The organism is Sphingomonas sp. Leaf5, assembly GCF_001421155.1.
Taxonomy (GTDB): Bacteria; Pseudomonadota; Alphaproteobacteria; order Sphingomonadales; family Sphingomonadaceae; genus Sphingomonas.
This window is the reverse complement of record NZ_LMJZ01000011.1, coordinates 1-56164: the sequence shown is the minus strand read 5'-3', so window position 1 is coordinate 56164 and position 56164 is coordinate 1. Positions and strand designations below refer to the sequence as shown.

The following is a 56164-nucleotide window of genomic DNA, read 5'->3' as shown; positions in this document are numbered from 1 at the left end:
CGCAGCCCGTGCAGCGGCGTGCGCCATGCCAGCCGTTGCAGCTTTTCGGCGATCCGTTCGGACAGCGACAGTCCGGTGCCGCCGCCCTGCCGGACCAGCCGTTTGCCGACGTCGATGCCGTCACGCGGTTCGTCGATCGGCTGGGGCGGGGTCATGCGCCCCGCAATGCGGCGATGTTCGCGGCATAGGCGGTCGGCCCGCCGGTAAAGGTGGCGGTGCCGGCGACGAGGCAGTCGGCCCCGGCCGCGATCGCCTTCGGCGCGGTCGCGCGGTCGATGCCGCCATCGACCTGCAGATCGATCGGCCGCCCGGTCGCGTCGATCCGCGCCCGCAACGCTTCGATCTTGCGCAACTGGCTGTCGATGAACTTCTGTCCGCCGAACCCCGGATTGACGCTCATCACCAGCAACAGGTCGGTAAGATCGATCACCTGATCGACGACCTCGACCGGCGTCCCCGGATTGAGCACCACGCCGGCGCGCTTGCCCAGTGCCTTGATCCGCTGGAGCGTGCGGTGGAGGTGAGGCCCCGATTCCGGGTGGACCGACAATATGTCGGCCCCGGCCTCGGCGAATGCTTCGACCAGCGGATCGACCGGCGATACCATCAGGTGGACGTCGAACGGCTTGGCCGAATGCGGGCGCAGCGCCTTCACCACCGCCGGTCCGATCGTCAGATTGGGGACGAAATGCCCGTCCATGACGTCGATATGGATCCAGTCCGCGCCCGCCGCGTCGATGGCACGGACTTCCTCGCCCAGCTTGGCGAAATCGGCGGACAGGATGGACGGGGCGATACGGACGGGCTGCATGAATTTCGTCCTAGCATGGTCTCATGATGCGGCAAGGGAAGGACAGGGGAAGAAAAGAGAATTGGTTCACGCGAAGGCGCGGAGACGCGGAGAGAAGAAGGGTTTATCGTGCAAAGGCGCAAAGGACGCTGAGAGGGCACATGCTTTGCCGCGGTAGCGGCCTTCTTTTCGAAGCGTCTTCCGACCGCAGAGGACCTCGCCGGACGCGCAACCCCTTCGCGTCCTTTGCGCCTTTGCGCGAACAAACATCCTTCTTCTCTCCGCGCCTCCGCGTGAACCAGCTTCTCCCTACCGCCGCCGCAACCGCACGATGAAGAACCCGTCCATCCCGCCCTGTTCCGCCAGCATTCCCGGCAGCGTCCGCACATAGCCGTCCGCATGCGTCGCAACCCCGGCGGGCAGTTCGTCCGCCATCGCCGGTTCGATCGCATAGTCGCTCCGTCCGGCAAGGAACCGCGCCAGCTGCGCCTCGCCCTCGGCCGGTTCCAGCGAACAGGTCGCATAGACCAGCCGCCCGCCCGGCTTCACCCAGTCGGCGGCGCGCGCCAGCAATCGCGCCTGCAACGCCGCCGTCTCGGCGATCACGCTCGGCCGCACCCGGTGCAGCACATCCGGGTGGCGGCGGAAGATGCCGGTCGCGCTGCACGGCGCGTCGAGCAGCACCGCATCCGCCGGCTCGCCCGGCTTCCACACCAGCGCGTCGCCGGTCACGACCGACGCTGTCAGCCCGGTCCGCTTCAGATTCTCGCGCAGCCGCCCCATCCGGCTTTCCGAATTGTCGAGCGCGGTCACGTCCCACCCGGCGGCGGCCAGTTGCAGCGTCTTGCCGCCCGGTGCCGCGCACAGGTCGATCGCGGTGCCCGGCCCCTTGCCCAGCAGCCGCGCGGGAATCGACGCCGCCAGATCCTGTACCCACCATTCGCCCTCGGCATAGCCCGGCAGGTCGGGGATCGATCCGGCATCGTGCAGCCGCCGGTGGTGCGGGGCCAGTGCCGTGCCCTCCGGCCCCGCCTGACCTTTCAGCGACAGGTCGACCGGCGGTTGCTGCGCGATGGCGTGCGCGGCGGCGATCACCATGTCCTCGCCCCATGCCGCGCACCAGCGGGCATCGGTATCGGCGGGCAGCGTCGCCGCATCGGGCAGCGGGGCATTGCCGCGCATCAGCGTACCGAACACCCCATGGACCAGCTTGCGCGGACCGCCCTCGACCAGCGGCAGCACCGTCGCGATCGCGGCATGCGGCGGCGTGTTCAGCACCAGCGCCTGCCCCAGCGCGATGCGCAGCACGAACCGCGCCTTGGCATCGTCGGGCAGGGGGCGCTGCGTCGCGCTGTCGATCAGCGCGTCGAGATCGGGGAGCCGCCGCAGCACCGCCGCCGCGATCGCATGGGCAAGGCCGCGATCCTCGCGCCGGTCGAGTTCCTGCGTGGCCTTCGCCAATGCGGCCTCCAGCGGCAGTCCGCGCCGGATGACGGCATCGAGCAGCCGCAGTGCGGCGCGGCGAGCGGCAAGGCCCGGTGCTTCGGGGGCAAGTTGCGGGCGGGCCATTCAGCGGGCCTCCGGTAAAGTTGGTCGATTGATCACTTGAATCCTGTACCTGGTCCGCCAAGTGCATCCTGACGAACCGTGAAGGATTCTTCTATGGGCAACCGACCCCCGCATGTGAAGCCACCCGCGCACCTCTCCAAATCGCCGCCGGTGCCGACACCCGAACCGATCCCGCCCAAACCGGACGGCGACGATCCGCTGGGATTGAGCCCGACGCGCTATGGCGACTGGACGCACAAGGGCATTGCGGTCGATTTTTGAGGGGGAGCCGCGGAGTATCCCCATTCCCCTTTCCGCCTGTCGGACCGGCAGTTCGGGAACAAGCGGTCGGGAACAGGGTATCGGATGGCGAAGCGCGCAGGCGTCCGTTCGTGCGCGCGGTACGACCGGATTACGGCCACCGGTTCCTGTCTGGGCCGGTCATTCCGGCAGATGGCAGCAAACGCACAGCTTGTTGCCGTCAGGATCGCGAAAATAGGCACCGTAGTAATCGGGGTGGTAGTGCGGACGAACGCCAGGTTGGCCGGCGTCCGTTCCACCCAGTTGCATCGCCAGGGCATGGCATCGATCGACCGTGGCGCGTTTGTCCGCCAGCAGCGCGATCATCTGACCATTTCCGACCGCCGCTTCCCCGCCGTCGAACGGCCGGGTCAGGATGAAGAGCGGCCGGTCGCCGACGGGTGGTTGCCACCCGGCCCAAGCGGCGTCGGCAAATCTCGGCTTCAGACCCAGAATCTCCAAAATCGGACCATAGAAGCGGCGGGCCTGCTCAACGTCGTTAACGCCTACCGTTACATGCGATAGCATCGGACCCTCTGCCCACCAGGAATGAGCCCGTCTTGTACCTCGTCCAAAGGCTTGCCGCCATGCACCACGCGCGTCGGTCCGAATTTCCTGTCGTCTGATCCCGATCGAGAAAGCGGCTGCATCATACCCTGTGGATAGGAACCTTCACCCCCGCAATTCCATTGCGCCCACGGAACGAACGCCCGCGTTCCGACTTATCACAGGATGGTCAGGCTCGCGCGCCCGTGGCGGTTCATCCTTGGCGGCATCCTCGGCCTCGCACTCCTCCTCCTGCTGATTCTCGCCGCCTTCCCATGGGGGGTGCTGCGCGACCGGGTCAGCGCGCGGCTGGCACAGCGTTTCGGGTCGGACGTATCGATCGGCACGATCGAACGGGTCGAGCCGCTGTCCTTTTCCCCCACGCTGATCGTCCGCGAGCTGACCATCGCGCAGCCGAGCTGGGCGGGGCAGGGCGATCTGGTCCGGCTGAAACGGGTCGACTTCCGGTTCGACGTGCTGCCGCTGCTGCGCGGCAAGTTCGATCTTCAGGCACTCGCCATCGATGGCGGGCGCGTGGCGATGGTCCGCACCCGCGACGGGCGCAAGAACTGGCAACCCGACAAGCGCGGCGACAAGAGTTCGGCGGCGGCTATCACCAGCCTGTCGATCCGCGACCTCGTGATCGACTATCGCGACGCGGTGCAGAATCGCCGCTTCGCCGTCACCGTCGCCTCCGATGCGACGGGCTTTCGCGCGCAGGGGAACGGCGCGATCGACAACCGCCCGGTGCAGGTCGCATTGACCGGCCCGGCCATCACCGGCGACGGGCCATGGCCGTTCCGGGCGCGGGTCGACGGCCCGACGATCACCGTCGATGCGAGGGGGGTCATGGCCTCTCCGCTCGGCACCAACCGCATGACCGTCGACCTTACCGCGCGCGCCAACGACCTCAAGACGCTCGACGCGCTGATCGAGGCCGGTCTGTTCGGGACCCAGCCGGTGAAGCTGACCGCGCGCGTCCGCCACGACGATCCGACATGGGTCATCGAACGGCTGTCGGGCACGATCGGCCGGTCGAGCCTGACGTCGGCGAACGCGACGATCGGCAAGGATGGCGATCGGACGAAGATCGACGGCAGCCTGCGCTTCGCCGACCTGTCGTTCGACGACCTTGCCACCGATGAAGGGCGCGCCCGCGCGATCGCGGTCGAACGCCGCATCGGCCCGCGCGTGGTGCCCGGCACCCGCATCAACCTCGCCAAGATGGGCGATCTCGACGGGCGGCTGGCCATCCGTGTCGACCGTCTGCTCGACATGGCGGGCCTGCGCAGCCTCGATACCGTGCTGGCGATCGATCACAGCCGCCTGACCGTCGCACCGCTGACGGTGCGGCTGGCGCAGGGGCGGATCACCGGGCAGGTGGTCGTCGATCAACGCGAACGGAACAGCCCCCGGGCGACCTTCGACCTGAAACTGGTCGATTCGCGCATTTCGACCTTTGCCGGCGGCGCGCCGGTCGATGCCCCGCTGCGGGCGCGACTGAAGCTGGTCGGCAGCGGCGACACGATCCGCGAGGCGATCGGGCGGTCGGACGGCATGATCGGCTTTGCGGCGGCGGGCGGGACCCTGCCGGCGAAGATGGCGTTGCTGCTCGGTGCCGATGTCGCGCGTGGGCTGACCACCGACGACGATGCCCGCGCCCGGCTGCGCTGCCTCGGGCTACGGTTGAACGTCACCGACGGCATCGGCCGGATCGACCCGCTGCTGATCGACACCTCGCGCGCGCAGACGCGGGGGCAGGGGAGGGTGCGCCTGTCCGACGAACGCCTGTCGATCGCGCTGACCGGCAGCCCGAAGCAACGCACCCTCCTCCACCTCGACCAGCCGGTCCGCATCGGCGGCCGTATCCAGAGCCCCGACATCCGCATCCCGCCCGGCGTGAAGAGCGCGGGCGGTATCCTCCGCATGCTCGGCCGCGCGATTGGTGGCGACGACACCCCGCGCGCGGGCAACGCCGATTGCGGCGCGCTGGTCCGGCGGGTGCTGGGATAACGCTTTCCTACAGGTCGTTGTGGCGGCAGGATTGCCGGTGCGCGCAGTGCGCCTGCTCTTTGACATCCGTCCGATCCGCCATCCGCTTCGCTGTGCCGGCAACCGTGCGAGTGTGACCTTTGTGACCTTTGATGCCTGTACAAGGCGTCCGGTTGCTCGAAACGTTGCGAAAGTACCGATCCCGGCCCCCTGCCGTGCCCCCGCGCGGGCGAGGGGCCAGGGTTCCAAACGCAAGCCGTGGTTCCGCTTGGCTCTGGACCCCCGCCTGCGCGGGGGCACGGCGAGCTTTTTGGCCAAGCTTGCGACGTTCGCACAGGTCCCGGTTGCTCCGGGGTATCGCGCCGTCCGTTCGAACCGTGACGAACGAACCGCGTGCAAGTGTGACTTTCGTGACCTTTGACGCCGTGGTCAGGCGTCGGGCCGCGGCGGTGCGCCGTGTTCGGCGACCATCCGCTCGCCGTCGATGACGATCGGGCTGGCAAGGCCGGGCAGGCCGTCGGGCCGGATCGCCATCCCGCGCGCCACGACCTGCGGGTCGGCGAACACGTCGTTCAGCGCGTTGATCGGGCCGGCGGGAATGCCGGCGGCTTCCAGCGCTTCGTACAGATCGGACTTCGCCCAGCGCGCCACCGCCGCCTGGATCGCCGGCACCAGATCGCGACGATGGACCACCCGCGCTGGGTTGGTCGCAAAGCGCGGGTCGTGGTGCAGGTCGAGCCCCAGCACGCCGCACAGCCGCGCGAATTGCCGGTCGTTGCCGACCGCGACGATCAGGGCACCGTCGGCGGTCTCGAACGCCTGATACGGGGAGAGGTTCGCATGGCCATTGCCCATGCGCGTCGGCACGATGCCGCTCGCCATCCAGTTCAGCGCCTGATTGCCGAGCACCGCGACCTGCGTGTCGAGCAGCGCCATGTCGATATGCGCGCCTTCACCGGTCAGGTCGCGACGGCGCAACGCGGCAAGGATCGCGACCCCCGCATAGGTGCCGGTAAAGATGTCGGCATAGGCGACGCCCGCCTTTTGCGGCGGCCCGTCCGGCTCGCCGGTCAGCGACATCGCCCCGCCCATCGCCTGGATGATGAAGTCGTATCCGGCGCGATGGGCATAGGGGCCGTCCTGCCCGAAGCCAGTGATCGAACAGGTGATCAGCCCCGGCCGCACCGCCGACAGCGCGGCGTGGTCGAGACCATATCGGGCGAGGCCGCCGACCTTGTAATTCTCGATGACGATATCCGCCTCGCCGACCAGCGCGCGGACCTCGGCCTGTCCTTCCGGCGTCGAGATATCGATCGCCACCGACCGCTTGCCGCGATTGGCGGCGTGGAAATAGGCGGCGTCACGCGCCGAGCCGTCGGGCGCGGTGACGAAGGGTGGGCCCCAATGGCGGGTGTCGTCGCCTGCCCCCGGGCGCTCGACCTTCACCACCTCCGCGCCCAGATCGGCGAGCAACTGCCCGCACCATGGCCCGGCGAGGATACGCGCCAGTTCGACCACGCGAACCCCGGCCAGCGGCTTCACGCGCGGCGCAGTTCGTAAATTACGTGCGGCACCATCCGCCCGCCGCGCAGCACGTCGACGGTGCCGGGCCGCACCGTCGCGCCCAGTGCCGCCACTGCGGTTCGCGACCGGCCATTCTCCTGACCGATATGGAAGGTGATCGCCGCGACATGGGGCGCGATATGGTCGATCATCAGTCGCTTGGTCTCGCGGTTATAGCCCCGCCGCCACCGGTCGCGCGCAAAGAAGGTCCAGCCGATCTCGATCTCGTCGGCATGGCCGTCATAGGGACCATAGCGGCTCGACCCGATCACGCTGCCGTTGCCGGCATCGCGGATCGTCAGCATCCCGCCCCCCGCCAGCCCTTCGTCGAAGAACGCGCGAAAGACGTCCTCCTGCCAGCGGTCGTGCGCGGGATGCTGGTCCCAGATCGCCGGGTCCGCCGCGACCGCAAAGAGCGCGGCATACTCCTCCGGCACCGTCGGCGCGATCCGGACCAACGCCCCCTGCAACACCGGCTGCCGGTTCATCAGAAGGCGGCGATCCCGGTGATCGCCCGCCCCTGGATCAGGCCGTGGACGTCATGCGTGCCCTCATAGGTGTTGACCGTTTCGAGGTTGATCGCATGGCGCATCACATGGAATTCGGCGGCGATGCCGTTGCCGCCATGCATGTCGCGCGCGACGCGGGCTATGGCCAGCGCCTTGCCGCAATTGTTGCGCTTGATGATCGAGATCGCTTCGGGGGCCAGCGTCCCCTCGTCGAACATCCGCCCCGCGCGCAGTGCCGCCTGCAGGCCCAGCGCGATCTCGGTCTGCATATCGGCCAGCTTCAGCTGGACCAGCTGCTTGGACGCCAGCGGCACCCCGAACTGCTTGCGGTCGAGCGTATATTGCCGCGCCGCCTGCATACAGAATTCCGCCGCGCCCATCGTGCCCCATGCGATGCCATAGCGGGCGCGGTTGAGGCAGCCGAACGGCCCCTTCAGCCCCTCGACATGCGGTAGCAGCGCGTCCTCGCCGACTTCGACCCCGTCCATCACGATCTCGCCGGTGATCGACGCGCGCAGCGACAGCTTGCCCTCGATCTTCGGCGCGGACAGCCCGGCCATGCCTTTTTCCAGCACGAAGCCGTGGATCTTGCCGTCATGCGCGTCGGACTTGGCCCACACGACGAAGACATCGGCGATCGGCGAATTGGTGATCCACATCTTCGCGCCCGAAATGCGATAACCGCCGTCGATCTTCGCGGCGCGCGTCCGCATTCCCGCCGGGTCCGATCCGGCATCGGGTTCGGTCAGCCCGAAACAGCCGACCCATTCGCCGCTCGCCAGCTTGGGCAGATATTTCCGCTTCTGCTCCTCCGATCCGTAGGCGTTGATCGGGTGCATCACGAGGCTCGACTGCACGCTCATCGCGCTGCGATAGCCCGAATCGACCGCCTCGACCTCGCGCGCGACCAAGCCATAGGCGACATAGCCAAGGCCCGCCCCGCCATATTCGGGATCGATCGTGGGTCCGAGCAGACCCAGCTCGCCCATTTCCGACATGATCTCGCGCGCGAAATCCTCGTCGAGAAAGGCGCGGGTAACGCGCGGCAACAGCTTTTCGCGGGCATAGCCATGCGCCGCGTCGCGGACCATGCGTTCTTCGTCGGTCAACTGCGCGTCGAGCGCGAACGGGTCCTGCCAGTCGAAACGGCCCATGTCGGCCATGATCAATGTCCTTACAGCGTCGGGTCGACCGGATCGGCGGCGACCGGGGATTCGGATGGCGGCGGTGCGGCGGGCAGCGGCGCGGGTTGGGGTGCGGGGGCGGGCCGCGGCATGGTCAGCGCGACCGATTCGAGGTCGATCAACGCCTTGCGCGCCGCGACGAAGCGTTCGGCGGCTGCGGTCCAGCGCCGCGCGCTGGCGGCACCGGGCATCCGCTCGATCTCGGCGATCGCCTGTTCGACCTGACCGGTGTCGAGCCGCCGTCGCGCCCGATCCAGCCGGTCGATCGGGCGGCTGCTGGGCGTCGCGCCCTGCCGCAGGACGATCAGCTGGCCGAATTCGCGACGCAGCCCGTTCCAGAAACCTTCGCCGGTCGGGCCGGCGACCAGCGGTGTCGCCACCGCGTCCAGCGCGGTGCGAAGGTCGTCGAGCGTCACCGGTGCCTGTGCGGCGGCGATCAGCGTGCGGACCGCATCGGGACGGCTGTCGCCGAACCGCTCGCGCAACTGCCCTTCCAGATAATCGAGCGGCCGACCGCGATCGAGCGCGCGGCGGGTGGCGACGACCACCATCATGTCCTCGGCCCGCGTCGCATAGCCGGCGGCGTTGCGCGCGCTGTTGTCGAGGCCGACGATCCGTGTCTCCAGATCGGCGATCCGCGCCGCCAGCGCCGCCTCGCGCGCCGACAGGATCGGCAGCGCGACCGCCGCGACCGGTTGCGGTACGGGGGTCGGGGTGGGTTGCGCGACCGGCGTGGCGGCCTGCGTCGACCCGCCCCAGCCGAGCCGGGGTGCGACATAGCGCAGCACCGCCAGTGTCGCGCCGATGCCGATCAGAAAGGCGAGCACGGCGACAAGGAGCCATCCGCGGCTTCGTCGCTGCCGGTACGGGCCGCTGGTCGTCGCAAAGGACGCATCTTCGCTCATCATGCTGCCTTATCCCCGCGCTCGTCCGCCGGGTCAATCGCGCGCGAGCGTGTCGGCCAGCGCGATGGCAGCGGCGATCACACTCGCGTCGTCGGGCCGCGCCGCCACCGTCACCGCCCGCCAGCCGCTGCCGAGGCCCGCGACGGCGGCAGCGGAAATCGTTGCGACGGCGATGCGGCTGCGATCGGGGACGATCTCGGCCAGCCGCCGCGCCGCGCGGGGCGAATGGATCAGCGCGACCGATCCGGTCAGGGGGGCGGGGTCGACCGGGTCGACGGCCTCGCTGGCATAGACCGCTTCGATCGCGATGACCGCCGGATGCGCCGTCACCGCCCGGTCGCGGGCGGTCAGCAGCAATGCCGCGCGTACGCCATCGGCCAGTGCGGCGTCGAGCAACGCCCGACCATCGCTGCCGCCGGTCGCGACGACGTGCAGTCCCGCCGCGCCTGCCGCCGCGGCCGTTGCCGCGCCAACCGCATGGACCGGCAGCGCGGCATAGCGCGACAGCGCCGGTCCGGCATGGCGCACCGCATTGGCGCTGGTCAGCACCAGCGCGTCGTGCGCGTCCGGATCGGGGCCGTCCCATGCCAGCGGAAGAACCACGAACAGCGGCAGGCGGATCGCGCATCTGCCCAGCGCCTCGATGGCGGCGGCGGTCGCGGCATTGCCCGGTTCGGGGCGCAACACCGCGATCGGCACGGTCATTGCGCGAACAGCTTGGCGATATTCTCGGGCGCGACGGCGAGCAGTCGTTCGGCCAGCCCGCGCGGCAGGTCGATATCGTCGATCGCGCCGCTGACGCTGTCCCGTACCTGCGCGCTGCCGTCCTGAGCCAGCAATTGCCCGGTCAGCGTCAGCACATCGCCCGCGATCGTCGCCAGCGCCGCCACCGGCGAATGGCAATCGGCCCCCAGCGCCGCGAGGAAGCCGCGCTCGGCCCGCACCGCCTGATGCGTCGGCGCATGGTCGATGGCGCGGACGAAGGCGAGGGTGCGGTCGTCCTGGGCGCGCACTTCGATGCCGACCGCGCCCTGTGACGGGGCGGGCAGCATGTCGTCGATCGCGATCGCCGTCCCGACATCGGGCCGCCCCAGCCGGGCGAGGCCGGCGGCGGCAAGCAGGGTCGCGTCGACCTCGCCCGCCGCCAGCTTGCCGAGCCGGGTGTCGACATTGCCGCGGAACAGCACGATCCTGGCGTCGGGGCGGTGGTGCAGCACCTGCGCCGCGCGCCGCGGGCTGCTGGTCCCGACGACGCCGCCCTCGCGCAACTCGGCCAGCGATGCGATCCCGACCAGCCGGTCGCGGACATCGGCGCGCGGCAGCATCGCGGCGATGCGGATTTCGGTCGGGCGGATCGTCTCGACATCCTTCATCGAATGGACCGCCGCATCAATCTCGCCGCAGCACAAAGCGCGGTCGAGTTCCTTGGTCCACAGCGCCTTGCCGCCGATCTCCGCCAGAGCACGGTCCTGCACCCGGTCGCCGGTCGTCCTGATCGTCACGATCTCGATGGTCGCCGGATCGATCCGATGCGCCATCGCCAGCGCATCGCGCGTGGCATGCGCCTGTACCAGCGCCAGCGGCGATCCGCGCGTGCCTAGTTTGAACGTCATGGCTGCTCGCTATCCGCCGCTTTCAACCGGGGCAAGGAGGTTGGTTCACGCGGGGGCACGAAGGCGCAAAGAAGAAGATTGTTTTCGCGCAGAGGCGCAGAGGCGCAGCGGGAGTGCGATCGGGGTGAATGGCTCGCGATCCGGAGACGCCTGGCTGAAAGCCGCTGCCGCGGCGACAGGCGCACACACTCTCTGCGGCCTCTGCGCCTCTGCGCGATCAAAACCCTTTCTAGTTCTTCTCCGCGTCTCCGCGCCTCCGAATGAACCAATCTTCCTACCACCCCCCAATCCGCGCTAAGGCCGACCGGATGTCCACCCCCCTGATCCTCGGTATCGAATCCAGCTGCGACGAAACCGCCGTGGCGCTCGTCCGTGGCGACCGCACGATCCTGTCGCACCGCCTTGCCGGACAGGAAGCGGCGCATGCCCCCTATGGCGGCGTGGTTCCGGAAATTGCCGCACGCGCGCATGTCGAGATCCTGCCGTCGCTGGTCGAGGGCGCACTGGCCGATGCCGGTGTGGCGCTGGCCGATGTCGATGCGATTGCCGCGACCGCCGGGCCGGGCCTGATCGGCGGGGTGATGGTCGGGCTGGTGATGGCCAAGGCGCTGGCGCTGGCGGCGGGCAAGCCGCTGGTCGCGGTCAACCATCTGGAGGGGCATGCGCTGTCGCCCCGGCTGACCGATCCCGATCTCGCCTATCCCTATCTGTTGCTGCTGGTATCGGGCGGGCACTGCCAGTTGCTGCGCGTCGACGGGGTCGGCCGCTATCGCCGGCTCGGCACGACGATCGACGACGCGGCGGGCGAGGCGTTCGACAAGACCGCCAAGGTGCTCGGGCTGGGCTATCCCGGTGGCCCGCGCGTCGAGGCGGCGGCGCTGAACGGCGATGCGCGGGCGGTTCCGTTGCCGCGCCCTTTGCTCGGTACGCCCGATCCGCATTTCTCCTTTGCCGGGCTCAAGAGCGCGGTGCTGCGCGCGCATGACGCCGGCCGCTATTCGGTGGCGGATATCGCCGCGTCGTTTCAGCAGGCGGTGGTCGATTGCCTGCTCGACCGGACGCGGCTTGCGCTGACACTGGCGGGGCCGGTCAGCGCGTTGGTCGTGGCTGGTGGGGTCGCCGCCAATCGCGCGGTGCGCGGCGCGCTGGAGGGGCTGGCCGGAACCAACGGTCTGCGCTTCGTCGCGCCGCCGCTGTGGCTGTGTACCGACAATGCGGCCATGATCGCATGGGCCGGGGCGGAGCGGTTCATGGCGGGGCATAGCGATCCGCTCGACGTGGCGGCGCGCCCGCGCTGGCCGCTCGATCCGTCGGCGGAAAAGGTACGCGGGGCAGGAGTGAAGGCATGAAGATCGGGGTCATCGGCGGCGGGGCATGGGGCACCGCGCTGGCACAGGTCGCCGCGCGCGGGGGCGAGGTGACGCTGTGGGTGCGCGAGCCCGCCGTCGCCGATGCGATCAACGATGCCCGGGAAAATCTGGTCTTCCTGCCCGGCGTGAAGCTGTCATCGGCCATTCGGGCGACGACCGACAGCGCCGATCTCGGCTCGGCCGACGCGCTGCTGGTGGTGACCCCTGCCCAGCATGTCCGCGCCGTGCTGTCGACAATCGACGTCGGCGACCGCGCGCTGGTGCTGTGTGCCAAGGGGATCGAGGCAGGCAGCCGGATGCTGGTCGGCGAGGTCGCCCGTGCCGTCCATCCGCAGGCTCCGGTGGCGGTGCTGTCCGGCCCGACCTTCGCGCACGAGGTCGCGGCGGGCAAGCCGACCGCCGTCACGCTCGCCTGTGCCGATGTGACGCTGCGCGACCGGCTGGCCGAGCGGTTGGCGGCACCGGGTTTCCGCCCCTATGCCAGCGACGACGTGATTGGGGCGGAGATTGGCGGGGCGGTCAAGAACGTGCTGGCCATCGCCTGTGGCGTGGTCGAGGGGGCCGGGCTGGGCCAGAATGCCCGTGCATCGGTGATCGCGCGGGGCTTTGCCGAAATGACCCGTTTCGGTCTGGCGCGCGGGGCGCGGGCCGAGACGCTGGCCGGGCTGTCGGGACTGGGCGATCTGGTGCTGACCTGTTCGTCGACCGCGTCGCGCAACTATTCGCTGGGCGTCGGGCTGGGGCAGGGGCGCGCCGCCGCCGATCTGCTTGCGGACCGTCGGACCGTCGCGGAGGGGGCGTTCACAGCGCCGGTGCTGTGCGAGGCGGCGGCCGACGCCGGCGTCGACATGCCGGTGACGGCGGCGGTCGGCGCGCTGCTGACCGGTATGCCGGTGGGGCAGGTGATCGATACGCTGCTCAGCCGTCCGCTACGCCGCGAGGGCATGTAGCGGCTATTTGACGCGGTCGATCAGTGCCTGTGCGCCGGCTGGGGCACGCACCTTCGCGCCGTTGATCCAGTCCCACACAGTAGCACACGCCTCGTTAACCCGCTTAGGATTACGAGGCAGCTATGGGACAACCGGCTTGGATATACGCTAGATTTTCGACGTTGGAGCAAACCGACGGCGACAGTTTGAACCGGCAGCTCGACGGGGCGCGACGGTTCATTGAAAGCAACGGCTGGGAGCATAGCGCCGAACGTGAACTGATCGATGAAGGGAAGTCAGCCTTCAACGGCAGCAACCGCATCGAGGGTAGCCATCTATTCCAGTTCGAAAAGAAGGCCGTTGCGGGCTTGTTCGAGAATGGCGCTGTCCTCGTCGTTGAGAACACCGATCGTCTGACGCGCGCTGGGTATGAAGCTGCGTTCGACATCATACGCGGCTTCACGAGCCGAGGCGTCACAGTTGCGACATGGAGCCCTCATCATATTTACCCTGCCGGTGCGCGCATCGACATGGGCCAGGCAATGCGGCTCATTGTCGAAGCCGAGATTGCGCACGAGGAAAGTGCCAAAAAGAGCAAGCGACTGCGTTCGTCATGGCAGGCCCGGATCGATCGAGCGGAAAGCGGCAGCAAGAACGCGATCACCGGCATAACTCCCGGCTGGCTGGCTGTGGAGATCGATCGAATAGATGGCGAGACGATCCGAACGATCGTTCCCAATGCTCATCGCGTTGCTGTCCTGAACCAAGTTTACGATTGGTACATCGAGGGCAAAGGCCTCCCTTGGATCGTCAAGCAGTTGAACGCTCGAAACGAGCCGACCTGGGGCTTGGGCAAACATGCGGATGGCAAAGGCTGGAACGTATCAACCACGCACAAGTACCTGACAAACCGAGCAGTTCTCGGCGAGTTCACGAGTAAGGTACGTGCTGGCAAGGACGTGAAGGTCGAACGTGGACTGACGATCCCCGACTATTATCCGCAGGTCGTGACGACGGAGAAGTTCAACCGGGTCCAAGCGTTGCGGGCTGATCGGAACGGCTGGGGCGGCCGGAACCAGTTCAACTTCCCGAACCTATTCACAAACATAGCGAGATGTTTTCATTGCGGCGGAACGCTCAAGCAGAACGGCATCATGAAGGACGGGTACGTTCGCAGCCATCCCAACAAGAATGGTACGTTCAGGACCAGTACCCAGAGAGGACCGCGCAGCTACCTGCGTTGCACGAACTACCTCCGCTCTTTCAACTGTCATAACAAGCGCAGCTACCGGTACGAGCATCTTGAAACCGGCGTCATCGACGTTCTGATCCATTGGATGTTGGAGCAGCGGGAGTTTACCCCCGACAGTAAGGTCGGTCGGCTGACCAGCGCACTCGCTGAACATGATCGCGGCAGAGACCTGCGGCAAAAGCAACTGGACCAGCTTGTCACCAACATGATGGAGGTGTTCAGCAAGGCGCTGGCGCAGAAAGCCAGCGAGCTTGAGCAGCAGATCGAGGCGGACAACGAAGTTCGCGAACGGCTACGGCGCGAGTTGGAAATTGCTCAAGGAGCGGCTTCTCCGAGCGAGAGCATTGCGTTTCTCAATGCCGCCAAGGCGGACCTGACCCACGACGATCCCGAAACGCGCTATGCCGCCCGCGTCCGCATCAATCAGAGCCTAAAGAACCTGATCGAGCGAATGGACGGCGATGAAACCGGGTTCATCAACATTCTGGTCCGAAACGGTCTTTATCTGCGGTTCGATAAGGATGGCCAGTGTGTCGAGGTAACGCCGACGGCTGCCACGAAAGTCGTTTACGTGGGACCGGATGGAGAGATCGATTGGCACCCTGACCGACCGGACGACAAGTACGAGTACGTCAAAGAAGTCCTCTAAGGGCGACGACAGAAGACGAAGCCCGCGCATACCACGCGGGCTTCGTCACGTCGTATCGGGCGTCTCTGAGCGTCCCAGAGCTATTCCGTGCCCCGAACCCGTTCCCGTCTAAATTTTAGATGGAGTGCGATCGGCGCGGGTTTGTCGTTCCAGCTATCTTTGCGCTCTTTGAAGAAGCGCAACAGCTCTGGGCTAAGTTGGCGAAGCGGGCGCATCAGCGGGGCAACTGATGCTTGGCGTTGCCGACGTGGCAGACAAAGTGGCTGCGCTTGCGCTCGACGTAGATGCGAACGCCTTCGAACGTTACCGCAAAAGCATCGTGCTCGAAATCTTCCGAGCAATCGAACGTGTTAAGCGCGTAGTTGGCGAAAGCTGCGAGGTCGACCGATTTAAGCATTTGGTGTCTCCGTTTTCGATAACACCACTCTGGCGTCTGCCACCAGACTTGCGACCAGAAGGAGATGCAATTCGTCGCTCTTAAATTCTTCTACATCTCCGCTTGCCCTAATATTCAGAAGGCGCTTGATGTTCTGGTGGCCAAACAAAGGAGCGCCACATGGAACAACGTTACACAGTAGGAAGCCTAGAAACGGCCGCCTGCGTATGGGAAGCTGTACTAGAAATTCTCAACGGCGGAGCAGGCGAGAAAGGCTTGCGCAAGAAGGCGCAGCGCATCCGGGACAACTTGGGGACTGCCGAACTACGCTGTTTGGTGCTGCGCTGGGTGGACCTGATCGATGCGGAATGGGCAAAGGTCAAAGACGACTTCGACGGTCCATTTGATTGGGAGTTCGTGCCCGACTGGATCGCGAGCAACATCGACTGGACCGGCGATCGACCCATCTACAAGCTGGGAGGCCGCTGATGGACCTCGTAAAGCTGCTAGGGAGGGAAGCCCTCGACCAACTGATCGCCAACGGCAAGGAGCAGGAACCGCTCAAAGGGACGCGCGCTGAACGCGACTTCCCTCCTGCCTGTAAGCTCTTTCTTCCTTGGACGTCCGGGACTTGGTTGCTGACCGAAATTGACCGCCATGGGCTGGCGTTTGGCCTCGCCGATCTGGGCTTTGGTACACCGGAACTGGGCTACATCAGCCTGGACGAGGTTTGGGAAGTCAGGGGGCCGGGTGGCTTGCGCGTCGAGCGCGATATCCATTGGACGGCCAGAAAGACCCTGAGCGAGTATGCCACCGAAAGCCGGCATTTGCGTTTTATTAGAGCCTAAAGAAACGAAGCCCCGGCATGACCGGGGCTTCGCCATATCAGGTACTGCCGAACTCAGATCGTTTGAACCATCGCGTCCTCGATTGCAGTCCGCAACTCCGTGATATCGTTCCAATCGTGAGTAACGAAGGCCTGTGCTTCCGCGCTGGACGTCACCAAAAATAATCTGTGGGTCGTCACATCGTGCCGCTTTTCCCACATAAAGAAACCAAGAAGGCCCAAGACTGCGGCAGCAACAAAGGAGCCAGTTGCCGCTTCTCCCTGAACGATGTTCGATATCGTGAGGATCACGAAAACCGCTGCCAATGCCCAGAGCGCGCGATAGGCTTTCGATCCTGGGACGGTTTCCGATCTTACCTCCACACTGTTGATCTTATTGATCGCGAACGACTTCGCGCCAAACCGCGCGAAATTGTTATCAATCGTAATGTCGCCGTTTTGATACCTAACCGTCACTAGCGCCCCCTCTGTTCGCCATACAGCCCCATCGGACTGATGAGCATTCAACCCGATTGCCCCTGCGCTCTGGTTTGAATGACGGCTTAGCTAAATCCTTGGTATTGCGATGAAGTCAACAAAAAGGCCCCGCCGTAGCGAGGCCTTTGGAAAACGACGCGACGTTAAGCAGGTTGCTGGACCTTCCTTGCGGCGCGGGTCGAGCGCATCTTATCCGTACGGGTCGCCTTCTTCACGGACAGCGCCTCAAGCTGCGCATCATACTCGCCTGCCCGGATACGATCCGCATAGTAGTCGAGCGCATCGGTGAAGTTGGCTTTGGGAACGCTCATTTCCTTTACGTCCACTTCGGTGTCCTGGACCTTCGTGCGTTCCAACACCAGCGCCGTGTTGCTGATGCGAATGGTGAACGCCACGCGATCCGCTGCCAGCTTGAAGTTGACCTTGCCCTCTGCGGCATCCCCTGCTGCGAACTGCTCCTTCATGCGCGCAATGTTGTCCAACGCCACTTGCTTAACGGTGCGCGCTGCGCCCTGCTTGCTGAAGCCTTCGATCTGGCCTGCGGGAACGAGAAGCGCGGGATTGAAACGAGCCATTGTAGTTGCTTTCCGATCTAGCAGTGCGCCTCGTTGCGCCCTGTTCCAATCATCTGCGTCCAATACACCAGAGTAGCGACCAAAGACTTCAACGGTTCGTCGCTCTTCTGGAAGGCAGTCAAAACGGCCCTCCGTGACGTCGATAAATATCACTATTAGACGAGAGGACCGCCCTATGGCCAAAACCCACTACACCGAAATCACACCACAACTGCTTCACACGGTAGCGACCCTCACTGCCGCTGGCGTTCGCATTTCACCAATCGCTCTTCGTGTTGGTGTTACGTACCGCACGATCCAGCGAGTTATGCAGGTCGCGGAATGGGAAGCCGTTTTGGCGAAGAAGACCGCACAGATTGAAGCGATGATGAGGGGTGACGCTTGAACGGGGTCACGATTGAAACCCTCCGCGCTGACTTCGAAGCCGCCCATGCTGCGGTAATGGCAAGCGGCGTCGCATTCATGCACCCAGCAAAGGGCAAGCGCACTGTCGCGCATCATGAAAAACATACGCGCCTGCTTCGTAGAGCGTTACGAGCAAGAACCCTTCTACAGCTCGCGGAGATGTACGGCCTGAAATCCGCGATGCTGTTCAAGCTGACGGACGGTGCGATCGATCCACGACTGGGTGGGTGATGCCCAAACGAACACCCCGCTTTTCCATCGCCCCAGCCGTTAAGCCCAAGACCGTCAATCTCGTTGGTGCATACGGTAACGAATGGCGCAAGCTGCGCAATCGTCGCCTCGATGCCGAACCTCTATGCCGTCACTGCCGCGCCAAGGGGCTGGTCACGCCAGCGGTTGAGGTCGATCACATCACACCCAAGCTGCTGGGCGGGCCGGACGAATGGGACAACACGCAATCGCTGTGCAAGGCCTGCCACGTCGCTAAGACCCGCGACGATATGCAAAAACTGCGAAGAGGCTACTGAACGTATACCTCCTCGGCCATCCAGCTTGTAACTCGTTGTGAAAAAAATCTAATTCCGACTTACGTAGACCTATCGTATGCTTGATCTGAAACGTGTGATTGTGAGGCACATCCAATGGCTTTGGTTGTAATCAACTTAGAGTTCGATCGTGGCGGGACGGTGGAATTTTCCGAATTATCACAAGCTATAATTTGGTGCCAAAAACAACGTGATGCCTGGAAAGCTGAGTTCCTTGGACCAAACCTCCCGCATCAGCATCCTATCTCGATGCCGTTCTACGCATGGGAACAGCTAATAGATGCACTTCAGCATTCTTACGAGGCGCAATCAGATGACGTTGTTGAGCGTCCAGGTTTACCTGAATTAGTTGCTGCTAATTCGCCGGTATTCAATGCCCTGAAATGGGTGAAGGATAAGGTATCTCTTGAAGGATGGGGAGCGGCCGCAGTTGCGGCTGGAGTGAGCGCTGGTCGCATTGACTGGACTTCTCCACAACAGTCGATCCCAACACTAATGTTTGAACGTGCCCTTCAACAGCAATTGAACGGTTCAAGCACCGCGAGTTACGATAAAGCCAATGAAAAACAGCGCGGATATGAAGCCAAACTTTCTGAAGCAAGTCATAGACTCGATAATCTTCAAATTAATCTGCAATTCGTTGCGGAATCTATAGCCGATATGGAAGCAAGGGAGCGGTCGTCGTCGGCGAGCGCAATGTCTCAACTGGCCACTTACGAAACAAATATGAAAAATAAGCTATCCGATATCGATAGCATGGTCAGTGCTTCTGCCAGTTCATCGCTGAATAAAGTTGATGACGTTGCGAAAGAAGCCGATGAACGTATAGATAATTGGATAAGAACATTCCAAGAGCAAAATCAGTTACAGGCACCAGTAGCATTGTGGAACGACCGCGCATTGCAACACGGAGCGCAACTTCGGGTTCGTAGATTTTGGATGATAGGAATAGGCATTGGCGGCCTTGTAGCATGTATCGCAGTGTCGGTTGCAGCGTTTGTTTACAGTGGATGGCTCTTTGGCGATATTGCGGCTGAAATTCCGCAGGCCACGCCTACTACAATCAAACGTCTTAGTGAGGTATTCAAGTATCAGCTTCTCACGTCTTCTGCAGCGACCCTTATATTTTTGACGATGTATATCTGGTCTATGAAGCTACTCGTCCGCTTATACTCGATGGAACACCACTTAGCTATAGACGCAAAAGGTCGGTCGGCATTGACCGAGACGTACCTGAGTTTGACGAAGGAGGGTAAGGCCACCGATGCCGATCGTGCTATCATGTTGGCGGTACTGTTCCGACCTGTCGCCGACGGCATGGTCAAGGAAGATAGTCCACCCGCGATTTCGCCGGCAGCAATTATTGCAGGCTTGGCCAGCAGCCCTGGCAAGTAGGATCGCGAGCAACAAGCCCCCCCCCTACGATCGTCAGCACGATCACCGGCCCCAGAACGCTACCCAGGCACGTCCCCTCACCGCTTCGCCCCTGTGTGAGCGTCTTTGACACCCTAGGCGAGCAGCAGAGGGAGGGGCTGTCAAAATCTGAGGAATGGGCCCTCGGTGCAACAGCCACCCCCTCAAAAAGACGCGAGCATGAATTAAAATACCTAAGCATCAATCCAGCCGCAAAATCGCCCTACGGATTGATCGATGGTCGTCCTTTGGAACCTCCACGAACTCGCTATCTTCATCCTCCTGATAAAGGCCGCCTGGAGCCTTACTGGTATTGATCAATTCTACATAGCACCCGTAATCAATCTTATAGACGTCGTATCTTACGCCCGGTTCGTCATGTGACGAAGTGCCACGTTTCAAGATATGCAGCACCCGAGCATCAAACAGAGTGTCTATCAACTCATTGCGGGTATTAGCCGCAAACAAAAACCCACGAGCTTTCCGCTTTCCTATCACCTCGGTGATTATATGCTCCAACAAGCTACCGAGCGTGTGATTATCACGGATGTCTCGCGCTTTGTCCTGTATATACCAGTCCTGTGCTGCTCCACGAACGTCTTGGACAGTTATCTTCCGCCCCCATGCTCTAGTAACCATTTTCGTCACTAGATTTAGGGCATCTCGTGGCACCCCCTCCACCGCGCGAACAAATTCCTCGAACACCGGGGACTGACTGAACAAACGAGATATTAGCTCGTCGCCATTCGCGATATCATTTGGTGCAGTGTCAGAGGCCTTCAGATGCTTGAAAAGTAGCGTTTTGAAGAACTCAACGGAGCGACCAGCACTATTTTCGAAAACGAGAAAGTCATCAAGGTTGAGATCGGCCGCAATATCAGCCCCTAACTCGACCCCAACGTAACTCCCTCGTTCGCCACGAATGATAAATTGAGATCGATGCTCAATCGCGGCTATCTTAACCGTCAACAGTCTTTCGGGCAGGAGAGTCCGCCGTATCAAATCTGCAAGGTATGGTTGCAGATCGATAGGAACTTCGCTCCATTCGTCTACCAGAAGCCAGACTCGCTCTACGCCCAATGCAGAAATTAATGCCGATAAAGCGGACGCAGTTTTTCCGAAGTTTATATGGAACTTCTCAATCCCACTACGCTTGAACTTTCGAGCATCTGTTGTGTCTGAGGCTTTTGATACCTTTGCTTTGGCATCAAAACCGGGAATTGGCCAAATCTTGGCAGACAATTCCGCTTCACCAGCCTTCTTGCTTACACTTGTGTCAGACGTTTCCTCTTCTACGGGTCCGGATATTCGCACCTCCGAAATTGCAGTACCAAAATCGTCTAAGCACGAAGCAATTCGAGCTGGCTCCCGAGAGGTGTCAAGCGCCTCCACCGAGATCGCATAAAATTCGTCGAGTAAAGCTGTGAGGACGTCGCGAACTAATATTCCCGCCCTGTCGGGAACTGAGCGACTTGTATCACCGTAAATGGAACCATTCGAACCCACATTTCGCATATCGATGTACAGCGAAACGGCACTACTCTTTGCGAGTTGCTTCTGTAGGTACCGTAATGCGTGCGTCTTCCCGGTGCCTCTACGGCCGTATACAACCTGATTGTTTCTGGTCGAGAGAACATCAAATAATGGGGCGGAGTCTACAAACGTAGCGTCCAGGATTTCCCCGGTAGAGCGTTCCGCACGCTTATCAACGTCCAGAAAGATTTTGTGGATCTCTTGAAGTCCGCTGTTATCTTCGCCCGGCATCAAGGTCTCCGTCGGCCTACCAATCACCGTTACATCCGACAGTCCTATGCGCTGGTCAAGGTCTGTCGACCGCCGCTAAGTAGTTGGTGAAACGAGGACCCAAGCCCAAGCAACCGCACGATACTGGCCCGTCCAGTAAGCCCGTGATGCCCGATTACCTCACGGCAGCGGCCAGAGACGTGTGGTTTGAAGAGATCGAACACGTTGTCGCCAACGGCATCAACGTCAGCCACTCCACCACATTCGCCACCTACTGCTCCATTGAAGCTGTCTGTCGCGCCACATTCGCTAACGGCGACGTACCTCGCGCGGCATTCCTAAGCGAGAAGCGCAAACTGGCTGAGCTACTGGGGATCAGTGGCCTTGCAGCGCGCACCACCACCGGCACCACGGCCAACGCCCTCTCCCCAGACGCCAATCCCTGGGCCGCTCTCCCCGACGCCTGACCGTACGCAAGGGCAAGGGACATTTCGCCGATGTGGCGATCCAATACGCACGTCAGGTAGCGCGCCCCGCCGTTCCCGAACTCGCGATCCCCGCATGTTGGCAGATCAAGGCCGCTTGCGAACGCTTCCTCACAGACGTCGAAAGCGACGAATGGACGTTCGACGCGGCGAAGGTGGAGCGCGTCTGCCTGTTCGCGCAGTGCTTCCCATACCTCGACGGAACTTTAGCCTCTAAAAAACTGACCCTCCGGTTGGAGGCGTGGCAGGTGTTCATCCTGGCCGCGATCTTCGGCCTCGTGGACGCGCATGGGCTGCGCAAACACACCGAAGCCTTTATCTTCGTCCCCCGCAAAAACGGCAAGAGCACGTTCGCGGCGGTCATCGCCAAGTACATGCTGGTCGCGGACTATGAGCCACGTGCTCAGGTTTACATCGGTGCGGGCAGTCTCAAGCAGGCCGCATACTGCTTCGACCCCTGCCGGGAAATGGCCACCAAGGCACCGGGCTTTGCGACCCATTGGGGCGTGACGATCCGCAAGAAGCGCATCGAGTTGCGCGACGGCTCCTTCCTCGAACCCATGATCGGTGATCCGCCCGACGGATCGAACCCGCACCTCGCCATCCTGGACGAAGCGCACGAGAACGAGAACTTCGGCCGCCAGCGCGAGACGATGCGGACAGGTATGGGCGCTCGTCGCCAGCCCCTGTTGCTGACCATTACCACCGCAGGTTTTAACGAGGCCGGCGATTGCCGCCTCCTGCAAGCGCAATGCGAGCAAATCCTATTCGGCGAGACAACCGATCCTCGTCGTTTCAGCGCCATCTATACGATCGATCCAGAGGACGACTGGCGGGATTTCGAGGTGTGGAAGAAGGCCAACCCCAACGTGGGCGTGTCGTTCTCCGAGGCCAAGCTGAAGGAATACTGGCAGAACGCGTTGAACGTGCCGAGCGAAAAGCCCGGCCTACTGACCAAGCACCTGAATGTCTGGCAGTCGAGCGGCAACGCTTGGGTGAACATGAAGGACTGGGACGGTAACGCGGACGCCCTGCCGTTCGATCAGGTTGCCGGTAAGGGCTACGCTGCGCACACGGAAATCCTCGCGGCGCTTGAAGCGGCAGGCATCACCACGGCCCTTATGGCATCGCTGGATTTCAAAAGCGAAACCATCAATATCTGGACCGGATCGCATTCGCTGGAGGTGCAGGGCAGCACGGATAGCGTCCTGAACGGCAAGAAGTTTGAGCCGCTGGTTCATGGTGTCGTTATCAGCATCGGCGATAACTCGTTCTCCATGTCGGGCAGCGATCCGCTGGAAATCGCACTGGCTATCCCTAGCAGCCCCAGCACGGCTATCTCAGCAGCGTCGGTTCATCCCGATGAGTATCAGGGTCGCACTGCTACCCTGTGGCGCGCCCTCATGATCGCAGCGCCAATGCCCGGCACACCACCGACCTGGGTCTTCCGTCGTGTCCGCAGCGGGACGATGGATACCGTAAAGGTCAGCAATGATGGGCAGTCACATCAATTCGTGCTGGCCATTGAGGGCCACGCCGGACTTATCAGCAACGCCACCGGCTCCAACTACATGGACCAGAAGCGGTTCGATCCCGCCGATACCTCGCAGGATTATACCGCAGCCTGCGCCAACGGCAGTCCCGCGCCTTCCAAGCCCAAAGCCACCGGCTGGGACTTGATGGGTGAGCGCATTATGGCGCAGCAGAACATGCCTTGGAACCAGCTACGCTAGTGCAAGGCGTCAATATATATCGTAGGTTGAATACTTTTCATCGCGCGTCGGAGGGAAGCGGCATATCTGGGTTGAACGAAGGGGTGCGTTAAAGCTGTTCACGGCGTCATACTTTATGGACACGATGGCAGCAGGATGCTTCTCCGGCTTGCCCTTGCCATATCCCAAATTATATGACCATTCGAGATATTCGCGGTCAGCCCGCAATTTCTGTTTCGTTGTAGATTTAGGAAACGGCTTGTACATGTTCTGATCAAAAATTTGGATTGTATCTTTGCCTGCTTTGATATCATTTTTCGACAGAAGCCAATTCTTCGCACTCATTGCGCGAAGCAATTTAGTTGTGTCCTCACATTCTCCATCGGTATAAGGTCGGCAAGCATCGCCTCCTTGTTTTTCCCAGTAATCTTCGAACGAAAAGTCCGTGGTATTGTAAGTTGCAGAAATCCGCTTGTAGCTTGACGGCGACACTAGGCCTTTAGTCAATTTTTCTTCGCAAGCCGCTATTGCACCAAAGCTCTCGTCGGTAAACGGAACCTTGCCGCACCCCGACAAGGCAATGGCCACTAACGAGGTCCGCATGGTCGTAGCATAGGAAGTGCGAAGATTGTCGAGCATGAAACCGTGTATCAGCGGTCCTACTCGATATCCAGCGTCAAGAAACATTCAGTATGGCGCTACATCCGGCATTGCTCAGGGTTTGCACCACCAAGCGACATAGACGGAACATTCCTTCATGCTCTCGTCCGCCGTCGACGCCCCTGAACTACGAAACTGAGTACGCTTGCCAGCCTTCTCATGATGATACTTTTGGGTGAGAACCGCGCCGTCTTCTCCGAGCATCGTAAGCTGTTGAAGCGCCGTCTCGAGTTGCAAGCCAGTTACCCGATCCATCTTGTCTTCCAGAATGACAAGGTGCTCAAAACCTTCGCGACGGTAATCGTCCCCCTTAGTAATCGCGGATTTTCGGGTAAATCCCACGACGTACTGATCAACGCTGTCGTTCGAAACAATCGCTTCGATCGTCGCGAGACATTTTTCGATCTTACGCTTTGAAACGGCCAAATCGTCTCTCCCTAACCTGCCGGTCCTTACGATGCTAAGTATTGGATGGAAAAGCCATCCGAACTTGTTCGCGCCCCCGACTGGGAAGAGCGCCTAGCTGTATATCTGGACCGCAAGCGGGAAGAACCCTTCAAATGGGGTTCCAACGACTGCGCTCTCTTCGCCGCAGAAGCGATTAAGGCAATGACCGGGACCGATCCCGGCGAGGCCTTCCGTGGCACCTACGATAGCAGGACGGGTTCTGCGCTTGCGCTGCGAGAACACGGCGAGGGTACGCTTCTCAAGACGGTCACGGCCTGGCTAGGTCAGCCCAAGCATCCGGTGTTCGCCCAGCGCGGCGATATCGTGATGAAGGACCGCAACACGCTCGGCGTTTGCGTCGGCCTGCATAGCTGGTTCGTCGGCGAAGAGCACGGCCAGAACGGGCTTGTCGCGGTTCCCACGGTCGACTGCACGAAAGCATTCTCCCTGCCCTTCGTGGCCGCCCCCTCGATCGAGGAGGTTCGCTAATGGGTAAGGTCGTTAAAACCGTCCTGGTCATCGCGGTCGCCGTCGCGGTCATCGTCTTTGCGCCGCAGATCGCAGCAGTCCTAGCCAGTGTCGCGGGTTCACTGGGTGTCACGGTCGCAGCAGCGACGATCTCGTCTGCGCTGATCGGAATGGGCCTGACCATGGCGCTGACCGCCGCAGCGAGCATGTTCGCCAAGCCGCCCAGCATGTCGCAGTCGCTGGCCGACCGCCTCAACACCAGTGTGGTGCCGACCGCCGCGCGCAAGATCGTGTTCGGTACGACCGCAGGCGGTCAGGACGTTCGCTTCTTCGAAGGCGACCTCGACTTCCCGAAAAGCAAGATCGACGGTTACGCCCAGGTCATTGCGCTGGCTTCGCACCGCGTCAGCGCGGTCAAAGAATTTTACGTCGAAGAAGACCTCGTTTGGTCGAACGGCGCGCTCGTCGCCAAGCATGGCGGTTTCGCTCCTGCCAATCCATTCCGGTACGTCTTGGAAGGCAGGCCCGGCAACGCCATTCCCGTTGGCACGGGTCGCTACTGGAACAGCGCCAGCACCTTCACCGGCTGCGCCTATTACGTCCCGTTCTGGAAGCTGGACCCAGACGTATGGGAAAGCGGCATTCCGCAACGCCTGACGACGATCGTTGATGGTTGCCCGCTCTATGACCCTCGCCGCGACAGCACGCGCGGCGGCTCCGGCGCTCACCGCATCAACAACCAGGACACATGGGCATTCCGCGACGGATCCGTTGAGATCGGTCGCAATCCGGCACTCGCGCTGCTCACGTACCTGATCGGCTGGCGCATCAACGGCAAACTGGTGTGGGGCATGGGCATCCCTGCGCACCGCATCGACTTCGATAATTTCCGCACCTACGCCAACCTCTGCGAAGAGCGCGTCGCGATGCAAGGCGGCTCCACCGTCCAACGCTACACCGTGGACGGCATCTTTTCGACCATGGACAGCCACGAGACGATCATCAATGGCATCACGGCCACGATGGGTTCGTGCAAGATGACCGACCGTGGCGGCGTCTACTGCCTCGTTGGTGGCTATGACGACACCGCCGGTCCCAAGATTGAGTTCACGGCTGACGACCTCGTTGCGCCCTCGAATGGTGCCAGCCCCTATATCTGGAACCCAGCGCCCCCGTCGCGCGAGCGTTTCAACATTGTTCGTGGCCGCTTTGCCAATCCATTGGAACTCTACCAGCTCACCGATTGGGGCGACCCCATTGAGCAGGAGCCGCTTGCTGACGGCATCCCCCGCACGTTGTCACTGGACCTTGGCGCAGTAAGTCGCGCCGAAACCTGTCAGCGCATCGCCAAGCAATTCCTGCTTCGCGAATACCTGACCCCCGGCATGTTCAGCGCAACGTTCGGCCCCAAGGCATTCGCCGTGGAAGTCGGCTCCGTCATCACGCTGTCGCTGCCCGCCGAAGGCTGGAACAACAAACTGTTCCGCGTGATCGAGCAGGCCGAAAGCCACGACATGTTCTTCCAGATGACGCTACGCGAGGAAGACCCTGCGATCTATGCGTGGGATCGGGAAGAGAAGCCCCTGCCGGCGTCGATCAGGCCGCAGGGTCATGACGCCAGCAAGACCCTTACGCCTGCCAACCTGACCCTGGCCAGCGACAGCTACAGCGGTGCCAACGGCATCAACGTGTCGGAAGTCCATGTCGCCTGGACGCCGGAATTGAGCGGTCGTGTTCAGGGCATCCAAATTCGCAGCCGTCCGCAAGGCACTGAGGGTTGGAGCGAGCAAGCTGCGCTCTTCGACCCCAAGGTAGGCACGTTCACGTTCACCTCGAACGCACCGGGCATCACCGTTGAAGTGCAAGCGCGCTTCCGCATGACCAGTGCCGTCTATTCGCCCTGGGTCAACGCCAGCGTGGCGACTGCCGCCGTTGCGATCAACTACGACGACGTGAAGGAAACGCCCACCGGCCTCGGTGATATTAACTCATCCGAAGGTAGCAAGCTGGGCGGCATTCAGGCGGGTGCGACTGTTGGTGCGAAGGTCGGTACAAACCTCATCGGCAGCACGAACCAGACGATCGGCAGCGACGAGGTGATGAACGCCAGCGCGGGTTACAGCGCGACAGCCACCTACGATTTCAGCAACAACACCACGCAGGGTTTTACCGCGTCCGGTGCGACGCTTTCGGTCGCCAACGGCATCCTGAAAATGGAAACCACGTCGCTCGATCCCATTCTGTCCGTGCCGGTCAACATGCCGGGTCGCTCCGCATCCATAATCCGCATCCGTATGCGCCCAACGTCGGCAGCGATGACGTGGCAGGGACAGGTCTACTACGGAAACCAGAACCACAGCGACAGCGAGCAATACACGCTTCGCCTGCCCACCAATCCCAACACGCGAAACGTCTGGACCGTCGTGGAATGGGACATGAGCAATCTCGCGCTGGGTGGCACCGATTACGTTGACGGAACCCTGAACCGCTTGCGCTTCGATCTCAGCACTGGTCCAAACGAGACTTGGGAAATTGACTGGATACAAGTCGGTCAGCGCATGAATGCCACCTATGGTGCGCCAGTGGGTTCAAGCGTCGGTTCTATTCCGGTTGCGGACGTTGTCTCAAAGATGGGTATCCCTGGATACTCTAATTTCCACCACCATCCCAGGCATCAATACCACGATCAACAACAACCTTGCGACTTCGCGTAATGAACTCACGGCTGAGAAGGCGACGCTTAACACGGATATTTCGGTTGCAAAGGCCGACGCGAAGAAAGCCAATGACGATCTGGCGGCGGAAGTTACCCGTGCCAAGGGTACGGAAGGTGCGATTACAACCACCGTAACCAACCTCACGACTACCGTAAATGGCCACACAACTACGATCAGTGAGAACTTCACGTCGCTGACCAACAAGGACACGGCACTAGCGAACCGCGCTACCAACCTCGAAACGACCGTCAACAGCACGACAGATGGCAACAGCGCGCTCAAGGCACGTATCGCGGTGGAAGAAACTGCGAGGGCTAACGCAGATAGTGCAGTTGCCACCAGGACGACGAAGTTGGAAGTGGCATCGCGAGGCGCTGGCAATCTGCTGGGCAATACCGAGTTCACAACCACGACCGGCTGGGCGGTTCCACACAATGGCGCTGGCCTCAATCCTCTTGAAACGCAAACCGGCGACTATTGGAACCCTCGCGGCGAAACGGTCCTGCGACTGTTCAGTACGAACACACCGCCGGTTGGATCTTACACACAGGTTATTTCCGACGCCTTCGCAGTCGTTCCAGCGTCATGGATACAATTTTACGCCTATACTTCCTCGCATCGTGCAAAATCTTGGACGACCCTCTTCTTCTACGACTTGAATGGGGCGGAAGTTGCGTACGCCGGTGAAATCTATGGTGCGCGCATCAATGCTGGTGGTCCCGATCTAAACGGGTGGGACATTACCGGCGTCAAAGCCTTCAAGGTTCCCGCAACCGCTGTTTCCGCCCGTTTCGCATGGCGCGTTTATGACAATGGGGTGAGCAATCCGGTCGCGTGGTTCTTCCATCCCTATGTTGGTGCGGCGAAAGAAGGGCAGACTGAGTGGAACCCTTATAGCCCCGGATCAGGCAAGCAGACGTTCGTGCAAACGAACGCTCGCATCGGTACGGAAGAAACTGCCCGTGCCAACGCAGACAGCGCCTTGGCTGCACGCGCAACCACGCTCGAGAGTACGGTCAACAGCGGTACGGATGGTAACGCGGCGTTGAAGTCGCGTATCGCGACCGAAGAGACAACGCGATCCACCGCCGACAGCACACTCGCTTTGCGCGCGACAACCCTCGAAAGCCGGGCCAAGAGGACGGAAGGGTTCGCATCGGGTGACCTCATCCGCAAGGGGACATTCGAGGACGGCAACCCCGGTGATTGGACTGGTGGGGCGAGTGCTTTCAAACCAGTCGACTACAACCAGCCCGTACCGCCGAGCGGTCAATATGTGCTGCTCATCCGAGGAGTGCGCGACTGCTTCGAGGGACTTGAATGGATATCAGGTGCTTGGGGCGGTCGCAAACTCAGGGTTAGCGGGTACGCCTCTGGCCAGTTTTCACCGACGAACAGCGCCGCAGGCGTCATGATCCGACGTGCAGACGGCTCGGTGACATGGATCGGTGTTCGTGCCGCGAACAGGTACACCGCTGGCTATAATCGCTTCGACCAAACGATCTCCTTGCCGCCTGAGACGGTAGCCGTTCGACCATGGATGCAGAACGATGGCGATGCAGCTTCAACGCCGGACATGGAGGTTCGCCTTCACAGCCTAAGCATCCGAGACGTAACGGTCGCCGAAGAGGCGATCTCCAAGGTTACGGAGGAAGCAGGCGCTCGCGCTACAGCAGACAGCGCGCTGGCTACCCGCTCTACGACGCTTGAAAGTCAGATGACCGGAGCAACCGCGTCAGGCCTTCAAACGATGGTCAAGAACAACCGCAAGAACCTTGCGGACGTGGGCTGGTGGAAGAAGGGCGCAGCGATCCCGTGGGCGCTGAACGGCGGTCAGCGAAACGAGATTGTTCAGTTTCCTCACGGCTCCAACTTCGGCGGCCTCGCAATGCCAGATGGCTCCAGCGGCGACGCATGGCTCTGTCAGGCAGACGGCAGCGGTCAAAATGCTGGTGGATGGAACAGCGGCCCGATCGCGCCGCTCGACCCCGATAAAACATACCGCTTCTCCGTGCCGATCGCGGCGCTGGACCCAGTTGGGGCACGATCCAGTTACTGGGGGACGGGCAACGTCTGCCACCTCAACACGACGACCGGCGCAGACAATCCCTATTTTGCCTATGGCTCCGTTACACCGGGCAAATGGTACTTGTTCACCGGCTTCATCTTCCCGCGCAACAGCGTGGACATGACGCACGATGGTGCGGGTATCTATGACATACTCACGGGCGAGCGGGTCGCAGGAGGTTGGAATTATTGCTTCCACCCGGCGGGATACCAGCCCATCCACCGGGCATACCAATTTTACGCAACGAACGGCGCATATCAGGCCTTTGGTCGTCCGATGGTCGAACTGGTTGATGGCACCGAGACGCCGTTCAACGCCATGCTGGGTGCCGTGCGATCAGCGAATGCTCGCATCACAGCAGAGGAAGGTGTTCGCGCAACTGCCGATAGCGCGCTGGCAACCCGTGCGACAAATCTGGAAAGCACGGTCAACAGCGGCACGGACGGTAACTCAGCATTGAAGGCTCGCATTGCTGTCGAAGAGACAACCCGCGCAAGTGCGGTAAGCAGTGTCGCGGGACGCACCACCGTAGTTGAAGCGCAGGTCAGCACTGAAGCGAGCAACATGCTTCGCAACGGCATCTTCAACTCGCCGGGTTGGGTTGGTCGCGGTGCAGGTGGCATCCCCCCCTACTGGAACGGCTGGTCACAGGACAACGGAGCCTTCCTTGGCGCAAGTCCCCGCGACAGCCGCTATGGTGCTCCCGCCCCTCTCCAGATTGATCGCAATGGCATCAACAATGGCATCACCCAACCCATTTTCAATGTCGCACCGGGTTGGTATGCCTTTGAGGTCGACATCACGGGTGAGGACGGCAACTGGAGTGGTTCTGGCGTCCACTGTAACTTCAACAACGGCTATGCGTTCAACTTCGGCTTTGCGACGAACGCTGATACGGCAGGCCGTGTTGGCGATATCGGAACTGCGAACCGCCAGTTCACTTGGTTGTTCTACAACGGTGCCAACACCGGCAACGCGAACCTCTACCTCATGTCAGGTTGGTCAGGTTTTCAGGGTGGCACGAACTTCGGCTTCTTCCGTGGCGTCTGGCACCGCGTTGTTATGCGAGCCGCCACGGCCGGTGAAATCCTCGCGCAGAAGGTCAATAATGACCTGAATGGCCCCAGTGGCGCAATTGCGAGGATCGCAGCGGAAGAAACAGCCCGTGCTAACGCGGTGTCGGCAGTCGCTTCGCGAACATCAACGGTTGAGACTTCACTAAACGGACTGGGTTCGCGCGTCAGCACGGCAGAAGGTTCGATCACTACCCTGAATGGCCGTTCGTCCTCCTACTGGCAGGCCGTTGCGGTGGCGGGCAACAACCGCGCGCAGATTACGGTTCGCTCCGATAGCAATGGCGGCGCGGGTGTGGACATCGTTGGCGACGTCACATTTGCGGGCAACCTCAACGTGAAGTCGGCAAGCTCAGGTGTCCGAACGGAATACACGAACACCGGTATAAAGACTTACAATGCCAACGGCGTTCTCGTCTTCCAAAGCGGTATCTACTGATGGGCTACGGTATCCGACAGTGGAACCCCGACAACGGCGGGCTGATCCTCGACACGCAGGTTGATACCGTCAACCGCGTCTTCGATACCGTTACGCTTAATGAGAACGCCGGTAGCCTGACGGATGCGCGGTTCGCCGCCGGTGTGCCTTTTGCTGCGATCGTTCCTTACAGCAGCACGTCTCAGAACCATCCCAAACAGTTCAGCTTTTCAGGCAATACGATGAGTTGGACTGGCGGCCCTCCCTGTTCCGTCATGTACGGTGTCGGTGCGGGCAATACGTCCTACAACCCTGTGACGAATGGCACCCGTGCGGGTTTCCAGTGCCGTACCGAAGACGGCAGCGCGATTACGCTGGATGAGACTATGTTCGCTCTACAGCTTATCGGCAGGGGCACGGTCAGCGCGGGTTCGGGTGAAGCCGCCACGGCTGATGTCTACTGCCCGGATGGCAAGACCCCGGTTATCGCGGTACGCAACTCCGGCAATGCCTCGATCTATCTGGCGGGGGTGGTCATGATTGACGCCACGACCTGTAGGATCACGTTCGGGCCAATCGTCCCAAACACGATCGATTGGTATGCGTTCGGTAAGGTCTATCCTGCTTTGAGCCGTGGCATCGGCGCGCGCTGGTATGACAGCACAGGCACGTTGATGGGCGACACGAGCGTTCCTGTGATGCGTATTCTTCGCGCCAACCTAGTCTTCAACATGACTGCTGGTAATGAAGCCGACTTCACCGAACCCGCAGGCAAGAAGATTGCGGTCGTTATCAACGAACCCGGCTTCTATCTCCACAAGAGCGCAGCAGGCGGCGGTGCAGGTGGTACGGGTTCGGCTGGCGTGACAATTTATCGCGCTGCCATTCGATCGCTGAATGACAACAGTTTTCGCGCAAGCGCGGCGCTCATTTTCTCGTCTTCAGCCGGTGGTACGAACGAAATTCGCATCGAGACAAATGCGAAATTTTCCACGGTAGACGTGACCAACCTCTAAATAGTGGGCAACAAGAAGGGGAAACCCCCACATGTCTGAAACAAATATCATCACCTCGGAACAGGCGCAAGAAATGCGGCAGGCGCTTGCCGCCTACGATCAGAACGAGGCGTACAAGATCGCACTCAAGCGCCATGAACTTTTTGCGCTGCTTCAACCTATCGTGGACAGCGACGAGTTCATTTCGATCCACGAGCAGGTCAGCGAGTTGCGCAACAACGGCCCCAAGGACGATATGTTCTTCGGTATCGGGCTTGAAGCAATCTACAACGGAATGACAAACCTCGGCATTCAGGTTGCAAATTGGACTACGCCGGTCGATCCATCGGCCCCAGTGACTGAACCCGCTTCAAGCGACACGACCCTTCCACCCTATCCTTCTGACGCCAGCAACGGCGAAACGGTAAGCTGACATGATCCCCCAGGACATGCGCGACCTGCTCATCCGCTTGGATCAGCGGGTCGATGACGGCTTCAAAAGCATGAACGACAAGCTGGACGCACAGAGCCGCCGCGCGGACAGCTTGGAAAGCCGGGTGCGTGACCTGGAGGTTTGGCGCAGCGAAATGCAGGGCAGCGCAAAAGGCCTGAGCACTGGTTACAAGGTGCTCACCGCCGCCGCTGGTGCACTATTCGGCGTTCTGGGCATGTTGGGCGTGCAAAACGTCTTACCCCACAAGCCGGTGGCAAAGGTCGAAACGACGATCGAGCGCAGTGTTCACATTCCAACGCAACGGTGACTTGCGTTGTATTAAACGCAGTCGTCGCTTTAGGACGTTCGATCCGCCACAGCTAAACCGACCAAACTTGTCGCCGGCATAGCTACACATCAGAGCCGTTCGGCTCGCACCTTAGCGGTTTGGCGGGACAGGTGCGTTCGGCAAGCCGGCTTGGCAAAATGGATAACAGTTTCCCCAGACACGTACGCCAGTACCGTTAGTGAAAGCAACGTTTATAACAATCGAATAGCTTCTGCCCTGCCACTTCTTCGCTAACTCGCGGTCAACTCTAAAATACTTAACAGCCAATAAGCCTGCTCGCTCGTAATCTGGATCAAGTGACGTCTTCAGATTAACGTCGCCGTGATCTGTTTTGCAACGCGTCAGCTGCCCGTTTCGTGCTATCAACGCGCACCGAAGATGCGCGTAGCCCGTTCCTGTTTTCGCTTGCGGCAGTAACGCTTTTACCTCCGCCTCAGTGGGCAGCCGGTCCCAAGACACAGAAGCATAGGCAGGTTCTCCTTGCTCGGCGACAATCCACGCCTCGACGCGATCTGCAGGCATGACGACGAACGAGGCGAGGATTGTGGCAAAAAGAAACATAAAACCCAACTACATTGTCGTTTGGAAGCAAGATGATAGCTGCTTCCACAACCGTGTCAAACTGGATTGGGCTTAGCTGTTTCAGTTTGATCTATCGTAAAAAGGACGCGATCTTCCGTGTTCGTTACTCGTTTTCAGCCTTGCGATCGTTATAAACGTTCACCGGAGCACGATACGATTGATCTTTAAAGACTCCCCCCTCCATCAAGACTTTGTAGGTCGAAACATCGAGCTGCAAGGCTCCTGCCATCGACAGGCTACCCAAATGAGCGAACATCTCATTCGCATTACCATATTCTGATCCATAGAACGGTACGTTTTTAAGCTTCCGCTCGGCATTTTCTCGATTGAAGTACCGAACTGAGTCTAGATAGTTATTGTAGCCATGAGATGTCATATGGCTCATTTCGTGCATGATGATACCAATAACTCCGGTACCGTTATAGCCCGGCGCAGTATAACCGGATATTCCGGTACCTTCTGCGAACGACGCGAAATGAAGCGTGTCCGTCATCGTCACTCTATTGGCGCTACCTACGCCAGAATTGGTTGTAGGGCGGTCAGTAATTACAAATTTCGTTCGCTGAAGGTCATACAGTAGCGTTCCAGCGGTAATGCTGTTACCGTTAGGAAGCGGAATGACAGTTCCTGCAGGGAGCTTCGAGGCCGCCGTAATGATCCTAGCCACCGCATCGGCAACATTGTTGGCGGCTTCGATCGCCTTAGCTTGGTTCGCAGGATTGTCAATGGATACATTTACGTTAACGCTCACATCACCAGTTGCAGGGTTTTGTGGAGCAGTAGTGTCATAAGATGGCGAGTTCGCTGGTTCACCACTCTGTGTGAAATTATAGTTATGAAAGGTTGGTACACCTGCACTATAGCGCCCGGTAACGATAATATCTGTAGCCAACGGCCGTACTCCTCTTTGTGGAGACAGATTGGTGGCAGGTGAAATCCAACAAAAATCCAACAAAATTTGTCATAGACGTTTTTTCCGAAATTAGACGAACTGAAGGGCCGTAAGCCAGTTAGGAAAATATGCCGTTCGGTACACTTCACATTGAAACGGGCTGGCTGAACGAGAATCACGGCCAACTGGTTCTCCGCGTTGACGGAGGCCGCCGCTGGCGGCTCGACGTAGGCCCCATTCTGGCTTGGCGAGCAAGGCGACTGGTCGGCAAGCGCGTGCGCGTCGAGGGCGTCCGCGACGGGTTCGATCTTCTGGATGTCGGGCGTATCATGCCAGAATAGCTTCTCGGTCGCCCTACGCAGCCCGCAGAGGGCCTTAGCGCGTTTCAGGGTACAGCGAAGCCCCGCCATTGCTGACGGGGCTTAACGGGCGTCTGTGTCAGGGTATGTTACCGGCTGTCCTGGCGGCAATGTTCGCTGCCCGTGTTGCGCGCAGCTTGGCCTTGGCTTCCTCCGACATAGGTCCGCGCTTTACGCCAAACTGACCCTTTATCCGCTTCTTGATATGCTCCTCGGTCTGTTTGACGCCCCGCTTGGCATTTCCGATTTTCGCCTTGGAAGCGTCTTCGTGTTTATCGCCAGTCTGAAAGCGGAACATCTTCAAGCTGTCCTCGGCTTTCATGATCCTGGCATCTGCGACAGTCATCGTGCCGCCAATCACTCGTGCTTCGCGCGTGACCCAGCCGCAAACAGGACGACAGCTACCACTGTTGAAATAATGGAAGAGTGCTTTGCCACCCTTGGCTATCTTCTTTTCGATGGTAGCAATACGGGCTTTCGACCATAGGCTCAGGTACTCATCTAAACTCATCGTGACGGTGATGTTGTTGTTGACCTTCTGGAATTTCAGCACCTTGCAATACTGATCCCATAGGGTCTCAAGGATGCCGGGGCGAAGATCGGCACGGTTGACCATTACGCACCTACCCATGTCAGCTTGAACAGCATCGCGACATCAGGATCGGTCGTGTATACCTCACACTCTTCAAAAGCGCCGTGCTCATCGACACCACATGACCATGCGCTACCCTTCATCCTGTGTTGAGAACAAAACGCACTTAGGGCAGGCCAGTCCCATTCGTAGGACGTGCCAACAAATGTGTGGAGGGTCGTTCCGTCAGCCTGAGCCTGCGCAACGTATTCGAACTGTGATTTGATTGTCATGTCGTGCTCCAAATGAAAAGAACCCCCGGAGAGCACGACCAATCCGGGGGTTCCGCTATCCCACTTGCGAAGGGAAACAGAAACTTTTGAGGCGCTATAACGTCGTGCTCGTTGCGTCCGACCTATTTACCAGCAAAGCCATATGGCAGTATGCTGCTACCCAACCACTATACGGCCTGAGCGAATAAAATGTCATTATTCTCGGCTCTACCTTGGTAAGACCCATACATAGTAAGAAGCGCAGCGGCGGCAGCTTACTTCCTCTACCTTGGTAAGAGCCATATTATTCCATTAATATGGCACCTCCCAAAGCAGATGAACTAAACTACCACCACTACTCAGACGCTTCACGTTTGCTGCGCCTTCGCGCTCGCTCTGCTCGCACTCAGGCTGGCAACCGTTCGCGTCCAGCAATTTCGTTGAACTTCGTTCGTCCTGGCCTTTGGCTCAGGGGTAGTCGTCTGCGACAGCCAGTCGTCCTGCGGACAGCCAGGCGCTTCGCTTGTTGGGTCATTGGTCTGCGACGCCGTCGAGGGGAATAGGCGAACCTCGATTTCCCACCGCACTTCAGAGCCGCCCAAATTGGCTCAGCGGACCTGAACCCTTAGTTCGTGATCCGCTGTCCCTATGCGTCGGTTGCCTAGCGGCATTATCGCTTCGGCGGCCCAATTCCTTTGAACGCGTCCGACACTAACCCGTACTGGCCGGAACGTTTACCCTTGGTGGCCTTCTGGTCTCCAGAGGCTATCAAAGCCTCTTTCGCCTTCTTTAACTTTTCCTTTTTTTCGCGTTTCGTAGCCTTGTCAGCCTTAGCCGCCGCAACCGCTTGCGCCTTCTCTTCAACTACGGTCCGTTCGTCGAGTGCGCGGCGCAACATCGCTTCTAGTCGCGACACATTTTTCGGTCGCTGATCTTCGACCATATCCTGGTCAACAAGAGTTGCAAGAACGACCCTTTGCGCCTCGGCTTTCGGGTTGGCGATCGGCAATGAACCATTAAAATGCTCAGAAAGTAGTGGAAATGGACCGTCAACCGTCCAATTCCAGCGTTCGTCCTGAGTGTTCAGTGACTGTGGATCGTACTGGACGAATTTTGGCTTATCGCAATCCGGGACACGGGCAGCGAAGCCTTCTTCCAACCTTTCGCATTTTCGTGCGAGAGCCTTCTCCTTACGATATTTGGGGTCATTCCCCGCGAGGGCAATTCGCGCGTAGCGAAGAACCCCCTGGGCTTCTTGCCAATAATCCGCCGCTTCCGGCGAAAGCATTGCGCCACCATGCTCCTTGGCAGCGTCGTTGGCATTGCGATAGTCGGTCTCCAGTTGCGCAATCTGCATCGCTACCTGTTTGCCTGCGATGCGAATTATCGTCGCAACTGGATGACTGTAGCCGTCATTCTCTTCCAAGGTTTTCAGCGCGCTTGCGACTTGAGCGCGTTGTACATCGTTCAGCATTTCAGCCTCCATACTGTATGGAGCGGGGTGACCCCCGCTCCGCGCTGCTCAAGCAACCTTCCCAGTCTTGGACTGCGAAGCGGCCGGCTTTGGCGGCTGCATACGGGCGAGTTTCTCCATCAACGCCTTACGCGCTGGGCCGTCCAAGCCACCAATAACGCGCTCGCGCTCCTCGTCCCGGATTTGCTGCTCACGTACTGCCCGCTGTTTCTCGGTTTCGCGCTCAGCGCGCTGCGCCTTCAAAAGCGGAGCCTGCGTGTCGGCAACCTTATCGAGCGTCTTGATCGCGTTTGGATCGGCGATGGCCAAGACTTCGTAGAACGGACCGTCCTTCAGCGCACGAACCAGCAGCGTCATATAATCGCCATGATCCGCAGGCCGGTCAATCTCTACTTCAATCCTTGCTCCACGCGTTTCATCCAGAAACAACTTACGAGTGTTTTCCGTCACTGGATTGGCAGCATTACGCGCATCCGTTGCAAGTCGTGCCTTACGGGCCTTGGCCATCTGCGACGCGCCATTTGATGCCATGATGGTAGCAGCAATCGCTTTGACATCCGTTGTCTCCACGCCGCGAGCCTGCAATTCCTCCATAGTGTGGTGGTAGATTTCCATGCTCCGATCGGGGACCCAGATGACTCGGGTATTTCCCTGAAGATCCTTAAACGTCTTTTTCTTGTCGAAATGAGGTTCACCCCAGTAGACTTTAATCCAAGGGGTAAACATGCTGGTGCCTTCAGCGGCTGCCACAACCGCATGCTCGTCCAAAATTGCGGCCTGCGTTTCCGGCGAGGCGTTCTGAATGATGTTGCGGATTGCCACATACGCACCGGCCACCATGACGGCCAGCGCGTCGCTCCCGCGGGCCTTCTGGAACGCAGTCTGTTGCTTCTGAACGATCGAACGAACGGCGGTTTCGTCGAGGATCGCGGTCGAATTCGTAGTCATGATATTCAATTCCTTGCCTTTTACCGTGGCAGCAGGATTGCTGCGTGGTGAGGAATTGTTAGGGCGGGCCCGGATAGGACCGTGATTAGCTAGATGCGCAAAACGGAAAGAGACAACCTTTGAACGATATGGTTTGGCGCTCGCCTGTCATGGCGACGGACAATTATTGGGCGTCTCCGGAACAGGTCACGTTCGCTCAGCTTTGTTATACGTATCTGCTCATTAGCCCCAGCTACGACCTAGCCCGCAAGTTCCGCCAGGGTTTGCTTACAGACGCCGAAAAGGCCATTCTTCCCGCTGACATTGACGTGGTCTTGGGTGTTCACGACCTACTTGGAGACCTGAAGCAGGTCGAATTCGACGACTGGTGGCCAAACAAGGGCATCGCTGCTTTCGGCTGTGAGGGTAAAGAAGCGATCGTATTTCCGATTGACGCAATCTGGCCGAGCAAGCCCGCCATGACCGAACAATTAGCGGATAGGATGGGCCAGTATCTCAACGGTCGGTTCAGCGAGCAGGACCCGATGCCATGTCTGATTGTCTCTGTACCGCTTACACTTACGAAGTCGGCCGCCACGGAACAGATAAAGGCGTTCCTCGATAAAACCGCGAGCAAGTTCGACGACGCGCCACGAATAAAGCCGATTTATGAACTGCATGGAACGAAGCGAGATTTAAAGGGCCTAATACGATACATGAAGTGTGCTATGTGCAGGTGCGAAGAACCAAGTGCGAAGTTGTGGGAGATCGGCGTTCTTGCTGAACTGAGCACAACCTACAGTGAACGCCTTGCTAAAGGCAAAGGTACTTTGGAGGACCAGCAAGCATTAAAGATGTTAGCGAGCCGCGCCATTCACCGTGCGGTGATGATCGCCGAGAACGCGGCGCGTGGCAAATTTCCTACCTACGAACCTAACAAACACGCTCTCAAGCCAGATTGGATGGCTATGGGTGATGTATTCGACGGCTTGGAGGGCTGGTACTACGAAGAGGAATAGGATGCACTCGTCCCACAGATGTGGAACGGGGTAAAATGCTTTACAGAGCAATCGTCAATCTCAAGCTGTCGGCCATCATATGTCCTATGGGGTGATGCGCCCTATCGATAAGTCACACTTATCCGCGCACACAACCCAATCCCTACCGTTTATAAATAAAATTATACAACGGAAAGGGCGCGATATGACGAACGAAGAAGCGGAGAACGCACCAAGCCATCTAACAACGAAGGTGAACCGTCACGACAGAGAGGTTGCCGACATGAAACATGCGCCGGCACTCACCGATCCGCTGGCCGCAGCCATTGACGCCGTTGTTCTCCAACTCACGAAGGCGCTTGTGCAGAGACAGGCAGTATCGAACAATTACCTGCGCTTGCTGTCGAGGAACAAGCGTGACAAGTAGTATGTCTCGTGAGGAGCAGATGGCATGTTACCATGCCGATATCCTGGCCCTGCTAGGGATCGACCCTCATCACCCGCTGGCGCAGATACTTGGCCAGGGACTGATGGACTTACTCCTAGAGTAATAGTACGGCTCGCACTGCGGAGCCGTCGCCACTTCAGTCCCGCTAAATAGCGGATGGCAAACCAAACTATCACCGGTACCAACATCACCGTTCACGGTCGAGGCTCCCTCGTCCTGCCTTACAAACTGAGAAGGCAGGCCGACAACACGACTAGTGAACAGGTCGATCTGTCCACACGCTCGCTCTTCTTCGAAGTAGACGGCGCTGCAATTCGCGAAGCGATGGTCGCCGATCCCAACGACCCGTTGGGCAAAATGATCGTTCTGGAAAATGATCAGATCGTCACCTTGAAACAGACACCCACGCGCTGCGTTATCCGAGATGAAACCGACATCGCGATCGGAAGGCCGGTCGTACTCTGGGACGGGAAGATCAACCGCGACGGCTATATCGGCAATCCAGACAGCGTGGACGACGCCTAATGGCACTGGTTTCCACGATCCAAACATCGGTTCTCGTCACTACGCTTCCGACAGGTGGCGCGCTCGATCAGAGCATCCAGAACGCAACCGCGTCCGCGCTGGTCACGGGTGGTTCGTCCCTTGTTACGCAGATGATAGGAATGCCCGGTCCGCAGGGCGAAATCGGTTTAACCGGTCCGCGCGGAGCCACCGGAAGCCGAGGAAGCACTGGCGCGACCGGTCCCGTTGGACCCGCCGGTCCGCAGGGTCCGGCCGGAGAGAACGCAGACCCAGCGGTCATCTCAGGCATCAATACGCGCCTAGAGGGCCTTACGACCAGCATTCACGCCATCCAGAACCTAGCACCCGAACAGCTAAACGCATTTGCGGAAGTCGCATCGGCACTTAACAACGACCCCGAGTTCGGCGCGACTATGACAACGGCGCTGGCCCGACGTGTTCGTTTCGATGCTGCGCAAACCCTGACATCGACGGAACGGAACGTCGCTCGCTCAAACATCGATGCTGCGTCCGTTTCCGACATGACCGGGAAACTCAGCAAGGAAGCCTACGTTCGCAGCCTACAGTTCGTGCTTTCGGGTAGGCCAACTGCGAACGCGCTATTGGGTGGTGGCGTCACACCGCAGGTCGGTACGATCGACGTATCCGCATCCTCTTTTGTCGCTGAGACGGCACCTACGAATGCGGTCACACTGACAATCAAGCTGAACGGCGCAAACGCTGGTACGGTATCGTTCAATGCGAACTCCACTACCGGCGCAATCACCCTGAATAGCACGTCGCTGAACGCCGGGGACCGTATCTCGCTCTACATGGGCAACGCCGACCCGACCTTTTCGGGACTGATCGGATCGCTGGTGGTTCGTCTGTGACGCAGATCGTCAAGTTCCTCATGGCTGGCACAACGAGTTGGACAGTGCCGGACGGCGTTACATTCGTTTTGGTTGAATGCTTGGGTGCGGGCGGCAACGGCCACACGATGAATGGTTCTTCGGGCAGTACGGCCCGTCGTCGTGGTGGCGGTGGTGGTGCGTATGCCAAGGATACGATCACCGTCAGCGCGGGATCGAACATCACGATTGCGGTCGGCTCTGGTGGCTCCGTTATCGCAACAGCATTTGGAACTCAGGTCGTTGCGGCGGCTGGCAACAACGGCTCTGGTGCGACGAACGCAATGGGTGGTTCGATTGCGAACTCTACGGGATCGGTTGTGTTCGCTGGCGGTAACGCCAACGCGGGCACGACCTCGACGGGCGGCAGCGGTGGTGGTGGCGCGGCAGGTCCACGTGGAAATGGCGGCAACAGCGGATCAGCAAGCAACGTCACGGGCAGTGGTGGCGGTGGCGCTAACGGTGGCTCAGCTGGACAATCAGCGACGACCAGTACGGTCGGCGGCGCAGGCGGCAACAACTACCTTGGCTTGGGCGGCGGCGCCCCTGAAACAGACGGCACGAATGGCGGCGGCGGTGGCGGCTCAACAACCAGCGGCATAAACGCAGGTTCGGGCAGCTACATGACCGTATGGACCGAAACCGGCTCTGGAATGGTGGCTGGACCGGGTGGTGGTGGCGGTGGTTGCCGTAACTGCAATGGCGGCGACAGCTTCTTTGGTGGCGGTGGCGGAGGCGGTGGCGGCCCCAGCGGTTCGGCGTTCCGTGGTGGTCGCGGCGGCGATGGCTTGATCGTGCTGACCTACACCGTTGAGGAAACCGCCAGCAGTTTTTCCACTCATTCCTACTGGCTTTAGCCCTTGCGAATCTGTTCCCTTTTTGTACCCTATGGGAATGGACAACATCGAACCTCGAACCCTGGCCGAGATCATAGCCAGCACCTCTACGAGCAAGCTGGCCGGCCTGCTCGCGGCTGATCCAGCGTACAAGGGGCGCGCGGCTGAACGGCTTGCGCGGGATATCCTGTACCGGCTCAATCAGCCTCAGCCGGATCGCAACCAGCTCAATTTACACCTGTGACGTGTCCGCCAACACCCGTCTCAGGAGCCTCAATGACCTCGTCAAGCACAAGGCAAACTTCCGCGTCACCTGCCGGTGCGGAAAAATTCATGTCTATGATGCTTTTCGGTTCTGCCGATACGCGCTTTGTCGGGGCTGGAATACGCAACTGGAAAGTCTCCGCCACCGCATCAGATGCGATCGATGCGGACGACGGGGGCCGGAAATGAAAGCCGTACCAGACGCGCCAACCCCAGACGATCCGTTCTATCAAACGGAAGGGGAGGCAAGGCAAGGGAGACAATCGGTGAGGCACTTCTAACGCTCCGCAAGGAACAGCCCTCACAACGTTAAACTTGGCCCAATATGGGTCAATTCGTTTGCATTGATTGACAATTTTACGTTTCTAGACAAACATTTCTCTTAATCCAAGAATTTCAAGCTCTTTGGCTGTTCACCTATCAGAAAACTACAATGGCAATACTAAAAGCTGCAAACGCAGCGTGGAACGGGGGATTTATGGCTGAAGTAACCATTACCAGTGCATCCGATAGCCTTTTCGGAACCCAGAGCGATGACGTATTTCGTGTCCGTGCCACTAGTGATTCCATTGTTACTACAAGTTCCTTTGTCGGAGGCGACGGCCTAGACAAGATCGAGCTTGAAACATCTGATTCGGCTATTAGTAGGCCTTGGGGCAATCAAACGACCTATGTTTTTGGCGAACTGATATCAATTGAGGCTCTACAGTTCAAAACGAATTACGGTCAAAATATAGATTTTCGCGTATCGATATCAAGCAGTCTTAATGGGGTATCTGTCACTGGATCGACCGGTTATGATCGCTTGATTGTCGATGCAAAAGCAGGTGGCGACTATGTGATACCCGACTTCGTATTGCAAAACTGGGGGCCGTCAGTCGGCACGGGAGGTTACATAGATCGTGTTGCCCTGCTCGCAGCGGGTACTGACAATTACGTTCTACGGACCAATTCTGGCTTAGTGAGTTACCAGGAACTTTTTGGCGGAAGTGGGAACGATCAGCTTATCGGAAATGTCGGGGATAGCGGGCTACTAGGCGGTGCCGGTAACGATCAAATATTTGGGTATGGCGGTCGGGACTTCTTGGAGGGAGGGGTGGGCAATGACCTTCTAAGTGGCGGAGCAGGCGCAGATACTTTCTTTTTCGACAATCGGATATCAACGGGCGTAGATAGGATAACGGATCTCGACAAAAACGATGTTATTATCACAACGCGTCCGCTTTATGACAGAAACAACGATGGAATCGTAACGTTCGGATCCAACAGGGCGCTGGATTTCAGCGAAACGGATAAGCTGTTTATAACGGATAATAATGGCAAATCCGTACAAGCTTTGGAATTTGACGGAGTTCTTCAGAACGCCGACGGTACATATTTCTATATGTATAGTATTTAAGTAGAATAAATTAATATTTAGGACGGAGAATGGGAGTCTGTGCCAAAGAGTGGCTACTGACTCCCATTGGGCAATCCCTTCAGAGGCACCGCTACGTATACGCGACATAAGGATTACGGTATTGCGAAGCCGTTCGTATCGTCGGAAGCAGAACGTCGGACTGTCCGTCCGAACGCCGTCGAGTCCCCAGAAATCAACGGCTTAGTCAAAAGTTTGGCGCGCGTGTGCTACTCTGGTTGACAGCATGAAGAAGATGAAGCTCTCCCGCGGCTTTCGCGGCGGTTGGGCCGGGTCGGCATAGGGCAGGCCGTCCGGCGCACCACCCGCCGCCCACGTCCGTGCGGCCTCTGCCCAGCGATCGAGGGCGGCGTCGTCATAGCCGGTGGCCACGTCCTCGACCGCGTTTTCAAGCCGGGCATAGACGAAATCGCCGGTGATGTCGGCGATGGCGGGATAGTCGGCCGAGTCGGCATAGACGATCGCGACGCCCGCTTTGCGGGCCATCGCCACGAATTCGGGAACATGGAAGCTGTCGTGGCGGACCTGTATGGCATGGCGGAGCTTCACGCCTGCCTCGGTTGCGGGCAGCATTGCGAGGAAGGCAGCAAAGTCGTCGGCGTCGAATTTCTTGGTCGCCATGAACTGCCACAGGATCGGGCCGAGCTTGTCGCCGAGTTCGGTCATGCCGGAGCCGACGAATTTCGCGATCGATTCCCCGGCCTCCGCCAATATCCTGCGATTGGTGCAGAAGCGCGAGGCTTTAACCGCGAACACGAAATCGTCGGGTGCGGTCGCGGCCCAGTTGGCGAAGCTCGCCGGCTTCTGGGTGCCGTGATAGGTCGCGTTGATCTCAATCGCGGTCAGCGCGTGCGATGCGAACTCCAGCTCCCGCTTCTGCGGCCATTTTTCGGGGTAGAAGCTGCCGCGCCACGGCGGGAAGGTCCAGCCACCGATGCCGATGCGAATGGGGGCGTTGGTCATGGTGACGAAGGTGTCGCGTAGCGAGGGGGCTGGCAAGGGGTCAGTGGGCGGTAACGTCACTGGATGTCGTCAGAATTTGCGGGTCGACGGTCAGCACCGGGGGCTGTGCGGCGGTCCAGGTTGACAGGTCGGCGCGATAGCGGTCGTAGGCGCGGTAGAAATCGACGAACGGCTGGTCGAGCGCCTCGATATCCGGGGCGGCGACGGCATCCAGCCCGCCGGCGGGCAGTTCGGCCACCTGTGTCAACATCGGCAGCGCGCGCGCGCAAAAGGCATCGCGGACCGGCGGCTGCGCAAAGTAATTATAGACGCGGGTCATCGCGTCGTCGAACCGGTCCTGCCAGTCGCCGCCGCCGCGCCTGTACTCCGCCTCCAGCGCCTTGAACGCGGCAGCGAAGCGGGTGGCATGTACTTTGAGCAACCGGTTATAGGCCGCGACCCCGGCCGGATCGCCGATATTGCACTGTAGCGCCGCGACGTTCAGCGCAGCGCGCAGGTGCCAGAGCGCGGCATCGGGCGAAAGGCCCCGGTTGAGCGTGGCATAGCCGCCATCGGGCGTCGTTGCCGGGATGACGAGGTTCGGCGCGGCCCCCTGCGGCGGTTTGGGTTTGGGCGCGGGCGGCGGGACCGGAATCGTCGGCGGGGTGACGGTCGCCACCTCCGGCGTCCTGCGGGTGCAGCCGGCAAGCAGGGCGATCCCGCAGGCGACGACCAGCAGCAGGCGGCTACGCATCTTCCTCACTCTCCTTCGTTCCCGCAGGCTCAGCGTTGCAGCAGGAACACCGCGTGTTCGGCACGGAAATTGGCCGCCGCCGCCGTGGTACGCTTGCCCCCCGACAGGAACCACGCATCGACGACGGTAATCCCCCGCTTTGCGACGAACGCCCGGAAATCGTCGATGGTGACGTGGTGGATGTTCGGCGTCTCATACCATTCGAGCGGTAACAGCGCCGTCACCGGCATCCGCCCGCCCCATAGCAGAGACGCGCGCACCCGCCAGTGCGCGAAGTTCGGGAAGGATACGAAGGCCTGCGCACCGATGCGCAACAGATGGTCGAGCACGACATGCGGCCGCATCGCCGTCTGCAACGTCTGGCTGAGGATCGCATAGTCGAAACTGGCGTCGGGATAGTCGGCAAGGTCGCGATCGGCATCGCCCTGCATCACCGACAGCCCGCGCGCCATCGCATCGGCGACATTGCCCGGATCGATTTCCAGTCCCCGCGCATCGACGCCGCGTTCATCGCGCAGCGCGGCCATCAACTGCCCGTCGCCGCAACCGACATCGAGGATGCGTGAACCGGGCGTGATATTGGCCGCGATGATCGCAAGGTCGGGGCGCAGGGCCATCGGGGTCCGACGCGGTGATCCGGCGATCATGGTCATGGCATTGCCTCCAGCATCGCCGTCGCTTCCGCCGACAACCGTTCCATATAGCGATCGGGCCGCGAAAGGGGGTGGAAGCCGAGTTTCGCATACACGCCATGCGCGTCCGCCGTAACGAGGCCGATGCGGCGGATACCGGCCAGATCGGGATGATCGACGAACCAGCCGACCATCGCCCGCCCGATGCCCTGCCCCCGCGCGCGGTCGTCGACAAACACGTCGGCGATCCACGCGAAGGTCGCCCGGTCGGTGATCGCACGGGCGAACCCGATCTGCACGCCGTCGCGATAGGCACCGATCGGGTGCGACCCGGCGATGGCGCGCTCGACCCGCTCGCGATCGATGCCGGGCGACCAGTAGCTCGATGCCAGCCAGCCATGGATGCGCGCGATATCGAGCCGGTCGCGATCGTCGGAAAGCGCGAAGGTCATGCGTCCGCCTCCAGAAAGCCGCGCATGATCCGGTCGAGTTCGGGCGAATCGAGCAGGAACGCGTCATGGCCGAACGGCGACGACAGTTCGACGAAGCTGGCCGGTGCGCCGGCGGCGTTCAGCGCATGGACGATGCTGCGCGATTCGGCGGTCGGATACAGCCAGTCGGTATCGAAGCTGACGACGCAGAACCGTGCCTTCGTCGCGCGGAACGCATTGGCCAGCACCCCGCCATGTTCCTCCGCCAGATCGAAATAATCGAGCGCGCGGGTGATGTAGAGATAGGAATTGGCGTCGAACCGGTCGGTGAAGGCCAGCCCCTGATGGCGCAGATAGCTTTCGACCTGAAAATCGGCGTCGAAGCCGAAGGTCTTGGTCCCGGCCGCGCCATCGGCGCGCGCCTGCAGCTTGCGGCCGAATTTGGCGGTCAGGCCCGCTTCGGACAGATAGGTGATGTGCGCCGCCATCCGCGCCACCGACAGCCCGGCGGCGGGTGGTGATCCATCGGCATAATACTCGCCGCCGCGCCAGTCGGGGTCGGCCATGATCGCCTGTCGCCCGACTTCGTGAAAGGCGATGTTCTGTGCCGAATGGCGTGCGGTGGAGGCGATCACCACCACCGCCTGTACCCGGTCGGGCAGCGTCGCCGACCATGACAGCGCCTGCATTCCGCCCATCGACCCGCCGACCACGGCGCGCAGTCGGTCGATGCCGAGATGGTCGAGCAGCATTCCCTGCGCGCGCACCATGTCGCGAATGGTCAGCACCGGAAAGCGCATCGCCCATGGGCTGCCGGTCGCGGGGTCGATGCTGGCCGGTCCCGACGACCCCATGCAACTACCGAGCACGTTCGAACAGATGACGAAATGGCGGTTAAGGTCGATCGGCTTGCCCGGCCCGATCATGCGCGACCACCAGCCGGGTTTGCCGGTGCGCGGATGGGTGGAGGCGACATGCTGATCACCGGTCAGCGCGTGGCAGATCAGGATCGCATTGTCGCGCGCGGGCGACAGCGTGCCATAGGTTTCATAGGCGATGTCGATCGCGGGCAGGGTCGCGCCACTATCCAGTGCCAGCGGGGTGGCCAGTGTCGCGCGGCGATCGGGACCGAAACGGGAATCCATGGGCGTTGCGGTAATTGCGCACGGCACCGGGTTCAAGCGTTGCGGTGGGATCGGGTCGGCACTGCCTGCGAAACGCGCGCTGCCATGCGTTGTCAAACCGCCGTCAGGCGGCCAGCGGAAACCGCAGCAGCCGGTCCTCCAGCGCGATCAACGCCTCTGCCCGGCCGCCGACCGCGCGGACGATTTCGGGATGATCCGCGTCGAGACCGCCGGTGAGCGAGCCGAAGGCAGGCAGGATCAGCTTGGTCGCGGTCGCCACGAAGCAGCGGCGCGACACGCCCCGTCCGCGCAGCCTGACCCGCAATTTGGGGTGGAAATGGCCCGATAGTTCGGGGCGCGCTTCGGCGGGGTCGGCTTCGTGGCGCAGCACCAGTCCGTCGACGACCGCTTCGTCGATCACCCGGCCGCCGCAATGGTCGGCGACGATCCGGTCGTGATTGCCGGTGATCCACGTCCAGTCGCTTGCCGCCGTCAGCGCGCGCAGCCGCGTCTGCGCCTCGTCGCCCAGCCGGTCGCAGCCGCCGACATCGTGGAAACTGTCGCCGAGGCACCATATCTCGGCCGGCCGGGTCCGCGCCACCACCGCCTCGATCCCCGCCAGCGTTTCCAGCGTATCATAGGGCGGCAGCATCTGTCCGAATTGCGCGAACCAGCTCGCCTTTTCGAAATGCAGGTCGGCGAGCAGCAGCGCGCGCCGCGCCGGCCAGAACAGCGCACCGGCGGACAGGGCATCGAAAGCGTGACCGGCGAACGAAAGGCGAACCATGGCCGCGCCTATGACGCAAGCCGGCGGGATGCTCAAGCCATGGGAGCGTAACGATTTCGGGGGAGTGGTTGCAGCGTTGGCGGAGGCGTCGCCGCGATCGCTATGACCTGCGTCCGACAAGTCGCTGGCCATTGGTGAAACCGTTACCTTGGGCGTGGCCGGAACCTTTGTGAAACGCCTCTGATCGTACCCCGGCGAAGGCCGGGGCCCAGTTGGGGGACGTTCGTAAATTATGGAAAAACCTTCCCAACTGGACCCCGGCTTTCGCCGGGGTACGGCTCGGTTTGGTGTAGCGCGCGACTTTCGCAGAGGTCCCGGCTTAAGCCGGTGCCCCGTTTTTTCGGTCAGCCGCAGCAAGAAGCGGGGCCCCGGATCAAGTCCGGGGCGACGAACCGAGGGGAATGTTGGTTCGTCGATTGCCAGCGAGCAAGATGTAACCTGCACCCGGGCCGAACCTACAGCCAGATATCGACCACATGGATCGCCAGCCCGACGGTGCCGCCGACCAGCGTGCCGTTGATCCGGATGAATTGCAGGTCGCGCCCGACGGCATTTTCGAGGCGGCCGGTAATCGTCTGCGCATCCCAGCCGCGCACCGTGTCCGATACCAGCCGGACGATGCCGTCGCCATAATCGGCGACTGCCCCGACCACGGCACGGCGGACGAAGCGGTTGACCTTCGCCTTCAGCACCGGATCGGATTGCAGCGTCAGTCCCAGCTGCCGCATCGCATCGCCGATCGGCCCGGCCAGCGCGCGATCGGGATTACGGGCGGCGTTGAGCAGGCCGCCGCGGATCTTTTCCCACACCCCCATCCACCAGCCGGCCAGCGCCGGGTTTTCGATCAGCTCGTTCTTCAGCCGTTCGACCTTGGCCTGCATCTCGGGCGAATGTTGCAGGTCGTGGGCCAGCAGCGCGAGACCCTCGTTCGCCTTGGCGCGCAGCGGATGGGCCGGGTCTTCGGCGACGTCGGCGAGCATCTTGTGCAGGCCGTTCAGCACCGACGTCGCCAGCGTCGCGTCCAGCCCGGTCCAGCGCAGCACGGCACCCGCGCGCTTCTGGATCATCGTGCGGACCAGTTCCTCGTTCGCGTCGAGCGTCTTGGACGTCCAGCGGATGATGGCGTCGATCAGCGGCAGGTGGCGGTCCTCCGCGATCGCCGCTTCCAGCGTGCGGCCAAGCGCAGGCGACACCCGCATCGCGCGCAGCCGGTTGGCGAGGGCACCGCGCACCATCGTCCCGAACTGATCGGGGTCGAGGCCCTCCAGCACGTTGACCGCCAGCCGCGACGCGCCGTGCCGCAGCCGCCCGCTGCGCGTCGCCGGATCGGCCAGCCATTTGCCGGCGACGGCGGCGGCGTCGACACGGTGCATACGGCGCGCGACGACATGCGCGGTCAGGAAATTGTCGCGCAGGAACGCGGCCAGCGTGTCGCCGATCCGGTCCTTGTTGCGCGGAATGATCGCGGTATGCGGGATCGGCAGGCCGAGCGGATGGCGGAACAGCGCGGTGACCGCGAACCAGTCGGCAAGACCGCCGACCATCGCCGCCTCGGCAAAGGCCTGGACGAAGCTCCATGCCGGGTGGACCCCCTCCAGCCGCCGCGACAGCAGGAACAGCGCCGCCATCGCCACCAGCATGAAGGTGGCGAGCCGCCGCATCCGGCGTAGGGGTAGGGGAACCGCATCGCCCGCCCCGGCAAGGATCGAAGATCGTGGCATTGGCGAAACAATCGCCGGCTGCGGGGAAAGTTCAATCGGTACCCGTGCGGGCTACCGGTCCCGTCCGGTTCGCGACGGGCGCGAACCGGACGGGGGGCGGGTCATTCCGCCGCCGGCAGCGACTTCGGCCCGTCGCCCGGCGGCAACTGCCCGCCCGGCTGGTGTTCGATCGCCGGCCGGTCACCATCGCCCGGACGATAGGTAAGCAGCCGCCGCGACAGGCGCGGACCGACCCAGCGTTCCAGCCCGACCGCGAGGCTGAACGCGCCCGGCACGATCAGCAGCGTCAGCAGCGTCGACAGGGCCAGCCCGCCGATCACGGTGATGCCCATCGGCGCGCGGAACGATGCGTCGCCCGACAGCGCCATCGCGGTCGGCACCATGCCGGCGACCATGGCGACGGTGGTCATCACGATCGGCTGCGCCCGCTTGTGCCCGGCGTCGAGGATCGCGACTTCCTTGTCGACGCCCTTCTCCATCTCCTCCAGCGCGAAATCGATCAGCAGGATCGAATTCTTGGCGACGATGCCGAGCAGCATCAGCAGCCCGATATAGACCGGCATCGAGATCGGGTTGCCCGTGATCCACAATGCCAGCAGCCCGCCCAAAGGTGCCAGGAACAGCGATCCCATGTTCACGAACGGCGGCATCACCCGCTTGTAGAGCAGCACCAGCACCGCGAAGACGAGGAAGATGCCCGAAATCACCGCGACGATGAAGTTGGTAATCATCTCGCCCTGCCACTTCGCCTGACCGACGGTCAGTTCGGTGACGCCCAGCGGCAGGTTCTGCATGATCGGCAGCTTGTGGATCGCCTCCTGCGCGACGCCCGACACGACGCCGGGGGCCAGATCGGCACCGACGACCAGACGACGTTGCTGGTTGATGCGGTCGATCTTGGTCGGGCCCGCGCCAAAACCGATATCGGCGACGACCGACAGCGGCACCGATCCGCCATTGCCGGTGGGGACCGGCAGGTTCTGGATCGTCGACAGCCGCGACCGCGCATCGCGCGACAGGGCGACGCGGATCGGGATCTGCCGGTCGGACAGCGAGAAGCGCGCGCTGTTCTGGTCGATATCGCCCAGCGTCGCGATGCGGATCGCCCCCGACAGCGCGGCGGTGGTGACGCCGAGGCTGGCGGCGAGGTCGCTGCGCGGACGGATGATGATCTCCGGCCGCTTCAGATCGCCCGACACGCGCGGCGCGACGACCATCGGCAGCTTTTCCATCTCCTTGACCAGCTGGTTCGCGGTTTCGTTCAGCTTGACCGGATCGTCGCCGCCCAGCGTGATCGACAGGTCGCGACTCGACCCGCCCCAGCCGAATTGCGACCGGAACGATACCCGCGCATCGGGGATCGCGGCGAGCTGCGGGGCGAGGCCGCGTTCGAACTCGGTGCTCTTGGACTGGCGCATCGCGTCATAGGTCGCATCGTCGACCAGCCCGAACGTGTGGCGGACGCTTTCGCCGAAACTCGGCTTGTCGAGCAGTTCGGCGGTCACCCGGCCGTTGCCGGCATAGCTCGACGAATAGACCGATTTGACCAGCGGCTGCGCCCGCAACAGATTCTCGACGCGCTTCACGACGACCGCGGTCTGTTCGAGGGTGGTGCCGGGCACCATTTCGACGCTGGCGGTCACGCGGTCGCGGTCCTGCGGCGGCTGGAAGGTCTGCGGCAGGACCATGAACATGATGACGGTCAGCGTCAGCGCCACCACGCCGCCGACGATCGTCGACCAGCGATGGCGCAGCGTCCAGCGCAGCACGCCCATATACCGGTCCATCAGCCAGCCCTCGCCATGGCTGGCGGACCCGTGCGCCTTCAGGAAATAGGCGGCGATCATCGGCGTGATGAGCCGCGCGACGGCAAGGCTCATCAACACCGACGCGACGACCGTCAGGCCGAAATTCTTGAAGAACTGGCCCGAAATGCCCGGCATCAACCCGACCGGCAGGAAGACCGCGACGATCGCCATCGTCGTCGCCAGCACCGCGATGCCGATCTCGTCGGCGGCGTCGATCGATGCCTGATAGGCGGATTTGCCCATGCGCATGTGGCGGACGATATTCTCGATCTCCACGATCGCATCGTCGACCAGCACCCCCGCCACCAGACTGAGCGCGAGCAGCGTCATCTGGTTGAGGGTGAATCCCAGCATGTCCATGAACCAGAAGGCGGGGATCGCCGACAGCGGGATGGCCAGCGCCGAGATCAGCGTCGCGCGCCAGTCGCGCAGGAACAGGAACACGACGACGATCGCGAGCAGCGCGCCCTCGACCATCGCGTTCATCGCCGAATGATACTGGATTTCGGTGAACTTCACCGAATTGGACAGCAGCGCGAAGCGGACCTGCGGGTTGCGCTTCTGCAGGTCGGCGAGCTTCTTTTCCGCCTCGTGGAACACGGTCACGTCCGACGCGCCCTTGGCACGCTTGATATCGAACGCCAGCACCGGGCGACCGTTATATTCGGCGCGGCTGGTGGGTTCGGCATAGGCGTCGCGGACGTCGGCGATGTCGGCCAGCCGGACCGAGCGGCCACCGCCGACCGGCACCTGCGTCTGCGACAGCGCATAGGCGGTGGCGGCGTTGCCGAGCACGCGGACCGATTGCTGCGTGCCGGCGATTTCCGCCTGCCCGCCGGCCGCGTTCAGATTGACCTGACGCAGCGCCTGATTGACCTGGCTCGCGGTCAGCCCCTGCGCTTGCAACCGCGCGGGGTCGAGCGTCACGCGGATCTCGCGGTCGACGCCGCCGACGCGCTCGACGGTCGCCATGCCCTCGACGCTCAACAATTCCTTCGCGACGGTATTGTCGACATACCAGCTGAGCTGTTCGGCGGTCATGTCGTCGGCGATTGCGGTCCACGACGCCAGATCCTTGTCGGTGGTGTTCGCGCGGAAGACCTGCGGTTCGAGGATGCCGTCGGGAAGCTGGCCGCGAATCTGGTTCACCGCTTCGCGCACGTCATTGACGGCGCGGTCGATCGGCGTGCCGATATCGAGCTGGATGACGGTCTGCGACGACCCTTCGGTAACGCTCGATTCGATCTGGTCGATGCCCTGCAGCGACCGGACCGCCGCCTCGACGCGCTGCGTCACCTGCGTTTCGAGTTCGGTGGGCGCAGCACCCGGCTGGGTGATCACGACGATCGCGACCGGGAATTCGATATCCGGGTCCTGGTTCACGTCCATCCGCATGAAACTGACGATCCCGGCGATCGTCAGCGCGAGGAACAGCACCAGCGGTGGTACCGGGTTCCGGATCGACCATGCCGAAATGTTGCGAAAGCCCATGGCGCTATTCCTTGCGAGCGGAAGCGGCGGCGGCGCGGACCGGCACCACCTCCTGTCCGACATTCAGGAACGCGCCGGCACTTGCGACCACGCGTTCGTCGCCGATCAACCCGGAGGCGATCAGCGCACCTTCGTCCGACACTTCGGCGACGCGGACGTCGCGGCGAAGCACCTTGTTCTGGGCATCGATCAGATAGACATAGCTGCCCTTGTCATCGCTCAGCACCGCCGATTCGGGCAGCAGCGGCGCGGTCGAGGCACCCGCCCCGATGCGCGCGCTGGCAAAGCCGCCGGGGCGCAGCGCCGGGTCGTAGTTCAGCGCGATCCGGGCGATGCCCTGTCGCGTCTGCGGATCGATGATCGGCGCGACCTGCCACACCTGCCCCTTGAACACGCGGGTATCGCCGACCGGCACGACCTGCGCCAGCGAACCGGCGCGGACATTGGCGAGATCGGCCTCGGACAGCTGGGCGCGCATTTCCATCTGCCCGCCCATCGCGATGCGGAACAGCACGCCGCTGCCGCTGCCGACGACCTGACCCGGTTCGACCGCGCGGGTCAGGACGAGGCCGGCGGCGGGCGCGCGGATGTCGAGGCGGCGGTTGCGCGCCTGCGTCTCGGCCAGCTGCGCCTGCGCCACCCGGACGCGGGCGTTGGCGGCGTCGCGGGTCGCGGTCTTGCGATCGATATCGGCCTTCGACACGAAGCCGCGTTCGACCAGCTGGTTCGACCGGTCGAGTTCGGTCTGCGCGATCTGCGCATCGGCGCGGGCGACCCGCACCTGTGCCGACAGCGATTCGGCGGTCTGCGCCTGAACCGACCGATCGACCGTCGCCAGCACTTGTCCGGCGCTTACCCAGCTGCCCGGCTCGACGAACACCCGTGTGACCAGACCGCCTTCGCCGACGACGCCGACCGGCATTTCCCGGCGGGCGGCGAGCGATCCGGTGCCGGTGACCGCACGGGTCACCGTGTCGCGACCGGGGACGACCACCGTCACCTTGGGCAGCGTGCCGCCGGCGGCGGCGGGCGGCGCACCCTGTGCGGCCGGCGCGTCGCCACCCTTGCGACCGAATGCCCAGTAGGCACCGAGCAGGACGAGCAGGACGATCACGATCCCGACGATGACGGCACGGCGGCGCGAACGCTTCGCGCCGTCGGGTCCGGTCAGCAGCTGGCGGTCACCCGCGATCGACGTCGATTCGTAATTCATCCACCCCATCCTGTTGGAAGGCCCCCAGCCAATTCAATGCTGTATTACCCGAATACAGCACTGCCCTCAAGCATAGACATCGCGTTTTTCGATAAGCACGGCAAGGGCTGCATCGATTGCGTTCATGCGACGTTTTGCGGCGGATGCGTAACGACCGTTCGTTCGTCGTCACTATAGTCGAAAAGGAATTGTCGATGCTCCGTTCCGTCCTGATCCTTGCCGCCATCGGCACCGCGCTTCCCGCCGCCGCGCAACAGGCGGTGCCGGTGTCGGCACCGGTCCTGACCGACGGGACGCTGCTCGACATCAGCGCGACGGGGAAGGCGACGCGCGTGCCCGACATCGCCACGATCCGCGCCGGCGTGGTCAGTCAGGCGGCGACGGCCGCGGCGGCGCTGTCGGACAACAGCCAGCGCATGACCCGCGTCGTCGCCGCGCTGCGCCGCGCCGGTGTCGCCGACCGCGATCTCCAGACCGCGCAGATCCAGTTGCAGCCGCAATATCGCTATGCCGAAAACCAGCCCCCGGCGATCACCGGCTATCAGGCGAGCAACAGTGTCGCGGTCCGGTTCCGCGACGTGGCGAAGAGCGGCGCGATCCTCGATGCCCTTGTCGCGCAGGGCGCGAACCAGATCGACGGGCCGACGCTGTCGGTCGATGCCGCCGATGCCGCGCTCGACGAAGCCCGCACCGACGCGATCCGCCGGGCGCGCGCGCGTGCCGATCTCTATGCCCGCGCCGCCGGGCTGCGGGTCGACCGCATCCTGCTGATTTCGGAGGATGGCGGGCAATTGCCGCAGCCGCCGATGCCGATGCTGCAAATGGCGCGCATGATGAAGACGGCTGATTCGACGCCCGTGGCGGCGGGTGAACAGGATCTGACGGTCAACGTATCGGTCCGCTTCCTGCTGCGGTAAATAGCCCTTGCCCGTCACCTTGGGTCAAGTCGAGATCTTTGCGAAAGCCGCAGGCTTGGCCGGAAACTCGCCGTACCCCCGCCTGCGCGGGGACTGTTTACATGAGGCGCGTTTTGGATTCTTCTGTGTTCCTTTGATTTGGGCGGGGAGGACAGGATGCGTTGTCCAGCGTGCGAGGGGACCGACCTGATCAAGCGGGGCCGCAAGTCGGGCAATCAGCGCTATGTGTGCCGGGCCTGCGGTCGATACTGCACCGATAGCCAGCCCAGGTTCAGTGCCGAGACGAAAGCTTTGGCGATCGAGATGTACATGAATGGCATGGGCATCCGGGCGATCGGCCGGGTGCTGGGTGCATCGCCGGCGGGGGTCCTCAAGTGGATCCGCAAGGAACATGCGACGCTGCAGCAGAAATTGGCGCAAGCCGCTCCGGTCGACACCGGGGAGGCCGACGTCATCGAGATGGACGAGATCTATACCTACGTCCAAAAAAACGGCAGCGAGCGGTGATCTGGACGGCGTACAGCCGCCGGCAT

The 56164-nt window shown here is 61.5% G+C and carries 59 protein-coding genes (1 of these 59 cut by a window edge); 28 read left to right on the top strand and 31 right to left on the bottom strand.

The window, feature by feature from the left end:
• The 3 genes from ASE50_RS09010 to ASE50_RS09000 all read right to left on the bottom strand — a co-directional run.
• Positions 1 to 155: the 5' portion of a heparinase II/III domain-containing protein gene (locus ASE50_RS09010; protein ID WP_056398821.1), read on the bottom strand. Its footprint begins 1582 nt before the window's first position; 155 of the gene's 1737 nt are visible here — the first part of the coding sequence; the start codon lies at positions 153 to 155; the stop codon falls past the left edge of the window.
• A complete protein-coding gene (gene rpe, locus ASE50_RS09005) occupies positions 152 to 811 on the bottom strand; it encodes a ribulose-phosphate 3-epimerase (RefSeq protein WP_056398818.1) in 660 nt (219 codons plus the stop codon). The genes ASE50_RS09010 and rpe overlap by 4 nt, the downstream gene beginning before the upstream one ends.
• Before the next feature lie 288 nt (positions 812 to 1099).
• The gene (locus ASE50_RS09000) at positions 1100 to 2359 is read right to left on the bottom strand and encodes an RsmB/NOP family class I SAM-dependent RNA methyltransferase (RefSeq protein ID WP_056398815.1); all 1260 of its coding nucleotides are present in this window, start codon (positions 2357 to 2359) and stop codon (positions 1100 to 1102) included.
• 93 nt (positions 2360 to 2452) lie between these two features.
• Between ASE50_RS09000 and ASE50_RS18260 the strand changes: the two genes are divergently transcribed.
• A complete protein-coding gene (locus ASE50_RS18260) occupies positions 2453 to 2620 on the top strand; it encodes a DUF1674 domain-containing protein (RefSeq protein ID WP_082438929.1) in 168 nt (55 codons plus the stop codon).
• Positions 2621 to 2779: 159 nt separating this feature from the next.
• On the opposite strand, the gene ASE50_RS08995 is transcribed toward ASE50_RS18260, so the two are convergent.
• Complete coding sequence (locus ASE50_RS08995) at positions 2780 to 3166, bottom strand: VOC family protein (RefSeq protein WP_056398812.1); 387 nt, start codon at positions 3164 to 3166, stop codon at positions 2780 to 2782.
• A gap of 204 nt (positions 3167 to 3370) precedes the next feature.
• Here ASE50_RS08995 and ASE50_RS08990 point away from each other — a divergent pair, with 204 nt between their 5' ends.
• On the top strand, positions 3371 to 5197 hold the full coding sequence (locus ASE50_RS08990; RefSeq protein ID WP_056398809.1) for an AsmA family protein: 1827 nt from the start codon (positions 3371 to 3373) through the stop codon (positions 5195 to 5197).
• 408 nt (positions 5198 to 5605) lie between these two features.
• Here the strand turns inward: ASE50_RS08990 and ASE50_RS08985 are convergent, their stop codons facing one another.
• From ASE50_RS08985 to hemC, 6 genes are read right to left on the bottom strand one after another with little or no spacing between them, the layout of a single operon-like run.
• Positions 5606 to 6718, bottom strand: a complete 1113-nt coding sequence (locus ASE50_RS08985) for a CaiB/BaiF CoA transferase family protein (RefSeq protein ID WP_056398806.1) — start codon at positions 6716 to 6718, stop codon at positions 5606 to 5608.
• Entirely contained in the window at positions 6715 to 7227 is a 513-nt protein-coding gene (locus ASE50_RS08980) for a GNAT family N-acetyltransferase (protein WP_056398803.1), read from the bottom strand. Before ASE50_RS08980 ends, ASE50_RS08985 begins: the two co-directional genes overlap by 4 nt.
• Positions 7227 to 8411 carry an acyl-CoA dehydrogenase gene (locus ASE50_RS08975; RefSeq protein ID WP_200909534.1) on the bottom strand — a complete coding sequence of 395 codons (1185 nt, stop codon included), beginning with the start codon at positions 8409 to 8411 and terminating at the stop codon, positions 7227 to 7229. Before ASE50_RS08975 ends, ASE50_RS08980 begins: the two co-directional genes overlap by 1 nt.
• An 11-nt stretch (positions 8412 to 8422) precedes the next feature.
• The gene (locus ASE50_RS08970) at positions 8423 to 9340 is read right to left on the bottom strand and encodes a hypothetical protein (RefSeq protein WP_056398797.1); all 918 of its coding nucleotides are present in this window, start codon (positions 9338 to 9340) and stop codon (positions 8423 to 8425) included.
• Positions 9341 to 9370: 30 nt separating this feature from the next.
• The gene (locus tag ASE50_RS08965) at positions 9371 to 10042 is read right to left on the bottom strand and encodes a uroporphyrinogen-III synthase (RefSeq protein WP_056398792.1); all 672 of its coding nucleotides are present in this window, start codon (positions 10040 to 10042) and stop codon (positions 9371 to 9373) included.
• The gene (gene hemC / locus ASE50_RS08960; protein WP_056398788.1) at positions 10039 to 10950 is read right to left on the bottom strand and encodes a hydroxymethylbilane synthase; all 912 of its coding nucleotides are present in this window, start codon (positions 10948 to 10950) and stop codon (positions 10039 to 10041) included. The genes ASE50_RS08965 and hemC overlap by 4 nt, the downstream gene beginning before the upstream one ends.
• 308 nt (positions 10951 to 11258) lie before the next feature.
• On the opposite strand from hemC, the gene tsaD reads away from it, so the two are divergent.
• From tsaD to ASE50_RS08945, 3 genes are all read left to right on the top strand, one after another.
• Positions 11259 to 12299: a tRNA (adenosine(37)-N6)-threonylcarbamoyltransferase complex transferase subunit TsaD gene (gene tsaD / locus ASE50_RS08955; RefSeq protein ID WP_056398785.1), complete on the top strand. Its 1041-nt coding sequence runs from the start codon at positions 11259 to 11261 to the stop codon at positions 12297 to 12299.
• A complete protein-coding gene (locus ASE50_RS08950; protein WP_056398780.1) occupies positions 12296 to 13270 on the top strand; it encodes an NAD(P)H-dependent glycerol-3-phosphate dehydrogenase in 975 nt (324 codons plus the stop codon). Before tsaD ends, ASE50_RS08950 begins: the two co-directional genes overlap by 4 nt.
• A gap of 122 nt (positions 13271 to 13392) precedes the next feature.
• Positions 13393 to 15150, top strand: a complete 1758-nt coding sequence (locus tag ASE50_RS08945; RefSeq protein ID WP_056398778.1) for a recombinase family protein — start codon at positions 13393 to 13395, stop codon at positions 15148 to 15150.
• A gap of 214 nt (positions 15151 to 15364) precedes the next feature.
• On the opposite strand, the gene ASE50_RS08940 is transcribed toward ASE50_RS08945, so the two are convergent.
• Positions 15365 to 15547: a hypothetical protein gene (locus tag ASE50_RS08940; protein ID WP_056398775.1), complete on the bottom strand. Its 183-nt coding sequence runs from the start codon at positions 15545 to 15547 to the stop codon at positions 15365 to 15367.
• A gap of 159 nt (positions 15548 to 15706) precedes the next feature.
• Here ASE50_RS08940 and ASE50_RS08935 point away from each other — a divergent pair, with 159 nt between their 5' ends.
• Both ASE50_RS08935 and ASE50_RS08930 read left to right on the top strand, forming a co-directional pair.
• Entirely contained in the window at positions 15707 to 16015 is a 309-nt protein-coding gene (locus ASE50_RS08935; RefSeq protein WP_156347449.1) for a hypothetical protein, read from the top strand.
• Complete coding sequence (locus ASE50_RS08930) at positions 16015 to 16374, top strand: DUF2958 domain-containing protein (protein WP_056398767.1); 360 nt, start codon at positions 16015 to 16017, stop codon at positions 16372 to 16374. The genes ASE50_RS08935 and ASE50_RS08930 overlap by 1 nt, the downstream gene beginning before the upstream one ends.
• Positions 16375 to 16427: 53 nt before the next feature.
• Here the strand turns inward: ASE50_RS08930 and ASE50_RS08925 are convergent, their stop codons facing one another.
• Both ASE50_RS08925 and ASE50_RS08920 read right to left on the bottom strand, forming a co-directional pair.
• A complete protein-coding gene (locus tag ASE50_RS08925; RefSeq protein ID WP_056398765.1) occupies positions 16428 to 16829 on the bottom strand; it encodes a DUF6232 family protein in 402 nt (133 codons plus the stop codon).
• Positions 16830 to 16993: 164 nt separating this feature from the next.
• On the bottom strand, positions 16994 to 17425 hold the full coding sequence (locus ASE50_RS08920; RefSeq protein ID WP_056398760.1) for a hypothetical protein: 432 nt from the start codon (positions 17423 to 17425) through the stop codon (positions 16994 to 16996).
• A gap of 175 nt (positions 17426 to 17600) precedes the next feature.
• Between ASE50_RS08920 and ASE50_RS08915 the strand changes: the two genes are divergently transcribed.
• The 4 genes from ASE50_RS08915 (at position 17601) to ASE50_RS18785 (ending at position 19770) form a co-directional block, all read left to right on the top strand.
• Complete coding sequence (locus tag ASE50_RS08915; RefSeq protein WP_056398757.1) at positions 17601 to 17810, top strand: hypothetical protein; 210 nt, start codon at positions 17601 to 17603, stop codon at positions 17808 to 17810.
• On the top strand, positions 17807 to 18061 hold the full coding sequence (locus ASE50_RS18255) for a hypothetical protein (protein ID WP_082438928.1): 255 nt from the start codon (positions 17807 to 17809) through the stop codon (positions 18059 to 18061). The genes ASE50_RS08915 and ASE50_RS18255 overlap by 4 nt, the downstream gene beginning before the upstream one ends.
• Complete coding sequence (locus ASE50_RS18250) at positions 18061 to 18357, top strand: HNH endonuclease (RefSeq protein ID WP_082438927.1); 297 nt, start codon at positions 18061 to 18063, stop codon at positions 18355 to 18357. Before ASE50_RS18255 ends, ASE50_RS18250 begins: the two co-directional genes overlap by 1 nt.
• A 159-nt stretch (positions 18358 to 18516) precedes the next feature.
• Positions 18517 to 19770, top strand: a complete 1254-nt coding sequence (locus tag ASE50_RS18785) for a DUF6161 domain-containing protein (RefSeq protein ID WP_156347537.1) — start codon at positions 18517 to 18519, stop codon at positions 19768 to 19770.
• A gap of 219 nt (positions 19771 to 19989) precedes the next feature.
• Here ASE50_RS18785 and ASE50_RS18245 read toward each other — a convergent pair whose 3' ends face one another.
• Positions 19990 to 21552 (bottom strand): hypothetical protein, encoded by a 1563-nt coding sequence (locus ASE50_RS18245; protein WP_082438926.1) that lies wholly within the window; start codon positions 21550 to 21552, stop codon positions 19990 to 19992.
• Positions 21553 to 21698: 146 nt separating this feature from the next.
• Here ASE50_RS18245 and ASE50_RS08905 point away from each other — a divergent pair, with 146 nt between their 5' ends.
• A complete protein-coding gene (locus ASE50_RS08905) occupies positions 21699 to 21998 on the top strand; it encodes a hypothetical protein (RefSeq protein WP_056398751.1) in 300 nt (99 codons plus the stop codon).
• Between the two features lie 32 nt (positions 21999 to 22030).
• Positions 22031 to 23749, top strand: a complete 1719-nt coding sequence (locus ASE50_RS08900) for a terminase large subunit domain-containing protein (RefSeq protein WP_056398749.1) — start codon at positions 22031 to 22033, stop codon at positions 23747 to 23749.
• Positions 23750 to 23758: 9 nt separating this feature from the next.
• Here the strand turns inward: ASE50_RS08900 and ASE50_RS18780 are convergent, their stop codons facing one another.
• Positions 23759 to 24367 carry a hypothetical protein gene (locus ASE50_RS18780; RefSeq protein WP_156347447.1) on the bottom strand — a complete coding sequence of 203 codons (609 nt, stop codon included), beginning with the start codon at positions 24365 to 24367 and terminating at the stop codon, positions 23759 to 23761.
• Between the two features lie 75 nt (positions 24368 to 24442).
• Positions 24443 to 24814, bottom strand: a complete 372-nt coding sequence (locus ASE50_RS08895) for a hypothetical protein (RefSeq protein ID WP_056398746.1) — start codon at positions 24812 to 24814, stop codon at positions 24443 to 24445.
• A 45-nt stretch (positions 24815 to 24859) separates the two neighbouring features.
• On the opposite strand from ASE50_RS08895, the gene ASE50_RS08890 reads away from it, so the two are divergent.
• From ASE50_RS08890 to ASE50_RS08865, 5 genes are all read left to right on the top strand, one after another.
• Positions 24860 to 25324 carry a DUF6950 family protein gene (locus ASE50_RS08890; protein WP_056398743.1) on the top strand — a complete coding sequence of 155 codons (465 nt, stop codon included), beginning with the start codon at positions 24860 to 24862 and terminating at the stop codon, positions 25322 to 25324.
• A 2550-nt stretch (positions 25325 to 27874) separates the two neighbouring features.
• On the top strand, positions 27875 to 31600 hold the full coding sequence (locus tag ASE50_RS18775; RefSeq protein WP_156347446.1) for a hypothetical protein: 3726 nt from the start codon (positions 27875 to 27877) through the stop codon (positions 31598 to 31600).
• Positions 31600 to 32595 (top strand): hypothetical protein, encoded by a 996-nt coding sequence (locus tag ASE50_RS08875; protein ID WP_056398737.1) that lies wholly within the window; start codon positions 31600 to 31602, stop codon positions 32593 to 32595. Before ASE50_RS18775 ends, ASE50_RS08875 begins: the two co-directional genes overlap by 1 nt.
• Positions 32596 to 32626: 31 nt before the next feature.
• Positions 32627 to 33007 carry a hypothetical protein gene (locus ASE50_RS08870; protein ID WP_056398734.1) on the top strand — a complete coding sequence of 127 codons (381 nt, stop codon included), beginning with the start codon at positions 32627 to 32629 and terminating at the stop codon, positions 33005 to 33007.
• 16 nt (positions 33008 to 33023) lie between these two features.
• On the top strand, positions 33024 to 33335 hold the full coding sequence (locus ASE50_RS08865; RefSeq protein ID WP_156347445.1) for a hypothetical protein: 312 nt from the start codon (positions 33024 to 33026) through the stop codon (positions 33333 to 33335).
• Positions 33336 to 33446: 111 nt separating this feature from the next.
• Here the strand turns inward: ASE50_RS08865 and ASE50_RS18770 are convergent, their stop codons facing one another.
• Positions 33447 to 33917, bottom strand: coding sequence for a hypothetical protein (locus tag ASE50_RS18770; protein WP_156347444.1), 471 nt, complete (start codon positions 33915 to 33917; stop codon positions 33447 to 33449).
• 124 nt (positions 33918 to 34041) lie between these two features.
• On the bottom strand, positions 34042 to 34830 hold the full coding sequence (locus tag ASE50_RS18765) for a hypothetical protein (protein WP_156347443.1): 789 nt from the start codon (positions 34828 to 34830) through the stop codon (positions 34042 to 34044).
• A 128-nt stretch (positions 34831 to 34958) separates the two neighbouring features.
• On the opposite strand from ASE50_RS18765, the gene ASE50_RS19500 reads away from it, so the two are divergent.
• Positions 34959 to 35171 (top strand): DUF5818 domain-containing protein, encoded by a 213-nt coding sequence (locus ASE50_RS19500; RefSeq protein ID WP_082438924.1) that lies wholly within the window; start codon positions 34959 to 34961, stop codon positions 35169 to 35171.
• A gap of 97 nt (positions 35172 to 35268) precedes the next feature.
• Here ASE50_RS19500 and ASE50_RS08855 read toward each other — a convergent pair whose 3' ends face one another.
• The 4 genes from ASE50_RS08855 to ASE50_RS08840 form a co-directional block, all read right to left on the bottom strand.
• Complete coding sequence (locus tag ASE50_RS08855; RefSeq protein WP_056398722.1) at positions 35269 to 35805, bottom strand: hypothetical protein; 537 nt, start codon at positions 35803 to 35805, stop codon at positions 35269 to 35271.
• Positions 35805 to 36053: a hypothetical protein gene (locus ASE50_RS08850; protein ID WP_156347536.1), complete on the bottom strand. Its 249-nt coding sequence runs from the start codon at positions 36051 to 36053 to the stop codon at positions 35805 to 35807. Before ASE50_RS08850 ends, ASE50_RS08855 begins: the two co-directional genes overlap by 1 nt.
• A gap of 649 nt (positions 36054 to 36702) precedes the next feature.
• Entirely contained in the window at positions 36703 to 37506 is an 804-nt protein-coding gene (locus tag ASE50_RS08845; RefSeq protein WP_156347442.1) for a hypothetical protein, read from the bottom strand.
• Between the two features lie 48 nt (positions 37507 to 37554).
• Positions 37555 to 38454, bottom strand: a complete 900-nt coding sequence (locus ASE50_RS08840) for a hypothetical protein (RefSeq protein ID WP_056398712.1) — start codon at positions 38452 to 38454, stop codon at positions 37555 to 37557.
• 119 nt (positions 38455 to 38573) lie between these two features.
• Here ASE50_RS08840 and ASE50_RS08835 point away from each other — a divergent pair, with 119 nt between their 5' ends.
• From ASE50_RS08835 to ASE50_RS18750, 7 genes are all read left to right on the top strand, one after another.
• Positions 38574 to 39452 (top strand): hypothetical protein, encoded by an 879-nt coding sequence (locus tag ASE50_RS08835; RefSeq protein WP_156347441.1) that lies wholly within the window; start codon positions 38574 to 38576, stop codon positions 39450 to 39452.
• Between the two features lie 184 nt (positions 39453 to 39636).
• On the top strand, positions 39637 to 39858 hold the full coding sequence (locus tag ASE50_RS08830; protein WP_056398706.1) for a hypothetical protein: 222 nt from the start codon (positions 39637 to 39639) through the stop codon (positions 39856 to 39858).
• A 177-nt stretch (positions 39859 to 40035) separates the two neighbouring features.
• Entirely contained in the window at positions 40036 to 40404 is a 369-nt protein-coding gene (locus tag ASE50_RS18760) for a hypothetical protein (RefSeq protein WP_156347440.1), read from the top strand.
• Complete coding sequence (locus ASE50_RS19620; RefSeq protein WP_082438923.1) at positions 40404 to 41276, top strand: collagen-like protein; 873 nt, start codon at positions 40404 to 40406, stop codon at positions 41274 to 41276. The genes ASE50_RS18760 and ASE50_RS19620 overlap by 1 nt, the downstream gene beginning before the upstream one ends.
• Entirely contained in the window at positions 41273 to 42151 is an 879-nt protein-coding gene (locus ASE50_RS18755; RefSeq protein WP_156347439.1) for a hypothetical protein, read from the top strand. The genes ASE50_RS19620 and ASE50_RS18755 overlap by 4 nt, the downstream gene beginning before the upstream one ends.
• Before the next feature lie 37 nt (positions 42152 to 42188).
• On the top strand, positions 42189 to 42374 hold the full coding sequence (locus ASE50_RS08815; RefSeq protein WP_156347438.1) for a DUF6771 family protein: 186 nt from the start codon (positions 42189 to 42191) through the stop codon (positions 42372 to 42374).
• Between the two features lie 498 nt (positions 42375 to 42872).
• Positions 42873 to 43793: a calcium-binding protein gene (locus ASE50_RS18750; RefSeq protein ID WP_162236182.1), complete on the top strand. Its 921-nt coding sequence runs from the start codon at positions 42873 to 42875 to the stop codon at positions 43791 to 43793.
• A gap of 201 nt (positions 43794 to 43994) precedes the next feature.
• On the opposite strand, the gene ASE50_RS08810 is transcribed toward ASE50_RS18750, so the two are convergent.
• The 9 genes from ASE50_RS08810 to ASE50_RS08770 form a co-directional block, all read right to left on the bottom strand.
• Positions 43995 to 44774: a DUF72 domain-containing protein gene (locus tag ASE50_RS08810; RefSeq protein WP_056398690.1), complete on the bottom strand. Its 780-nt coding sequence runs from the start codon at positions 44772 to 44774 to the stop codon at positions 43995 to 43997.
• Positions 44775 to 44814: 40 nt separating this feature from the next.
• Positions 44815 to 45507 carry a hypothetical protein gene (locus ASE50_RS08805; protein WP_056398687.1) on the bottom strand — a complete coding sequence of 231 codons (693 nt, stop codon included), beginning with the start codon at positions 45505 to 45507 and terminating at the stop codon, positions 44815 to 44817.
• Positions 45508 to 45536: 29 nt separating this feature from the next.
• The gene (metW, locus tag ASE50_RS08800) at positions 45537 to 46124 is read right to left on the bottom strand and encodes a methionine biosynthesis protein MetW (RefSeq protein ID WP_056398868.1); all 588 of its coding nucleotides are present in this window, start codon (positions 46122 to 46124) and stop codon (positions 45537 to 45539) included.
• Positions 46125 to 46156: 32 nt separating this feature from the next.
• Positions 46157 to 46591, bottom strand: a complete 435-nt coding sequence (locus tag ASE50_RS08795; protein ID WP_056398683.1) for a GNAT family N-acetyltransferase — start codon at positions 46589 to 46591, stop codon at positions 46157 to 46159.
• Entirely contained in the window at positions 46588 to 47715 is a 1128-nt protein-coding gene (gene metX / locus ASE50_RS08790; protein ID WP_056398681.1) for a homoserine O-acetyltransferase MetX, read from the bottom strand. Before metX ends, ASE50_RS08795 begins: the two co-directional genes overlap by 4 nt.
• 103 nt (positions 47716 to 47818) lie before the next feature.
• The gene (gene pdeM, locus ASE50_RS08785; protein WP_056398679.1) at positions 47819 to 48481 is read right to left on the bottom strand and encodes a ligase-associated DNA damage response endonuclease PdeM; all 663 of its coding nucleotides are present in this window, start codon (positions 48479 to 48481) and stop codon (positions 47819 to 47821) included.
• Positions 48482 to 48936: 455 nt separating this feature from the next.
• Positions 48937 to 50202 (bottom strand): DUF445 domain-containing protein, encoded by a 1266-nt coding sequence (locus ASE50_RS08780; protein WP_056398678.1) that lies wholly within the window; start codon positions 50200 to 50202, stop codon positions 48937 to 48939.
• A 101-nt stretch (positions 50203 to 50303) separates the two neighbouring features.
• Entirely contained in the window at positions 50304 to 53501 is a 3198-nt protein-coding gene (locus ASE50_RS08775) for an efflux RND transporter permease subunit (protein ID WP_056398676.1), read from the bottom strand.
• A 4-nt stretch (positions 53502 to 53505) separates the two neighbouring features.
• Positions 53506 to 54714, bottom strand: a complete 1209-nt coding sequence (locus ASE50_RS08770; protein ID WP_056398674.1) for an efflux RND transporter periplasmic adaptor subunit — start codon at positions 54712 to 54714, stop codon at positions 53506 to 53508.
• A gap of 194 nt (positions 54715 to 54908) precedes the next feature.
• Between ASE50_RS08770 and ASE50_RS08765 the strand changes: the two genes are divergently transcribed.
• Both ASE50_RS08765 and ASE50_RS08760 read left to right on the top strand, forming a co-directional pair.
• Entirely contained in the window at positions 54909 to 55631 is a 723-nt protein-coding gene (locus ASE50_RS08765) for an SIMPL domain-containing protein (RefSeq protein ID WP_200909533.1), read from the top strand.
• Positions 55632 to 55940: 309 nt separating this feature from the next.
• Entirely contained in the window at positions 55941 to 56138 is a 198-nt protein-coding gene (locus tag ASE50_RS08760) for a hypothetical protein (RefSeq protein ID WP_235512271.1), read from the top strand.
• Positions 56139 to 56164: the final 26 nt, after the last annotated feature.

Coding starts and splice junctions, on each gene's coding strand:
- ASE50_RS18750 (WP_162236182.1), top strand. CDS start 42,873: ATGGCTGAAGTAACCATTACCAGTGCATCCGATAGCCTTTTCGGAACC.
- ASE50_RS09000 (WP_056398815.1), bottom strand. CDS start 2,359: ATGGCCCGCCCGCAACTTGCCCCCGAAGCACCGGGCCTTGCCGCTCGC.
- ASE50_RS08980 (WP_056398803.1), bottom strand. CDS start 7,227: ATGAACCGGCAGCCGGTGTTGCAGGGGGCGTTGGTCCGGATCGCGCCG.
- ASE50_RS08870 (WP_056398734.1), top strand. CDS start 32,627: ATGTCTGAAACAAATATCATCACCTCGGAACAGGCGCAAGAAATGCGG.
- ASE50_RS08765 (WP_200909533.1), top strand. CDS start 54,909: ATGCTCCGTTCCGTCCTGATCCTTGCCGCCATCGGCACCGCGCTTCCC.
- ASE50_RS08830 (WP_056398706.1), top strand. CDS start 39,637: ATGACGAACGAAGAAGCGGAGAACGCACCAAGCCATCTAACAACGAAG.
- ASE50_RS08815 (WP_156347438.1), top strand. CDS start 42,189: ATGGACAACATCGAACCTCGAACCCTGGCCGAGATCATAGCCAGCACC.
- metW (WP_056398868.1), bottom strand. CDS start 46,124: ATGGCCCTGCGCCCCGACCTTGCGATCATCGCGGCCAATATCACGCCC.
- ASE50_RS18245 (WP_082438926.1), bottom strand. CDS start 21,552: ATGCCGGGCGAAGATAACAGCGGACTTCAAGAGATCCACAAAATCTTT.
- ASE50_RS18250 (WP_082438927.1), top strand. CDS start 18,061: ATGCCCAAACGAACACCCCGCTTTTCCATCGCCCCAGCCGTTAAGCCC.
- ASE50_RS08795 (WP_056398683.1), bottom strand. CDS start 46,591: ATGACCTTCGCGCTTTCCGACGATCGCGACCGGCTCGATATCGCGCGC.
- hemC (WP_056398788.1), bottom strand. CDS start 10,950: ATGACGTTCAAACTAGGCACGCGCGGATCGCCGCTGGCGCTGGTACAG.
- ASE50_RS08905 (WP_056398751.1), top strand. CDS start 21,699: ATGCCCGATTACCTCACGGCAGCGGCCAGAGACGTGTGGTTTGAAGAG.
- ASE50_RS18760 (WP_156347440.1), top strand. CDS start 40,036: ATGGCAAACCAAACTATCACCGGTACCAACATCACCGTTCACGGTCGA.
- ASE50_RS08845 (WP_156347442.1), bottom strand. CDS start 37,506: ATGCTGAACGATGTACAACGCGCTCAAGTCGCAAGCGCGCTGAAAACC.
- ASE50_RS08950 (WP_056398780.1), top strand. CDS start 12,296: ATGAAGATCGGGGTCATCGGCGGCGGGGCATGGGGCACCGCGCTGGCA.
- pdeM (WP_056398679.1), bottom strand. CDS start 48,481: ATGGTTCGCCTTTCGTTCGCCGGTCACGCTTTCGATGCCCTGTCCGCC.
- ASE50_RS08940 (WP_056398775.1), bottom strand. CDS start 15,547: ATGCTTAAATCGGTCGACCTCGCAGCTTTCGCCAACTACGCGCTTAAC.
- ASE50_RS08810 (WP_056398690.1), bottom strand. CDS start 44,774: ATGACCAACGCCCCCATTCGCATCGGCATCGGTGGCTGGACCTTCCCG.
- ASE50_RS08920 (WP_056398760.1), bottom strand. CDS start 17,425: ATGGCTCGTTTCAATCCCGCGCTTCTCGTTCCCGCAGGCCAGATCGAA.
- tsaD (WP_056398785.1), top strand. CDS start 11,259: ATGTCCACCCCCCTGATCCTCGGTATCGAATCCAGCTGCGACGAAACC.
- ASE50_RS18780 (WP_156347447.1), bottom strand. CDS start 24,367: ATGCTCGACAATCTTCGCACTTCCTATGCTACGACCATGCGGACCTCG.
- ASE50_RS08760 (WP_235512271.1), top strand. CDS start 55,941: ATGAATGGCATGGGCATCCGGGCGATCGGCCGGGTGCTGGGTGCATCG.
- ASE50_RS08875 (WP_056398737.1), top strand. CDS start 31,600: ATGGGCTACGGTATCCGACAGTGGAACCCCGACAACGGCGGGCTGATC.
- ASE50_RS08965 (WP_056398792.1), bottom strand. CDS start 10,042: ATGACCGTGCCGATCGCGGTGTTGCGCCCCGAACCGGGCAATGCCGCG.
- ASE50_RS08770 (WP_056398674.1), bottom strand. CDS start 54,714: ATGAATTACGAATCGACGTCGATCGCGGGTGACCGCCAGCTGCTGACC.
- ASE50_RS08780 (WP_056398678.1), bottom strand. CDS start 50,202: ATGCCACGATCTTCGATCCTTGCCGGGGCGGGCGATGCGGTTCCCCTA.
- ASE50_RS08975 (WP_200909534.1), bottom strand. CDS start 8,411: ATGGCCGACATGGGCCGTTTCGACTGGCAGGACCCGTTCGCGCTCGAC.
- ASE50_RS08945 (WP_056398778.1), top strand. CDS start 13,393: ATGGGACAACCGGCTTGGATATACGCTAGATTTTCGACGTTGGAGCAA.
- ASE50_RS08995 (WP_056398812.1), bottom strand. CDS start 3,166: ATGCTATCGCATGTAACGGTAGGCGTTAACGACGTTGAGCAGGCCCGC.
- ASE50_RS08840 (WP_056398712.1), bottom strand. CDS start 38,454: ATGACTACGAATTCGACCGCGATCCTCGACGAAACCGCCGTTCGTTCG.
- ASE50_RS08935 (WP_156347449.1), top strand. CDS start 15,707: ATGGAACAACGTTACACAGTAGGAAGCCTAGAAACGGCCGCCTGCGTA.
- ASE50_RS08805 (WP_056398687.1), bottom strand. CDS start 45,507: ATGCGTAGCCGCCTGCTGCTGGTCGTCGCCTGCGGGATCGCCCTGCTT.
- ASE50_RS18260 (WP_082438929.1), top strand. CDS start 2,453: ATGGGCAACCGACCCCCGCATGTGAAGCCACCCGCGCACCTCTCCAAA.
- ASE50_RS08990 (WP_056398809.1), top strand. CDS start 3,371: ATGGTCAGGCTCGCGCGCCCGTGGCGGTTCATCCTTGGCGGCATCCTC.
- ASE50_RS08970 (WP_056398797.1), bottom strand. CDS start 9,340: ATGATGAGCGAAGATGCGTCCTTTGCGACGACCAGCGGCCCGTACCGG.
- ASE50_RS19500 (WP_082438924.1), top strand. CDS start 34,959: ATGCCGTTCGGTACACTTCACATTGAAACGGGCTGGCTGAACGAGAAT.
- ASE50_RS08915 (WP_056398757.1), top strand. CDS start 17,601: ATGGCCAAAACCCACTACACCGAAATCACACCACAACTGCTTCACACG.
- ASE50_RS08850 (WP_156347536.1), bottom strand. CDS start 36,053: ATGACAATCAAATCACAGTTCGAATACGTTGCGCAGGCTCAGGCTGAC.
- ASE50_RS08930 (WP_056398767.1), top strand. CDS start 16,015: ATGGACCTCGTAAAGCTGCTAGGGAGGGAAGCCCTCGACCAACTGATC.
- rpe (WP_056398818.1), bottom strand. CDS start 811: ATGCAGCCCGTCCGTATCGCCCCGTCCATCCTGTCCGCCGATTTCGCC.
- ASE50_RS08775 (WP_056398676.1), bottom strand. CDS start 53,501: ATGGGCTTTCGCAACATTTCGGCATGGTCGATCCGGAACCCGGTACCA.
- ASE50_RS08855 (WP_056398722.1), bottom strand. CDS start 35,805: ATGGTCAACCGTGCCGATCTTCGCCCCGGCATCCTTGAGACCCTATGG.
- ASE50_RS18770 (WP_156347444.1), bottom strand. CDS start 33,917: ATGTTTCTTTTTGCCACAATCCTCGCCTCGTTCGTCGTCATGCCTGCA.
- ASE50_RS18775 (WP_156347446.1), top strand. CDS start 27,875: ATGGTGCGCCAGTGGGTTCAAGCGTCGGTTCTATTCCGGTTGCGGACG.
- metX (WP_056398681.1), bottom strand. CDS start 47,715: ATGGATTCCCGTTTCGGTCCCGATCGCCGCGCGACACTGGCCACCCCG.
- ASE50_RS08865 (WP_156347445.1), top strand. CDS start 33,024: ATGCGCGACCTGCTCATCCGCTTGGATCAGCGGGTCGATGACGGCTTC.
- ASE50_RS08890 (WP_056398743.1), top strand. CDS start 24,860: ATGGAAAAGCCATCCGAACTTGTTCGCGCCCCCGACTGGGAAGAGCGC.
- ASE50_RS19620 (WP_082438923.1), top strand. CDS start 40,404: ATGGCACTGGTTTCCACGATCCAAACATCGGTTCTCGTCACTACGCTT.